At 58.4% G+C, this 57,671-nt stretch carries 51 protein-coding genes (2 of these 51 cut by a window edge); 18 read left to right on the top strand and 33 right to left on the bottom strand.

Features of this window, described 5'->3' with window-relative positions:
- On the bottom strand, positions 1–782 hold the 5' portion of the coding sequence (hexR, locus tag FH041_RS17585) for a transcriptional regulator HexR (RefSeq protein ID WP_023532857.1). 85 nt of this gene lie to the left of the window's left edge; only the first 782 of its 867 coding nucleotides appear in the window; the start codon lies at positions 780–782; its stop codon lies off the left edge, out of view.
- Positions 783–886: 104 nt separating this feature from the next.
- On the opposite strand from hexR, the gene zwf reads away from it, so the two are divergent.
- The 5 genes from zwf to FH041_RS17560 all read left to right on the top strand — a co-directional run bounded on the left by zwf (position 887) and on the right by FH041_RS17560 (position 6,759).
- Positions 887–2,329, top strand: a complete 1,443-nt coding sequence (gene zwf / locus FH041_RS17580; protein ID WP_027913329.1) for a glucose-6-phosphate dehydrogenase — start codon at positions 887–889, stop codon at positions 2,327–2,329.
- A gap of 82 nt (positions 2,330–2,411) precedes the next feature.
- Positions 2,412–2,726 carry a hypothetical protein gene (locus FH041_RS17575; RefSeq protein ID WP_027913328.1) on the top strand — a complete coding sequence of 105 codons (315 nt, stop codon included), beginning with the start codon at positions 2,412–2,414 and terminating at the stop codon, positions 2,724–2,726.
- Between the two features lie 137 nt (positions 2,727–2,863).
- Complete coding sequence (gene uvrD, locus FH041_RS17570; protein ID WP_027913327.1) at positions 2,864–5,050, top strand: DNA helicase II; 2,187 nt, start codon at positions 2,864–2,866, stop codon at positions 5,048–5,050.
- Between the two features lie 166 nt (positions 5,051–5,216).
- The gene (locus tag FH041_RS17565; RefSeq protein ID WP_027913326.1) at positions 5,217–6,071 is read left to right on the top strand and encodes a Tim44 domain-containing protein; all 855 of its coding nucleotides are present in this window, start codon (positions 5,217–5,219) and stop codon (positions 6,069–6,071) included.
- Positions 6,072–6,351: 280 nt separating this feature from the next.
- Positions 6,352–6,759 (top strand): SMI1/KNR4 family protein, encoded by a 408-nt coding sequence (locus tag FH041_RS17560; protein WP_140174902.1) that lies wholly within the window; start codon positions 6,352–6,354, stop codon positions 6,757–6,759.
- 76 nt (positions 6,760–6,835) lie between these two features.
- Here FH041_RS17560 and FH041_RS17555 read toward each other — a convergent pair whose 3' ends face one another.
- A complete protein-coding gene (locus tag FH041_RS17555; protein WP_028686796.1) occupies positions 6,836–8,596 on the bottom strand; it encodes a cation:proton antiporter in 1,761 nt (586 codons plus the stop codon).
- Positions 8,597–8,926: 330 nt separating this feature from the next.
- Here FH041_RS17555 and FH041_RS17545 point away from each other — a divergent pair, with 330 nt between their 5' ends.
- Positions 8,927–9,412: an acyl-CoA thioesterase gene (locus FH041_RS17545; RefSeq protein ID WP_023532667.1), complete on the top strand. Its 486-nt coding sequence runs from the start codon at positions 8,927–8,929 to the stop codon at positions 9,410–9,412.
- Here FH041_RS17545 and pdxY read toward each other — a convergent pair.
- Positions 9,409–10,281, bottom strand: a complete 873-nt coding sequence (pdxY, locus tag FH041_RS17540) for a pyridoxal kinase PdxY (protein WP_028686797.1) — start codon at positions 10,279–10,281, stop codon at positions 9,409–9,411. The genes FH041_RS17545 and pdxY overlap by 4 nt on opposite strands.
- Before the next feature lie 119 nt (positions 10,282–10,400).
- Between pdxY and FH041_RS17535 the strand changes: the two genes are divergently transcribed.
- Positions 10,401–10,793, top strand: a complete 393-nt coding sequence (locus FH041_RS17535; protein ID WP_028686798.1) for a DUF3301 domain-containing protein — start codon at positions 10,401–10,403, stop codon at positions 10,791–10,793.
- Here the strand turns inward: FH041_RS17535 and FH041_RS17530 are convergent, their stop codons facing one another.
- From FH041_RS17530 to zigA, 3 genes are read right to left on the bottom strand one after another with little or no spacing between them, the layout of a single operon-like run.
- Positions 10,794–11,765, bottom strand: coding sequence for a GTP-binding protein (locus FH041_RS17530; RefSeq protein ID WP_028686799.1), 972 nt, complete (start codon positions 11,763–11,765; stop codon positions 10,794–10,796).
- A 40-nt stretch (positions 11,766–11,805) separates the two neighbouring features.
- A complete protein-coding gene (locus FH041_RS17525) occupies positions 11,806–12,369 on the bottom strand; it encodes a DUF1826 domain-containing protein (protein ID WP_042139011.1) in 564 nt (187 codons plus the stop codon).
- 53 nt (positions 12,370–12,422) lie between these two features.
- A complete protein-coding gene (zigA, locus tag FH041_RS17520) occupies positions 12,423–13,631 on the bottom strand; it encodes a zinc metallochaperone GTPase ZigA (RefSeq protein ID WP_028686801.1) in 1,209 nt (402 codons plus the stop codon).
- A gap of 223 nt (positions 13,632–13,854) precedes the next feature.
- Between zigA and folE2 the strand changes: the two genes are divergently transcribed.
- A complete protein-coding gene (gene folE2 / locus FH041_RS17515) occupies positions 13,855–14,766 on the top strand; it encodes a GTP cyclohydrolase FolE2 (protein WP_028686802.1) in 912 nt (303 codons plus the stop codon).
- Here folE2 and FH041_RS17510 read toward each other — a convergent pair.
- Positions 14,750–15,277, bottom strand: a complete 528-nt coding sequence (locus FH041_RS17510; protein WP_027913319.1) for a DUF3617 domain-containing protein — start codon at positions 15,275–15,277, stop codon at positions 14,750–14,752. The genes folE2 and FH041_RS17510 overlap by 17 nt on opposite strands.
- 130 nt (positions 15,278–15,407) lie before the next feature.
- Here FH041_RS17510 and cls point away from each other — a divergent pair, with 130 nt between their 5' ends.
- Positions 15,408–16,847 (top strand): cardiolipin synthase, encoded by a 1,440-nt coding sequence (gene cls / locus FH041_RS17505; protein WP_088522812.1) that lies wholly within the window; start codon positions 15,408–15,410, stop codon positions 16,845–16,847.
- A gap of 67 nt (positions 16,848–16,914) precedes the next feature.
- Here cls and cfaB read toward each other — a convergent pair whose 3' ends face one another.
- From cfaB to rpmH, 23 genes are all read right to left on the bottom strand, one after another.
- Positions 16,915–18,099, bottom strand: coding sequence for a C17 cyclopropane fatty acid synthase CfaB (gene cfaB / locus FH041_RS17500; RefSeq protein WP_140174900.1), 1,185 nt, complete (start codon positions 18,097–18,099; stop codon positions 16,915–16,917).
- 111 nt (positions 18,100–18,210) lie between these two features.
- On the bottom strand, positions 18,211–20,262 hold the full coding sequence (locus FH041_RS17495; protein ID WP_028686805.1) for a TonB-dependent receptor: 2,052 nt from the start codon (positions 20,260–20,262) through the stop codon (positions 18,211–18,213).
- A 352-nt stretch (positions 20,263–20,614) separates the two neighbouring features.
- Entirely contained in the window at positions 20,615–22,450 is a 1,836-nt protein-coding gene (gene glmS / locus FH041_RS17490; RefSeq protein ID WP_104926657.1) for a glutamine--fructose-6-phosphate transaminase (isomerizing), read from the bottom strand.
- 6 nt (positions 22,451–22,456) lie between these two features.
- Positions 22,457–23,230: a DeoR/GlpR family DNA-binding transcription regulator gene (locus FH041_RS17485; protein ID WP_049695265.1), complete on the bottom strand. Its 774-nt coding sequence runs from the start codon at positions 23,228–23,230 to the stop codon at positions 22,457–22,459.
- Between the two features lie 198 nt (positions 23,231–23,428).
- The gene (gene glmU / locus FH041_RS17480) at positions 23,429–24,796 is read right to left on the bottom strand and encodes a bifunctional UDP-N-acetylglucosamine diphosphorylase/glucosamine-1-phosphate N-acetyltransferase GlmU (RefSeq protein WP_140174898.1); all 1,368 of its coding nucleotides are present in this window, start codon (positions 24,794–24,796) and stop codon (positions 23,429–23,431) included.
- A gap of 120 nt (positions 24,797–24,916) precedes the next feature.
- Positions 24,917–25,336, bottom strand: coding sequence for a F0F1 ATP synthase subunit epsilon (locus FH041_RS17475; RefSeq protein WP_023532701.1), 420 nt, complete (start codon positions 25,334–25,336; stop codon positions 24,917–24,919).
- 44 nt (positions 25,337–25,380) lie between these two features.
- Positions 25,381–26,757, bottom strand: a complete 1,377-nt coding sequence (gene atpD, locus FH041_RS17470) for a F0F1 ATP synthase subunit beta (protein WP_023532615.1) — start codon at positions 26,755–26,757, stop codon at positions 25,381–25,383.
- Between the two features lie 27 nt (positions 26,758–26,784).
- Positions 26,785–27,645, bottom strand: coding sequence for a F0F1 ATP synthase subunit gamma (gene atpG / locus FH041_RS17465; protein WP_023532742.1), 861 nt, complete (start codon positions 27,643–27,645; stop codon positions 26,785–26,787).
- A gap of 48 nt (positions 27,646–27,693) precedes the next feature.
- Complete coding sequence (atpA, locus tag FH041_RS17460) at positions 27,694–29,238, bottom strand: F0F1 ATP synthase subunit alpha (RefSeq protein WP_023532736.1); 1,545 nt, start codon at positions 29,236–29,238, stop codon at positions 27,694–27,696.
- A gap of 21 nt (positions 29,239–29,259) precedes the next feature.
- Positions 29,260–29,796, bottom strand: coding sequence for a F0F1 ATP synthase subunit delta (locus FH041_RS17455; RefSeq protein WP_023532623.1), 537 nt, complete (start codon positions 29,794–29,796; stop codon positions 29,260–29,262).
- A 12-nt stretch (positions 29,797–29,808) separates the two neighbouring features.
- Positions 29,809–30,279, bottom strand: coding sequence for a F0F1 ATP synthase subunit B (locus tag FH041_RS17450; protein ID WP_011536505.1), 471 nt, complete (start codon positions 30,277–30,279; stop codon positions 29,809–29,811).
- Between the two features lie 57 nt (positions 30,280–30,336).
- A complete protein-coding gene (atpE, locus tag FH041_RS17445) occupies positions 30,337–30,594 on the bottom strand; it encodes a F0F1 ATP synthase subunit C (RefSeq protein WP_003097235.1) in 258 nt (85 codons plus the stop codon).
- Between the two features lie 145 nt (positions 30,595–30,739).
- On the bottom strand, positions 30,740–31,609 hold the full coding sequence (gene atpB, locus FH041_RS17440; RefSeq protein ID WP_023532311.1) for a F0F1 ATP synthase subunit A: 870 nt from the start codon (positions 31,607–31,609) through the stop codon (positions 30,740–30,742).
- A 16-nt stretch (positions 31,610–31,625) separates the two neighbouring features.
- The gene (locus tag FH041_RS17435; RefSeq protein WP_023532288.1) at positions 31,626–32,033 is read right to left on the bottom strand and encodes a F0F1 ATP synthase subunit I; all 408 of its coding nucleotides are present in this window, start codon (positions 32,031–32,033) and stop codon (positions 31,626–31,628) included.
- Positions 32,034–32,181: 148 nt separating this feature from the next.
- Positions 32,182–33,054 (bottom strand): ParB/RepB/Spo0J family partition protein, encoded by an 873-nt coding sequence (locus FH041_RS17430; RefSeq protein ID WP_027913312.1) that lies wholly within the window; start codon positions 33,052–33,054, stop codon positions 32,182–32,184.
- Between the two features lie 9 nt (positions 33,055–33,063).
- Positions 33,064–33,855 (bottom strand): ParA family protein, encoded by a 792-nt coding sequence (locus tag FH041_RS17425; protein ID WP_023532809.1) that lies wholly within the window; start codon positions 33,853–33,855, stop codon positions 33,064–33,066.
- An 18-nt stretch (positions 33,856–33,873) separates the two neighbouring features.
- The gene (gene rsmG / locus FH041_RS17420; RefSeq protein WP_140174896.1) at positions 33,874–34,524 is read right to left on the bottom strand and encodes a 16S rRNA (guanine(527)-N(7))-methyltransferase RsmG; all 651 of its coding nucleotides are present in this window, start codon (positions 34,522–34,524) and stop codon (positions 33,874–33,876) included.
- Positions 34,521–36,413 (bottom strand): tRNA uridine-5-carboxymethylaminomethyl(34) synthesis enzyme MnmG, encoded by a 1,893-nt coding sequence (mnmG, locus tag FH041_RS17415; protein ID WP_028686809.1) that lies wholly within the window; start codon positions 36,411–36,413, stop codon positions 34,521–34,523. The genes rsmG and mnmG overlap by 4 nt, the downstream gene beginning before the upstream one ends.
- Positions 36,414–36,895: 482 nt before the next feature.
- On the bottom strand, positions 36,896–38,266 hold the full coding sequence (gene mnmE / locus FH041_RS17410) for a tRNA uridine-5-carboxymethylaminomethyl(34) synthesis GTPase MnmE (protein ID WP_028686810.1): 1,371 nt from the start codon (positions 38,264–38,266) through the stop codon (positions 36,896–36,898).
- Positions 38,267–38,353: 87 nt separating this feature from the next.
- Complete coding sequence (yidC, locus tag FH041_RS17405; RefSeq protein ID WP_028686811.1) at positions 38,354–40,042, bottom strand: membrane protein insertase YidC; 1,689 nt, start codon at positions 40,040–40,042, stop codon at positions 38,354–38,356.
- Positions 40,043–40,044: 2 nt separating this feature from the next.
- Positions 40,045–40,290 carry a membrane protein insertion efficiency factor YidD gene (yidD, locus tag FH041_RS17400; protein ID WP_078477749.1) on the bottom strand — a complete coding sequence of 82 codons (246 nt, stop codon included), beginning with the start codon at positions 40,288–40,290 and terminating at the stop codon, positions 40,045–40,047.
- Positions 40,283–40,687: a ribonuclease P protein component gene (rnpA, locus tag FH041_RS17395; protein WP_027913306.1), complete on the bottom strand. Its 405-nt coding sequence runs from the start codon at positions 40,685–40,687 to the stop codon at positions 40,283–40,285. Before rnpA ends, yidD begins: the two co-directional genes overlap by 8 nt.
- A gap of 13 nt (positions 40,688–40,700) precedes the next feature.
- The gene (gene rpmH / locus FH041_RS17390; RefSeq protein WP_003253163.1) at positions 40,701–40,835 is read right to left on the bottom strand and encodes a 50S ribosomal protein L34; all 135 of its coding nucleotides are present in this window, start codon (positions 40,833–40,835) and stop codon (positions 40,701–40,703) included.
- A gap of 599 nt (positions 40,836–41,434) precedes the next feature.
- Between rpmH and dnaA the strand changes: the two genes are divergently transcribed.
- From dnaA to gyrB, 4 genes are read left to right on the top strand one after another with little or no spacing between them, the layout of a single operon-like run.
- Positions 41,435–42,961, top strand: coding sequence for a chromosomal replication initiator protein DnaA (gene dnaA / locus FH041_RS17385; RefSeq protein ID WP_027913305.1), 1,527 nt, complete (start codon positions 41,435–41,437; stop codon positions 42,959–42,961).
- A gap of 40 nt (positions 42,962–43,001) precedes the next feature.
- Positions 43,002–44,105 carry a DNA polymerase III subunit beta gene (dnaN, locus tag FH041_RS17380; protein ID WP_023532585.1) on the top strand — a complete coding sequence of 368 codons (1,104 nt, stop codon included), beginning with the start codon at positions 43,002–43,004 and terminating at the stop codon, positions 44,103–44,105.
- Between the two features lie 14 nt (positions 44,106–44,119).
- Positions 44,120–45,223 carry a DNA replication/repair protein RecF gene (gene recF, locus FH041_RS17375; RefSeq protein ID WP_088522807.1) on the top strand — a complete coding sequence of 368 codons (1,104 nt, stop codon included), beginning with the start codon at positions 44,120–44,122 and terminating at the stop codon, positions 45,221–45,223.
- 4 nt (positions 45,224–45,227) lie between these two features.
- Positions 45,228–47,648: a DNA topoisomerase (ATP-hydrolyzing) subunit B gene (gene gyrB / locus FH041_RS17370; RefSeq protein WP_027913303.1), complete on the top strand. Its 2,421-nt coding sequence runs from the start codon at positions 45,228–45,230 to the stop codon at positions 47,646–47,648.
- A 278-nt stretch (positions 47,649–47,926) separates the two neighbouring features.
- On the opposite strand, the gene FH041_RS17365 is transcribed toward gyrB, so the two are convergent.
- Positions 47,927–49,225, bottom strand: coding sequence for a sigma-54-dependent Fis family transcriptional regulator (locus FH041_RS17365; protein ID WP_088522806.1), 1,299 nt, complete (start codon positions 49,223–49,225; stop codon positions 47,927–47,929).
- A gap of 229 nt (positions 49,226–49,454) precedes the next feature.
- Between FH041_RS17365 and FH041_RS17360 the strand changes: the two genes are divergently transcribed.
- The 3 genes from FH041_RS17360 to FH041_RS17350 are packed head-to-tail and all read left to right on the top strand — an operon-like array spanning position 49,455 to position 52,463.
- Positions 49,455–50,339 (top strand): MBL fold metallo-hydrolase, encoded by an 885-nt coding sequence (locus FH041_RS17360; RefSeq protein WP_104926659.1) that lies wholly within the window; start codon positions 49,455–49,457, stop codon positions 50,337–50,339.
- 37 nt (positions 50,340–50,376) lie between these two features.
- Entirely contained in the window at positions 50,377–51,648 is a 1,272-nt protein-coding gene (locus FH041_RS17355; protein WP_027913300.1) for an FAD/NAD(P)-binding oxidoreductase, read from the top strand.
- A complete protein-coding gene (locus FH041_RS17350) occupies positions 51,645–52,463 on the top strand; it encodes a sulfite exporter TauE/SafE family protein (protein ID WP_104926660.1) in 819 nt (272 codons plus the stop codon). The genes FH041_RS17355 and FH041_RS17350 overlap by 4 nt, the downstream gene beginning before the upstream one ends.
- On the opposite strand, the gene FH041_RS17345 is transcribed toward FH041_RS17350, so the two are convergent.
- Positions 52,452–53,339: a LysR family transcriptional regulator gene (locus FH041_RS17345; RefSeq protein ID WP_027913298.1), complete on the bottom strand. Its 888-nt coding sequence runs from the start codon at positions 53,337–53,339 to the stop codon at positions 52,452–52,454. The two genes, FH041_RS17350 and FH041_RS17345, sit on opposite strands and share 12 nt — an antisense overlap.
- A gap of 168 nt (positions 53,340–53,507) precedes the next feature.
- Here FH041_RS17345 and FH041_RS17340 point away from each other — a divergent pair, with 168 nt between their 5' ends.
- Together FH041_RS17340 and FH041_RS17335 are read left to right on the top strand one after the other, a co-directional pair.
- A complete protein-coding gene (locus tag FH041_RS17340) occupies positions 53,508–55,154 on the top strand; it encodes a GMC family oxidoreductase (RefSeq protein ID WP_027913297.1) in 1,647 nt (548 codons plus the stop codon).
- A gap of 93 nt (positions 55,155–55,247) precedes the next feature.
- On the top strand, positions 55,248–56,867 hold the full coding sequence (locus FH041_RS17335) for an MFS transporter (RefSeq protein ID WP_104926661.1): 1,620 nt from the start codon (positions 55,248–55,250) through the stop codon (positions 56,865–56,867).
- Positions 56,868–57,045: 178 nt separating this feature from the next.
- On the opposite strand, the gene FH041_RS17330 is transcribed toward FH041_RS17335, so the two are convergent.
- Positions 57,046–57,671 carry the 3' portion of a 1-acyl-sn-glycerol-3-phosphate acyltransferase gene (locus FH041_RS17330; RefSeq protein ID WP_027913295.1) on the bottom strand. 157 nt of this gene lie beyond the right edge of the window, so the window shows 626 of its 783 coding nt (coding positions 158–783); the start codon falls outside the window, past its right edge; its stop codon occupies positions 57,046–57,048.

Raw genomic sequence — 57,671 nt, 5'->3', positions numbered from 1 at the left:
CTTGGCCCGCGCGCCATGGCAACGCCCATGGCCAGCACGTCGATGACCACCAGATGGGCAATGCGCGAGGTCAGGGGCGTATAGATCTCGGTGTCTTCGTGAACGTCAATGGCCAGGTTGACCGTGGACAGTTCGGCCAACGGGGTCTGGCTGGGGCACAGCGTGATCAGATTGGCGCCGCTTTCGCGGACCAGGTTGGCCGTGATCAGCAAGTCCTTCGAACGGCCTGATTGCGAAATGCACACCGCCACATCGCCAGGCTTGAGCGTCACCGCAGACATGGCCTGCATGTGCGGGTCGGAGTACGCCGCCGCGCTGAGCAGCAAACGGAAGAACTTGTGCTGGGCATCTGCTGCCACGGCCCCGGATGCGCCGAAACCATAGAACTCCACACGCTGCGCCTGTGCCATGGCGCTGACGGCCTGCTGCAGCGCCTGTGGGTCAAGGTGCTCGCGTACCTCCATCAGGGTATGCAAGGTCGTGTCGAATATCTTCAGGCTGTAATCGGCGACGGAGTCGTCTTCATGAATAGCGAACTGACCAAAACTGGCCCCGGCGGCCAGGCTCTGCGCCAGTTTCAACTTCAGGTCCTGGAAACCCGAGCACCCGATGGCCCTGCAAAAACGCACAATGGTCGGTTCACTGATGCCGACACTGTGGGCCAGGTCTGCCATCGAGCTGTGCATGACGGCGGCTGGGTCCAGCAGCACATGATCGGCCACTTTCAGTTCCGATTTGCGCAGCAGGTGGCGCGATTGGGCGATATGTTGCAACAGATTCACGGGCTGGACTCGGGTTATGATCGACTGGCCGGGTTGTAGCTTTCTTGTAGTTATACTACATGGACGGCAACCCGCCCAGTTAAACGAACGTGGAGCGTGGTGGTTTGACTATTCCTTGCGACATTCTGGTCTTCGGTGGCACGGGTGACCTGGCCCTGCACAAGTTGCTGCCAGCGCTCTACCACCTGTTTCGCGAAAGCCGTCTGGACCCAGCCGTGCGGATAATCGCCCTGGCCAGACGCCACCTGCTGCGCGATGACTACCTCAAACTTGCAGAGCGACATTGTCGGGCACAAATCGCTCGCCGCGACTTTGACGAAGAAATCTGGCGTCGGTTTTGTGCACGGGTCGACTATTTCGCGATGGATGCGACACAGAGTGCTGATTTCGTTCGGCTGGCGCGCTACCTGGGTGAGCCAGGGGGCCTGATGCGGATCTTCTACCTTGCCACCGCGCCTTCGTTGTTCGCTCCCATTGCAAGTCATCTGCACATCGCCGGTCTCGCCGACAGCGAAGCACGTATCGTGCTGGAAAAGCCGATCGGTCAGTCCTTGTCGTCGGCCACTGCCATCAACGAAGCGATCGGAGCGGTATTTGAAGAGCGACAGGTTTTTCGTATCGACCATTACCTGGGCAAGGAAACCGTACAGAACCTCATGGCGCTGCGGTTCGCCAACGCACTGCTCGAACCCGTCTGGCGCAACGGCCAGGTCGATCACGTCCAGATAAGTGTCGGCGAGACGCTGGGCGTAGAAAACCGTGGCGGCTACTACGATCGTGCAGGCGCAATGCGCGACATGTTGCAAAACCATCTGCTCCAGCTGCTCTGCCTGGTAGCCATGGAACCGCCGGCCCAGTTCGAGGCGGAGGCAGTGCGTGACGAGAAGGTGAAAATACTGCGGGCGCTTCAGCCGATTACTGGGCAAGACGTTCAGGAGAAAACCGTTCGAGGTCAGTACGGTGCCGGGCACATCGGCGGTCAGGAGGTATGCGCGTACTACTTCGAAAAAGACGTCGACAATGACAGCGACACCGAGACCTTTGTCGCCATAGAAGCACACATCGACAACTGGCGCTGGGCCGGGGTGCCGTTCTATTTGCGTACAGGTAAACGCATGGCAAGGCGTTCTTCGCAAATTGTGCTCCAGTTCAAACCCGTTCCGCACGAACTGTTCGAAGGGGGTCAGGTGAACCAGCTACTGATCCAGTTGCAGCCAGACGAGCGGATCAGCCTGCGGATGATGACCAAGACCCCAGGCAAGGGCATGCGCCTGGAGCCGGTCGATCTGGACTTGAACCTGGCCCAGGTTTTCAGCCAGACGCGCCGCTGGGAGGCCTACGAACGCTTGCTGCTGGACGTACTCGAAGGCGATTCGACCTTGTTCATGCGCCGGGATGAAGTAGAAGCTGCCTGGGCGTGGATTGACCCCATCATAGAAGGCTGGGAGGAGCATTTCCAGGCCCCGCGCTCGTATCCTGCCGGGAGCAGTGGCCCGGAGCAGGCCAATAGCCTACTGGCCCGACACGGCAGACACTGGCATGCATGAAGCGTTGCCCAATCGAAGGTTTCCTTGAAAGCAGCGACAGTAGCGATGCGCGTTTGCGCTACTTATCATCAAGGAGGCTCCCATGAGCACACTCAAGAACTTCGTTGCTTACAACCAAACCGCTGGCGGCCAAACGTCCTTCAGGGTTCACGGCGTCGTCACCGTTCCCAGCCCGGCGTACGAACCAGTGCTGGTCGAACCGGTCAGACGCCACCGAGGTGGCTGGGAGGTCCTGGAACTCAAGCTGGTAGACACCGGTGTCATCGCCATGTCAGTGATGACCGAAAAGACCGTTGAGTACGTCCATGAGGGCGCGAGCGGTTTCAAGACGCTGGAAATCATTCACGGAAGTGACAACCTGCGGATCGCCATCGAGGACATTCAAGCGCCCAACTGATGTAGGCGGCCCGTACGCCCAGGATCGAGCCTTGGCTTGAGCCGGGCGCGATGGTCGCGATGAACGGCAGGGGATGAAGGTGAACATTTATACAGTAGGTGTTTGCCCCTGGCTCGGCCTCCCCCTAGAATGTCGAGATGAGCACAGATGACCTCTCCCTCCTGCTGAATTCCCTCAATGACGCCCAACGCCAGGCTGTAGCGGCCACGGTCGGGCGTCAACTGGTGCTTGCTGGCGCCGGTTCCGGTAAAACACGTGTGCTGGTGCACCGCATCGCCTGGCTTATCCAGGTGGAGCAGGCATCGCCGCATTCGATCCTGTCGGTGACCTTCACCAACAAGGCTGCTGCGGAAATGCGCCACCGGATCGAGCAACTGTTGGGCATCAACCCTGCAGGAATGTGGGTGGGGACATTCCACGGTCTGGCGCATCGGCTCTTGCGTGCTCACTGGCAGGAAGCGGGGCTTGTGCAGAACTTCCAGATTCTGGACAGCGACGATCAGCAGCGCCTGGTCAAACGGGTGATGCGCGAGTTGGGGCTGGACGAACAGAAGTGGCCGGCACGCCAGGCTCAATGGTTCATCAACGGCCAGAAAGACGAAGGCCTGCGCCCGCAGCACATTCAGCCAGGCGGCGACCTGTTCTTGACCACCATGCGCGACGTCTATACCGCCTATGAGCAGGCCTGCGAGCGCGCGGGTGTCATCGATTTTTCCGAATTGCTGCTGCGCGCCCTGGATTTGTGGCGCGATCACCCAGGCCTGTTGGCCCACTACCAGCGCCGCTTCCGTCACGTACTGGTCGATGAGTTCCAGGACACCAACGCCGTGCAGTACGCCTGGCTACGTCTGCTGGCCCGCGGTGGTGACAGCCTGATGGCGGTGGGTGATGACGATCAGTCGATCTACGGCTGGCGCGGGGCGAAGATCGAGAACATCCACCAGTACACGGCCGACTTCCCAGATGCCGAGACGATCCGCCTGGAGCAGAACTACCGCTCCACCGGTGGCATCCTCAAGGCTGCCAACGCCCTGATCGCCAATAACAGCGGGCGTTTAGGCAAGGAATTGTGGACCGACATGGGTGAGGGTGAACCCATTACGCTGTACGCCGCCTACAACGAACATGACGAAGCGCGTTATGTGGTCGAGACCATTGAAAGCCTGATCAAGCAAGGCAACGCGCGTGACGAAATGGCTATTCTGTATCGCTCGAACGCCCAGTCGCGGGTGCTTGAGGAAGCCTTGCTGCGCGAGCGGATTCCGTACCGCATCTATGGTGGCCAGCGCTTCTTCGAGCGGGCAGAGATCAAGAATGCCATGGCCTACCTGCGACTGATTGAAGGCCGCGGTAACGATGCCGCGCTGGAGCGCGTGATCAACGTGCCGCCACGCGGTATTGGCGAGAAAACCGTCGAGGCCATTCGCGAGCATGCACGTCACAGCCAGGTATCGATGTGGCAGGCGATGTGCCAGCTGATCGCAGCAAAGGCGCTCAAGGGCCGGGCTGCCAGCGCCCTGGGTGCATTCATCGAGCTGATCGACGGGCTTGCAGCCAAAGTCGAAGACATGCCGCTGCATACCATGACGCAAACCACCCTCGAACAATCCGGGCTGATCATCTATCACCAGGAAGAAAAAGGTGAAAAGGGTCAGGCACGGGTGGAAAACCTTGAGGAACTGGTTAGCGCAGCGCGCAACTTCGAATCGACCGAAGAAGACGCCGACCTCTCCCCACTGTCCGCCTTCCTGGGTCACGCTTCGCTAGAAGCCGGCGATACGCAGGCTGACGAGCACGAGGACAGTGTGCAGCTGATGACCTTGCACAGTGCCAAAGGCCTGGAGTTCCCCTACGTGTTCCTGGTGGGCATGGAGGAAGGCCTGTTCCCGCACAAGATGAGCCTGGAGGAGCCAGGTCGTCTTGAAGAAGAACGTCGCCTGGCCTACGTGGGCATCACCCGCGCCATGCATCAGCTGGTCATGACCTATGCCGAGACAAGACGGCTGTACGGTAGTGAAACCTACAACAAGGTATCTCGCTTCGTACGCGAGATTCCTGCTGGTCTGGTGCAGGAGGTACGTCTGTCGAACAGCGTCAGCCGCCCGTTCGGCACCCCGAAGACCGCCCTCAACAGCCACCTGTTTGCCAATGCGGATATTCCCGAAACCGCATTCAGCCTTGGCCAGCGTGTACAGCATTCCGTTTTCGGTGAAGGGGTCATCCTGAATTTCGAAGGCTCCGGGGCCCAGGCACGTGTACAGGTCAATTTTGCCGAAGGCAGCAAGTGGTTGATGATGGGCTACGCCAAGCTTGAAGCCATCTGAAGGCAAGCATCGGCCCAGGGGCGCACCCAGGTTTGAACGCCTGCGCCGTTGCTTGCTCAAATAGGTCATACCAAGCAAAAGCTCGAAACATTATGTCGCTGGTCATATGCCTTGGAACATGTGCACCATGACGCGCGTGCAATCCACAACAGGGGATATCCCATTTATGCAACGTTTTCTTAGCATCGCACTGGCGCTCTGCGTCGGCCTGACGCTGAGCCTGGACGCCAACGCCAAGCGATTCGGCGGCGGCAAGAGCGCTGGCTCCGCGCCCATTCACCAGACCCGTCAAGCTACGCCGAACACGCCTGCCGCCGCGCCGACCGCTCCTGGCCGCGCACCGGCCGCCGCCAGCGGTGCTTCGCGCTGGTTGGGCCCTCTGGCGGGCTTGGCCGCCGGTGGTCTGCTGGCATCCATGTTCATGGGTGACGGCTTCGAAGGCTTCCAGATCATGGACTTCCTGATCATCGCGCTCATCGCCTTCCTGGTGTTCCGCTTCATCGCCGCACGGCGACGTCAGCAGCAGCCACACATGGCCATGCCTGGCAATGCCCCCATGCAGCGTGAAGCACAGGGTCAGCCTGCACAGCCAAACATTTTCGGCGGTTCGACTGCGCCGGCGGCAGCGCCATCGCCTGTCATCAACGCGCCAGCCTGGTTCAATGAACAAAGCTTCCTGGCAGCTGCCCGCAATCACTTCCAGTCGCTGCAGCAGCACTGGGACGCCAATGAAATGGACAAGATCGCCGAGTTCGTGACCCCGCAGATGCTTGAGTTCCTCAAGCGCGAGCGTGCCGAGCTGGGTGATGGCTTCCAGTCCACCTACATCGACAACCTCGATGTACAGCTGGACGGCGTCGATGAGCGTGACGACCGTACTGACGCTACTCTCACCTTCCGCGGCGTATCGAAGAACTCGCGCTTCGACCAAGGTGAACAGTTCAGCGAAAGCTGGCACATGGTACGTGCCAAGGGCGAGAACCAGCCTTGGCTGGTCGCGGGTATCCGTCAAAACGGTTAATCCGGTCCAAAAACCACGGGCGTATCCGTAAGCTATTACTTTTGGGGCTGCTCTGCAGCCCATCGCGGCAAAAGGCCGCTCCTGTAAGGTCTCGTGATGCCGTCAATTCGGGTGCCACGCGGTCAATGTAGGAGCGGCCTTGTGCCGCGATGGGCCGTAAAGCGGCCCCAACCATTTCAAGTGAACAGCATTCCGGGCCTACCGGGGTTTTTGCTTTTGCCATAGCGCACTACTAGGGTATAACCCGCAGCGTTGTCATCTAGGTCAGAGGAAGTGAATCGTGGAAGAAGTGATTGAACAACTCCGTGAAGCCAACGAGCCAGTACCGGTCCCCCTTGAGCTTCCAGACGAGGATCAGTTGGTTGAAATCGAAGAGCAGCTGTTCATCAACATTCCGTTCGTGTTCAAGGAGTTCCTGCTGAACGTCAGCGATGTGGTCTATGGCTCGCTGGAACCTGTCACGGTGACTGACCCTCAGTCACACACCTACCTCCCGGACGTTGCTGCAAATGCCTGGGACGCCGGGGTGCCTCGGGAACTGATTCCGCTGTGCCGGGATGGCGACAATTACTATTGCGTCGAGGAAGATGGCACCGTGGTGCTGTGGGATGCCGATGAGGAACTCGTCGGTGAGGACAGCTGGGAATCGGTTTGGCATTGGGCACGGGACGTGTGGCTAGAGAGCTGATCAGCCTCACCCCCACCTCGGTCGAAGGACCTTGCGGGCCGTGATTACGGCCCGTCTGCAGCAGACGCCACTGGGGTCAGTGGCCGTTGTCCCGATTGTTCTCCAGCGTTTCGAGTAACGCAATCTGCATGCGTGTATGCACCCGAATGAACCAACGCCATAACAAAGCGACCACCACCGCTGCCACGATGGCAATGATCAGCAATAGCTCGTTGGTGGGTAGAATGCTCGCCGACAACGCCGACAGCAGCAAAAAGATCACCAGCAGCGAAATCAGCGGAATGACTTCAGCAATCACGCGCCGTACGCGCTGAGTATGGCGCCCAGCCATTTCAGGCTTGACGCCCATTTCGGCCAGCAGCATCGATAGCGCTTTGAGTTTGCGGTAAGCCGCGATCAGAAAAGGTAGCGAAAGCAGTAATGCAGCCCCCCAGATCACCGCCTTCTGCTGGCTCACATCGCTGATCCACTGGCTGAGCCAAGTGCCAAGCCGCCCTGCGAAGTAACCGCCGCTGAAGAATATGGCGATGACCAACGCCAGGTTCACGCCGACCTGCAACAATATGCGCCGTATCATCGCCGCCACCAGGGCACTCTGGCCCTGAGGCTGGATGTTGCGCAGCCACTCCCCATACAAGGACAGCACGCGAGCCAGCCGCCCAGGCACTACGTTACCCAGTTTTATCGACAGCGGATCAGCGGCACGAATCAGATACGGTGTCAGTAGCGTGGTAATGGCCGAGACGGCGACCGCCACCGGGTAGAGGAAGTCGCTGGTGACCTGCAGGGTCATCCCTAAGGCCGCAATGATGAATGAAAACTCGCCGATCTGAGACAGGCCCATACCCACCCGCAACGAGGTGCGCCCGTCGTTTCCCGCGATGAAAGCGCCCATGCCACAGGACAGCATCTTGCCCAGTACAACGGCCAAGGTAATGACCACAATCGGCCAAGCGTAGTCGACCAATACCTGCGGATCGATCATCAAGCCAATTGCGACGAAGAATATGGCGCTGAACAAATCCCTGACAGGTTCGATCAGACGCTCGATTTTCAACAACTGCCGCGACTCGGCCATGATGGCACCAATCAGAAAAGCCCCCAGGACCATGCTGTATTCGAGTTTCACGACCAGCAGACAGAATCCGAAGCACAGACCCAGCACTGTGATGAGCAGCATCTCGTTACTTTCGAACTTGGCCACATAAGCCAGTACGCGCGGTACCAGAAGAATGCCGATCACCAAGGCAACGATCATGAACAAGGACAGCTTGCCGACGGTTGAAAAGACCTCCCCCGAACTGACGGTGCCGCTGACGGCGATACCCGACAGCAGTGCGATGATGCCGATACCCAGGATGTCTTCGACAATCAACACGCCGAATATCAGCTGTGCAAACCGTTCGTTCTTCATCTTCAGGTCATTGAGGGCCTTGACGATGATCGTGGTCGAGGAAATGGCGAGAATGGCGCCCAGGAACAAGGAGTCCATGGTGTTCCAGCCGAACCAACGCCCAATCTCGAAGCCGATCCAGATCATCAATACGATTTCCAGAAAAGCTGCTATGAAGGCCGTGGCGCCAACTTTGAACAGCTTGCGCAGGCTGAACTCGAGGCCCAGGCAAAACATCAGGAAAATCACGCCAAGCTCGGCGAGCGTTTTGATGGTGTCTTCGTCGTGAATCAGGCCGAAGGGGGGCGTGTGGGGGCCTATGATGAAACCGGCGACGATATAACCGAGCACCACTGGCTGCTTGAGACGGTGAAAAACAATGGTGACCACGCCTGCAACCAGCATGATGACCGCCAGGTCCTGAATGAAGCTGATGGCATGCATGACGTGATTCTCCTTCTCTCGTCTTGGGCTGTGCTAACGGGCAGGTCGCGCCTGCGCCGAGGCGGGCCCAAGCAAGCAGCGAGTACACACTGTATTCATTGAAAGCGTGCCCATGTTGCATGGGCGTACTCAGATTAACATCGCGCCTTCCCATGAACTGTCGATGCAATATGATGAAACAGATCGACTGCTATCAGGCCGTCACTGGCATAAACAGCGTGACGCTTCAAAGCATGGGAGCGTCCCGTTAAACGCAGGCTGTCGCTTCAACAGAACAGAGCGCCTGCTAGCCTTTGGCGCGATTGCGCACACTCTTACCGTGAGCATTTTATGGAACCTGGAAACGCCCAGCTGAGCATGACCGTCTTGATGACACCCGACATGGCGAATTTCTCTGGCAACGTACATGGCGGAACGCTGCTCAAGTACCTCGACGAAGTCGCGTATGCGTGTGCCAGCCGCTATGCAGGCTCCTATGTAGTCACGCTGTCAGTCGACCAGGTCATCTTTCGCGAGCCGGTGCATGTAGGCGAGCTGGTCACTTTCCTGGCGTCGGTGAACTACACCGGCAATACTTCCATGGAGGTCGGTATCAAGGTCGTTACCGAGAACATCCGTGAACGCTCGGTGCGCCATTCCAACAGCTGCTTTTTCACCATGGTGGCCGTGGACGATAATCGACGGCCAGTTTCGGTTCCCCCGCGTCAACCGCAGAGTAGCGAAGAGAAACGCCGATTCCTGCAAGGCCAGCAGCGACGGCAGATTCGCCAGGAACTGGAAAAGCGCTATCAGAACCTGAAAACCGACGGCGTCTAGGCGTTCAACAACCTCGCTTCAAAACGTACGCGCGGGTGGGCGATGCGGTCCTGGGCACGTATCAGCTGCAGCTCGTAACTGGCGCAGGCCTGAGTTTCCAGCAGTACTTCATGTACGGCGGAGGCTGCAAACTCGAATGCCTGTTCCCAGCTGTCGCCAAGCAGCACCCGCGCCATGAACAAACCGGAAGTCAGGTCACCCACGCCTACCGGTTGCTTGGGGAAGGCCAGCAGCGGGCGGCGCAAATGCCAGCTGTGTTCGGCCGTCACCAACAGCATCTCGAACTGGTCCTCTGCGCGCCCCGGGTAAGCCAGGTGCTTGACCAGCACAACCTTGGGCCCTTTGAGCAGAAGACTGCGAGCCATGCCTACGCAATCCTCCAGTGATGCCGCGCGCCGGCCACAGAAGCTGTCCAGCTCCAGCTGGTTAGGGCACAGGATGTCAGCCTTTGTGACCGCTTGTTCCAGCAAAAACTGGCTAACCTGTGGCGATACGATGCACCCCTTTTCAGGATGGCCCATGACTGGATCGCACAGGTACATCGCCCTCGGGTTGACGGCCTTTATTCGCGCCACGCCTTCCAGAATCGCGCGCCCCTGCTCGGCACTGCCGAGGTAGCCCGAGAGCACGGCATCACACTCCCCCAGCTCACCGATGTTGGAAATGCCTTCCACCAACGCTGGAATTTGCGTTGGAGCAAGCACGTCTCCGCTCCACTGGCCATACTGAGTGTGATTGGAGAACTGCACCGTGTTGAGCGGCCACACATTGATGCCGATACGCTGCATGGGGAATACCGCAGCGCTGTTGCCGGCGTGGCCGAACACCACATGGGACTGGATGGCGAGCAGGTGCGGGGTACGTTTCATGCGAGTCATTTCCAAAGCTGTTCAAGAATCATGCAACGCGCAGTATGAACGTGATTGCCACCTGTACGACAGGCCAGGGACGCAGTTAAGCTGAATCGATCGGTTGGGAGCCTACGCACATGTTGACCCTGGAGAACCTGTTAGTCCTGATGGTGATGGCCACGGCAGGCGCTTGGCTGTGGCACAACCACGGTCTGCGCGAGAAGGCCTTGGAAAGGGTCAAACAGCATTGCGCAAAGCTTGACCTTCAGTTGCTCGATGACGCCGTCGCGCTCAAACGTATTGCCTTCGTGCATGATGTCAAGGGTCGCAAGCGCCTGGCACGTCTCTATGGCTTCGAATTTACCGTGACAGGGGAGCAACGTCACCCTGGTACCGTGACTCAGTTCGGCGCGCACAGCATGCAGATAGAGCTGGCACCCTACCCCTTCGAAATCAAGACGCCCCCGCGGGCGGACAATGTGATCGAAATGCAGCAGTGGCGCCAGCAACATGACCGTTGGCACAACTGATCAAGGCATAAGGCAGCTCTGCAAGCGGGCTTCCAACTCGTCCACAGGCTGAGGCTTCTCGAAAATCAATTCCAGGCGACTGTCGGCTGTCCATTCACTGGGCTGCCAGGGCGCCAACTTGCCTTCGAGTGCATTGAACGAGCATCTGCCTTGTGCTGTGTGGATAACACCCTTGGCACGCCTCCACTTCAGCGACTTCAATAGCTCATCTATGGCCTGTGGATAAAAGCGCTGCTGGGGGTGCCAGCGCCAGCCTATGCTCCATCCATCCTCTCCTTGAACTACCTGACGTATCGGCTCGCGCCGGTCTGCCCAAAGAGCACGCATGGCATTCGGTGGATTGTCGACAATCCCGATATCGCTATCAGGGCTGTCAACAATCTTGTTTTGATAGACAGGCAGACTATCGAAAGGAAGCTGACCTTGCATCGTCCATATCAGCCTTTTCCCTGGGAATTCTTTATTTATCAACAGCTTAAAATCTTTATCCACAGACTCCGACTTATTGATAACCAGGGTTTCACAGGCTTCCAACGCGGCTGATTGAGCCGTCGGTAACGGCCTGCCACTGCGCAGAGATGCGGGTGTGGTGACGACTATCAACGGCTGAATTGTCAGCACATTAGTCCAAGGCGCTTGGGCCAATTGATCAAGCAATTGAAGAGGATGGCCCAGCCCGGAGGGCTCTATGAACAGTCTGTGCGGCTTGCACTGGCGCAGAAGCCTACCCAGCCCTACCTGGAACGGAACCCCATTGACGCAGCACAAGCAGCCTCCTGCGACTTCGGCGATAGAGATACCGTTCTGGCTTGTGGACAAGAGTGCCGCATCCAGCCCTACTGCCCCGAATTCATTGACCAATACGGCCCAGCGTTCGTGGTCAGGCTTTTGCTGTAGCAGGTGATGAATCACCGTCGTTTTGCCGGCCCCCAGCGGGCCAGCAATGACATGGGTGGGAATATTGCGAAGCATGATGGTTCTTCAAGCAGACGGTTTGCTCAACTATGCGCTGTCAGGCTAGCCAGTCAAGCGTAAGCAACAGTCGCGGTGGACCTGACGGGGAACGATGTACGACGCCTGCGCCTTCATTGCCCTCCCAGCGCTCGCCCTTGAACAAGGCAACGTCACCTGTATTCAGTCGCATCACCTTATCCACAGCAGCATTGCCTGTGGACAACGCAGCTCGCGCTACTGCCTGCTCCGGTAGATATTCACTCCCCGGACCCGCGTAAGTGGTAATTAGCCTCAGTGGAACGTTATCCACATGAAAGCGTGGGCACATCGGACTGGTCAGTGCACGTATGCGCAAACCTACGCGATGCGCTCCAAGCAAACAGCTATAAGCCGAAACCAACCACGTGACATCCGCGACAAAAGCGTCATAGCCGTGGATATCCACAGCCTCGTACAGCAGCCCCTCAATCACTGGGACCTGATGCTCGTCGACCTCGATCACACGCTGGTCTGTTATCGATCCTCCAAGCCCCGCCACAACCTCTGAAAAGTCTTGCAGCTGAGGTGGAAGTTGCCGCTGCCAGACTGCGAGGTTGACACCCTCTTGCAGGACTTCTGCCATTGATTGAGGCGTGTGTCCAAACACCTGGCGGATATCCACAGCCACTGACGTACTCACGCTGCCACCTGTTCGTCCCAGGGGCCGAATGGGTCAGGAAAACGCAGCCAACCCATGGGCTCGAGTGCCATTTCTTCATCCGTCAACAGGCACTGATCAAGGGCTGTGGATAATTTCGCCACGTCCATATTTTGCCCTATGAACACCAATTCCTGCCGGCAGTCGCCAGTATCCGGTAACCAATGTTCAAGAATGGCAGCAACGTTATCCACATCCTCAGGCCACTGTTCACGGGGAACGAAACACCACCAACGACCCGCCAGCCCATGGCGCATCATGCCGCCTGCCTGGGACCAACTGCCCGCTTCTTTATATTTGCTCGCCAACCAGAAGAACCCTTTGGAACGCAGTAACCGGCCATTACTCCAGGGTGTGTGTACAAAGTCATGGAACCGCTGCGGATGAAAAGGCCGGCGTGCGGTCCAGGTAGTGGCTTGGATGCCATATTCTTCTGTTTCCGGTGTATGTTCACCGCGCAGCTCCTTCAGCCAGCCAGGCGCTTGCGCCGCCTGGTCGAAGTCGAACAAGCCAGTGTCCAGAATCCTGGCAAGGGGAACCTGACCCATGACCATGGGAATGATCTGGGCTCGGCGGTTCAGGCTCCGGAGGATAGCTGAAAGCTCCTCCCGCTCGGCCTGACTGACCAGATCGATTTTGCTCAACAGCAACACGTCAGCGAACTCTACCTGCTCGATCAGCAAGTCGCTGATCGAACGTTCATCGTCATCCCCCAATGTCTGGCCACTGCTTTCCAGGCTCTCTGCGGCTTGGTAATCCCGCATGAAATTCAAGGCATCCACCACGGTGACCATGGTGTCGAGACGCGCCAGATCCGACAGGCTGCGGCCTTGCTCATCACGAAAGGTAAAGGTTTCAGCCACAGGCAACGGCTCTGAGATACCGGTCGATTCAATCAGCAGGTAATCGAAGCGCCCCGCCTCGGCCAGCCGTGCAACCTCTTCAAGCAGATCTTCACGCAACGTGCAGCAGATGCAGCCATTGCTCATTTCCACCAGCTTTTCTTCGGCGCGGTTAAGGGTGACATTGCGCTGAACTTCGCTGGCGTCAATGTTGATCTCACTCATGTCATTGACGATAACCGCGACACGAAGCGCTTCGCGATTGCGCAGCACATGGTTGAGAAGCGTGCTTTTGCCTGCGCCCAGAAAACCGGAGAGCACAGTGACAGGAAGACGATTGGACATGGCAAAACCTCATCACACAGGCGCATTCGAAACGATGCATTGCATAATGTTATAAAGTAACAATACAATCTAGCCAAGTGGTTCCTGACGAATGCTCGGTGCGGTGAACTGGGAATTGACCAGCTCATTTCACAGCGCAGTACCAACGGCTCTGCCGTTACCTCACACGACCCATCAGCAGTGGACCCAATGTTCCACATACACGCATAGCCTTGGAAATCCCATGTCCCAATTCCAGCCCCAGCTTCCTGACGTCGCTGCACAACACATGAACTCAACCACACCGTTGGACTGGGTAGGAATGTGTGGGATAGCCATGCCAATGCAGATTGGAGGCCGTCAGGTAGCGGCTACAGTGGATGCTGGGGTGAATTTGGTAGATGGCAGCTCACGCGGCATACACATGTCGCGTCTGTACCTAGCGCTTGAAGATCTTGAGCATGAGCCGCTGCGCCCGCTATCGCTGCGTCGCCTTTTGGCGAGTTTTCTCAGCAGCCATGATGGGCAATCATCTGCGGCATATGTGCGCCTGAGCTTCCAACACCTACTCAGGCGGCCTGCCCTGGTTAGCCCTCTAGCTGGGTGGAAAAGCTATGACGTCGAGATCGATGCACGGATCGAACATGAAATGTTCCACGTGGAACTATCTGTTTTGGTGCCTTATTCGTCTACATGCCCATGCTCGGCGGCGCTCGCTCGACAGCTTATCCAGCAACAGTTCCACGCTCGATTCGGCTCAGGAACTTTGGACAGCGAAGAGGTATTGGCATGGTTGGGGACTTCGGAGGGCATCGTAGCAACGCCTCATAGCCAGAGGAGCATGGCAAAGATAAGCGTTAGGCTCGAGGATAATCGTCCTGAGCTTCCCATAACCGAGGTCATAGATGCGGCCGAGCAAGCCTTGGGCACTGCGGTACAAACTGCGGTAAAGCGCGCCGATGAACAAGCATTTGCGTTGGCAAACGGACAGAACCTGATGTTTTGCGAGGACGCAGCGAGACGCTTGTATCAAGCGCTAAGCACTATCGAATGGATTAAAGGGTTCAAGACGCGCGTGGAACATGCTGAAAGTCTGCATGCCCACGACGCCGTAGCAACTGGCCAGTGGCAGTGGAACATCACGTCCGAGGCTTGACCGTACCGCAATCATTGCCCAGCCATACCGCACGTGTGTTCATGCTGCCCTGCTGCTGAACACCGGACGCATTGAACGTGCCACTCACTTGAGTGGTGAACTCCTTGTCACTCAGGAAGGTGGCCTGGCCATTACCCTGGGCTTTGGGGCAGCTGAATTGAAACTTCCAAACGTTACCGGTGCGGTCAGTGATCTTCTGAGTGCAGCCGGACTTTGGATCCTGCAGCGGAATGTCGTTGGTTGCCACCTGCTGAGGGGTGAGGCAGGAGCGCACCCCTTTACCACCTACAGTGACACCTTGCTTGGCAAGCATGCCTTCCATCATCGCCCGTTGATCGGGCGGTAGGTTCTTCAACTGGCTGAGCATGAAATCCATATCAGGTAGCGGCTTACCGTCGACCTGCATATTGCTAGTGGTCAGCTCCCACAAGCCGGGTTGAAGCATCTGGGCCTGGGCTGTGACGCTGCCTGCGCACAAGGCCAGCGCCAGCAACGGCATACGAATTTTCATGGAAATCACACTCCTGGAAATGTCGGTCATCCCGACGATGTTTGGGTTAGACGTTGAAACGAACCGCTTGTTGCAGGCGAACCACGTTCGTGTTCTGTTACCTAAGGTGTATTCAACGAGCAGGATGCATATGGATTACCACAGCCCCCTTTTTTTTGGCTACCTACTCGGCGTGATTCATCTGCTGGGTATTATCGCCGCGCTGCATGCGTTGTTCACAGTCCGTACTGCTCAAGGCGCCATTGCCTGGGCAATGCCACTTTTTTTCATTCCCTACCTGACGCTTATCCCCTACCTGATATTCGGTGCGCGCTCTTTCAATGCCTACATCAAGGCCAGGCGCCAAGCCAATCAGGAAATGCATGTCGCCATGGCCAGTTTGAATTGGCGCCCATGGGTCGAAGAAGCGCTGGCCGCGCGCGCATCGGACAGCTACGCCGCTTTGCGCGCCATGCCCAAACTCAGTCGAATGCCATGTCTGGCCAATAATCAGGTCGAGCTGTTGATTGATGGCAAGCGCACGTTCGAGGCGGTTTTCGAAGCCATCGATAAAGCGACACGCGTCATACTGGTGCAGTTTTTCATCATCCATGACGATGCACTTGGGCGAGCCTTGCAACAATTGCTGCTGCGCAAGGCGGCCGAAGGCGTTCAGGTATTTGTATTGTATGACGGTGTCGGCAGCCATTCCCTGCCCCGCCACTACAGCCAGCAGCTTCGTGCGGGAGGTGTGCAAATACATGCATTCGCTACCCGTCGGGGCCTGTTCAATCGCCTTCAAGTCAACTTCCGCAATCACCGCAAGATCGTCGTGGTAGATGGGTTGGTCGGCTTTGTAGGTGGTCACAATGTCGGCGACGAGTACCTGGGGGCCAACCCCAAGCTTTCACCCTGGCGAGATACACACGTGCAAATCAGCGGGCCAGTGCTAGCGTGCCTACAGGAATCGTTCGCTGAAGATTGGTACTGGGTAACCCGGCAGTTGCCTCCCCTGATCCTCCAGGACACCTATCCCGATGACGGTGTGCTGTGCCAGGCATTGGCCAGCGGCCCTGCAGACTCCAAGGAAACCTGCTCGCTGTTCTTTCTAGAGGCAATCCACTCGGCCAAGCATCGAGTCTGGATAACCAGCCCGTATTTCGTGCCCGATGAAGCGGTATTCGCCGCCCTGCGTTTGGCGGCACTACGCGGTGTAGATGTGCGGGTCCTGATCCCGTCTCGCCCGGACCACAAGATCGTATACGCCGCCTCCAGCCTGTTCGCATTCGAAGCGGTGCGCGCCGGTGTTCGCATGTTCCGTTATCAACCTGGGTTCCTGCACCAGAAGGTCGTGTTGGTGGATGACGACATAAGTGCTGTCGGCAGCGCCAATCTCGATAATCGATCGTTCCGTCTCAACTTCGAGATCACGTTGCTCACCATCGACAAGGCATTCGCCGATACGGTCGAACGCATGCTCAACAAAGACTTTGCCAACGCGCGGGAGATTACGGTCGAGGAAACAGAGGCCACCCATCGGTTACAGCAAGTGGGCATGCGCATCGCAAGGTTGATTTCACCGGTATTGTAAAGCGCGCCAAGGGACGACCTCACTCTTGAAGTGAGGTCGGTCACGCTTGGCACACGTTTGGTAGGCGCTAGCGGTAAAGGTGCTCACGCGTCCAAGATAGGTCATGGTGGCCATCCGCGTAGGGTTTGACCGCCAATATCTGATGCAGGTTGATCCAGCCTTTCTCGAAAGCGTACGCGCAACCTGCCAAATAAAGGCGCCAGATACGCAATGTTTTTTCAGGGACCAGCGCAGCTGCATTGTGCAGTTGGTTTTCCAGGTTCTCGCTCCAGTGATGCAGGGTCTTGGCGTAATGCATGCGCAAGCTTTCCACATCCACCACTTCCAACCCTGCCTCACAGACAGCGGCGCTGATCATCGACAAGTGGGGCAGCTCGCCGTGGGGGAACACATAACGGTCAATGAACTCTCCAGCCCCCCGACCCACCGGGCGGCCATCCACATGCTTGGCCGTGATGCCATGGTTCATGACGAGGCCGCCTTCGCGCACTGCGCCGAACAGCGTCTTGCAATACAAAGGTAGATTGGCATGACCCACATGCTCGAACATGCCCACGCTGACGACCTTATCGAAGCGCCCGTCTTGTGGCAGGTCACGGTAATCAAGAATCTGCAGGTCTACGCTGTCGGACAGGCCCTCGGCCTCCACCCGTTCCCTGCCCAGCTTGAGCTGCTCTTTGCTCAACGTGATGCCAAACACGTTCGCCCCATATTCACGTGCAGCGAAGCGCGCGAGACCTCCCCACCCACACCCCACGTCCAGCAAGTAATCACCGGCAGCCAAGCGCAGCTTGCGGCACAGATGATCGAACTTGTCTTGCTGGGCCTGTTGCAGTGTATTGTCCGGCTCACGGAAATAGGCGCAGGAATAAACCATGTCCTGGTCCAGCCATAACCGGTAAAAGTCGTTGGACACATCGTAGTGGTAGGAAATGGCTTCGGCATCGGTTCGCTTGTCATGCGCCAGGCGCTGGGGAGCATGATCGCTATCATCGGGTAGCAGTGCTTCGCTGAGTTCATCGCAGACACGGATGGCCTCACCGATGTCGCCTTCGAGTTCGAGCTTGCCTTCCACGAAAGCGGTGCCCAACTCATCCATGCTTGGATGGGTGAGTTGGGAGATGAGCTGAGGCTCCTTGACCAGGATGGTCACTTGCGGGCTGGGGCCCAGGTCGAAATGGTTGCCGTCCCACAATTTGAGACGCAACGGCAGGTGTAGACTCTGCAAAGCCGGCGGAAGCTGAGCAAGCATGTAACCCTTCCTTCCCATGTACGGGGCAAGACCCAAGACATTTCGAAAGCCACCGGTTCAGCGTAGACCATCTGTAGGAGCTGTCTGTAAAACGAAAGTTTAAGCCGAGGTCTACAGCTTCAGATTCAGGGAAACGAATGTCGACCGACCAGGTGCTGGCGAAAACATCGCCTGGTCGTCACCGCCCCAGAAGAAGTTGTCGTACCAGACGTATTCGTATTTGCGGTCCAGCAGGTTCTTGACCTGCACATCGACGCTGGCAGCGGACGTGATGCGGTAGCTGACGCTGGCGTCCGCAACGACAAACCCACCGTATTTGCCTTGCTCATTGAGCTCGTCGATGTAGTAGCTCCCTTGCGCCCTGCCCTGCAGACCGAACTTCCAGTCATCGTTATAACGATAATCGACGCCCACGGTGCTCACGTACCGAGGCGTGGAGAACACTTCCTTACCCGAGAGTGATTGCCCTGCGGCAGAAAACGCTTTGACCACCTTTGCTTCCTGGATGGCGTGGGAGGCATAGACAGTCCACTGATCATCCAGTTGAGCATTGATCTGCAAATCCACGCCGCGACGGCGCGTTTCACCCAACCCGACCGTGGTGCCGGTGCTGGGCATGTTTGCCACTTCATCGGTAGCATCCTGCTGCCAGATCGCCACTCGCGCTTGGGCGCCCTCGAACGGTCTGAACTTGATACCGACCTCTTTGCCTGTGTTGATCGACGGGTCGTATGAAGGCTGCCCAGGGGTCAAGTAGGCGGGCTCGGTCGAGCCGGTGAGTATCTGGAAGGTACGCCCCCAATTGGCGTAAACGTCGATATCGGGGGTAACGCTATAGATCACGCTCAGCTTGGGCTGTCGGATCCAGCCGTAGTCTTGCAGCGAGCCTTTGACGCCACCCAAGAGCTGCGTACTACCGGTGAACTGGTCCACCCGCATGGCCGGGATGATCTTCAGTGACTCGATGGGCTGGATAACGGCCTGAACATAGGCACCGGTGTTGCGCAGGGTATAGCGATCGTCATTCTGCACGCGGGCCGGTACGGTATCGAAGTGGGTCGGAACGCTGAAGCTGTAGCGCTGGCGACGGTAGGTATTGTCCTGCTCTTCGTAGTTGACGCCGCCATCGAGGGTGAGGTGCTCGTTAACGCGCCATGTCAGGTTATTGAGGATGCCCGTCTGCTGTTCGTCCCATTGCCGACGCTGACGGGGCGCATTACCTGGGCGATAGTCCGTGAAGGTAACGGTGCGATCATCGTTGTAGTCGTTGTAATACAGCTTGCTGCTAAGGCTCAAGTCATCATTGAGCTGCCAATCCGCGTGCAGGCTGAGGTGCTTCATGTCGCGGTCATCACCGTCATTGGCGTTCTTGGCCGGTGATTGTGTACGGCTGGCGTGCATCTGGTCACGGGTGAGAAACCCGGACTCCTGGGCCTGGTGATGGTACAAGCGCGCGATCAGCCCAATGCGGAAATTCTGCTCGTCGTTGCTGACGAACCACTTACCCCCCAGTGCGTATTTGTTCGAGTTGCTGTGATCGCGGTAGCCATTGCTGTCCTGCTTGGCAAGGATGTAGTTCTGGGCAAAATTCCCCTCCTCGTGCCCGACCGCCAACTGCACTTCACGGGTGTCGAAGCTGCCATAGGTCAGCCGGCTATCGACATAGTTGCCGCCTTGGCGCGTGGCGAAATTGATGTTGCCCGCAATGTTGTGCAACCCGTAACGAGGGTCGTTCGTGCCCCGGACCACTTCGATGTAGTCGATGTCCAGGGGAAAGATCATGTCGATGAAGCGCTGGTTACCGCTGTTGACGTTGCTCGGGATGCCATCGATCAATGTCTTGATACCGTTGATGTACCCTTCGCCGTTGAAAGCGCGGAACGTAACCTTGCCCGATTCGGCCCCCTGCCCTGTTTCGGTGAGCTGAATGCCCGGCATCTGGCCCAGCAGTTGCCAGCTGTTCATGACGTTCTTGTCCTCTACCTGATCACCGCCCAGCACATCGACCGACGTGAGCACGTTCTCGGTGCTCAGGGCCACCTTGGCGTCCTGCGTAATGTTCACGGCGCCAAGGGTGATCGTGGAGCTGCCTGTTTGGTCGGCGAACAGTTCAGGGGTAACCATTACCGTGAACATGGCAAGGGAGGCCGGGGTGACTCGCATGGGTGCTCCTAGGTGAGTAGACAGGGGTGGGATCAGGTGCGCAAAGCTCGGGAAAATCATGCAGAGCTATTAACACGTTATATCATAACTACTTAAACGTTATGATATATCACCTCAATTCCAACCGCCCAATGTTCAACGCACCCAGATTCGAGATAGGCCTTAGGGGTTGTTAGGTGAAGGGTTCAGCCGCATCCAACCCTGAAGCACAACCGTATAAAAATCATCGATAAAAAAACCCCCGTGATACGGGGGTCTTAGCTGCGGGTTGATCCGATGATCACCTGCCATGTTTCACGGCTAGCCCTGCTCAGGAGCAGGACAGTATGCCGGCACTGTTGAAACGCTACCTTTACTCCACCGTCACCGACTTCGCCAAGTTGCGCGGCTGGTCAACATCAGTCCCTTTGAGCACGGCGACATAGTACGAGAGCAGCTGCAAAGGAATGGTGTACAGAATCGGCGCCAGCGCATCCGCGATATGCGGGACTGGAATCACATGGGTGCCTTCGCCGTTGCTCAAGCCGGCTTGCTCGTCAGCGAAGACCACCAGCTCACCGCCGCGTGCACGCACTTCCTGCAGGTTGGACTTGAGCTTCTCCAGCAGTTCATTGTTCGGCGCAACGGTCACCACGGGCATGTCGTTATCCACAAGCGCCAGTGGGCCATGTTTGAGCTCGCCCGCAGGATAGGCTTCGGCGTGGATATAGGAGATTTCCTTGAGCTTGAGCGCACCCTCCATGGCCACCGGATATTGAGCGCCGCGCCCCAGGAACAAGGTGTGATGCTTGTCTGCGAACAGCTCGGCGATTTTCTCGACGGTTGCGTCCATGGCCAATGCTTCACCCAGACGGGTTGGCAAGCGGCGCAGCTCCTCGACCAGCTCAGCTTCGACGCCCTTGTCCAAGGTGCCGCGCACCTGGCCCAAGGCCAAGGTCAGAAGCATCAACGACACCAGCTGGGTGGTGAAGGCCTTTGTCGAGGCGACGCCGATTTCCGGTCCGGCCAGGGTCAGCAACGTCAGGTCAGATTCACGCACCAGCGAGCTGATGCCCACGTTGCAGATCGCCAGGCTGCCAAGGAAGCCCAGCTCCTTGGCGTTGCGCAGCGCTGCCAGGGTATCGGCGGTCTCGCCCGACTGGGAGATGGAAACGAACAGCGTATCGGGCTGCACGACCACCTTGCGGTAACGGAACTCGCTCGCCACCTCTACTTGGCAGGGGATCCCTGCCAGGCTTTCCAGCCAGTAACGTGCAACCATGCCAGCATGATAGCTGGTACCACAGGCCACGATCTGCACATTGCGCACTTTGCCGAACAACTCGGCTGCCTGCGGGCCGAATGCCTGGACCAGCACATGGTCACTGCCCAAGCGACCTTCCAGTGTGCGTTGCACCACGCGTGGTTGCTCGTGGATTTCCTTAAGCATGAAGTGGCGGTACTGGCCCTTGTCGGCGGCCTCGGCACCCTCGTGGTACTGCACGGTTTCACGCTGCACGGGGTGGCCATCATGGTCCCAGATGGCGACGTGGTCGCGACGGATCTCGGCGATGTCCCCTTCTTCGAGGTACATGAAGCGGTCGGTGACCTGTCGCAGGGCCAGCTGGTCGGAGGCGAGGAAGTTCTCACCGAGCCCCAGGCCAATCACCAATGGGCTGCCGCTACGGGCAGCGACCAGGCGGTCCGGCTGGCTTTTGCTGATCAACGCCAGGCCATAGGCGCCGTGCAAGCGCTTGACCGCAGCCTTCAAGGCGTCTGCCAGGTCGGGGATGCCCTTGAGGATATGGTCGATCAGGTGGACGATCACTTCGGTATCGGTCTGCGACACGAAGGCATAGCCCAATCCTTTCAGTTCCTCGCGCAGCGCCTCGTGATTCTCGATGATGCCGTTGTGCACCACGGCCACGTCATGGCCTGAGAAATGAGGGTGGGCATTGGTTTCAGTAGGCGCGCCATGAGTGGCCCAGCGGGTATGCGCGATGCCGAGCCGTCCTGCGATTGGCTCGAGCACGACGGCTGCTTCGAGCTCGCTGACCTTGCCGATACGGCGACGGCGTTGCAAATCGCCTTCCGGCGTCAGCACCGCCAGGCCTGCGCTGTCATACCCACGGTATTCAAGACGCTTCAGGCCCTCGATAAGGATGGCGGTAATGTTGCGTTCGGCCACAGCACCTACGATTCCACACATGCTTGGTTACTCCTGACTGATAGCGGCGCAGATCAAATTGACGCCGCGTGCTTTAATTTGTTCGCGTGCCTGTTCGCACAGGCGTTCGTCCGAGATCAGGGTGTGCACCCTGCCCCACGGCAGTTCGAGGTTGGGAATCTTGCGGCCGACCTTGTCCGACTCGACCATCACGATCACCTCACGGGCGACCTCGGCCATGACTCGGCTCAGACCCAGCAACTCGTTGAATGTGGTGGTGCCGCGTTCCAAGTCGATGCCATCGGCCCCAATGAACAATTGGTCGAAGTCATACGAGCGCAGAACCTGTTCGGCCACTTGGCCCTGAAAGGACTCGGAATGTGGGTCCCAGGTGCCACCCGTCATCAGCAGCACCGGCTCGTGCTCGAGTTCGCTGATGGCCCTGGCAACATTGAGCGAATTGGTCATGACCACCAGACCAGGCTGGCGTCCGAGTTCAGGGATCATGGCAGCGGTGGTACTACCGCTGTCGATGATGATCCGGGCGTGTTCGCGGATGAGGCTCACGGCGGCGCGAGCAATGGCGCGTTTGTAGGCCGATACGGGTTGTGCCGGCTCAGCCAGCAATTCCTGCGGCATGGTTACCGCACCGCCGTACCGGCGTAACAACAAGCCGTTGGTTTCAAGTGCCGCCAGGTCCTTGCGGATAGTGACCTCAGACGTGTCAAACCGCCTCGCCAGCGCGTCCACGCTGACTTCACCCTGCTCCGCGAGCAGGGCCAGTATGTTATGGCGACGTTGTGGCGTGTTTCGTTTCGACATCGGCGCTTTAAGTTTCGTTTCGAAAGATAATGATCGCAATCAAAACCTAAATGCTCGGGTTCGTCAACCCATCTTAGCGCTGTGGATAAAAACGCTGTGCAGAGGCATAGCCCAGCTTTGGCTATCCATCTGATGCCGGACAAATAAAAAGGCCGGCTTGTTATGCACAAGGCCGGCCTTGATAGAGCTGTGGATAAATCAGGGCTTCTTGATCTTCTCTGGACGCTTCCACCCCGAGATGTTGCGCTGACGGGAGCGTGCTACCGCCAACTCACCTGCTTCCACGCATTGAGTGATCGTCGAGCCCGCGGCAGTCGTGGCCCCGGCCTTGATTTCCACAGGCGCGACAAGGGCGCTGTTGGAGCCGATGAAGACGTCTTCGCCCATCACTGTCTTGAATTTGTTTGCGCCATCGTAGTTACAGGTGATGGTGCCAGCACCAATATTGGTACGGGCACCGATATCGGCATCACCCAAGTACGACAGGTGCCCCGCCTTGGCGCCTTCACCAAGATGAGCATTCTTCAACTCGACGAAGTTACCCACATGGGCCTTGGCATCGAGTACGGTCCCCGGACGCAAGCGTGCAAATGGACCTGCATCACTCCCCTCGCCCATGACGGCACCCTCAAGGTGACTGTTGGCCTTGATCACGGCACCTTTGCGCAGCGTGCAATCCTTGATCACGCAATTAGGGCCAATCTGCACGTCGTCTTCGATGACAACCTTGCCTTCCAGAACGACGTTGAGGTCGATCAGCACATCCCGGCCGACCGTCACTTCGCCCCGGACATCAAAACGCGAAGGGTCACGCAAGGTCACACCCTGCGCCATCAGGCGGCGGCCTTCACGCAACTGGTAGTGACGCTCCAGTTCGGCAAGCTGACGACGGTCATTGGCACCCTGCACTTCCATGGGATCGGCGGGTTGCTCGGTGGCAACCATCAAACCATCAGCGACTGCCATGGCGATCACATCCGTCAGGTAGTACTCGCCCTGGGCATTGTTGTTCGACAAGCGGCCCATCCAATCCGCCAGGCGAGCGCCAGGAAGCGCCAGAATGCCGGTGTTGCCCTCACAAATGGCCTTCTGCGCCTCGTTAGCGTCTTTATGCTCGACGATGGCCGTTACTTGCCCATGCGCATCACGCACAATGCGGCCATAGCCCGTCGGGTCTTCGAGCGTGACCGTGAGCAAACCGAGTTGCTGCTCGCTGGCTTTGGCCAACAAACGTTGCAGGGTCGGTACCTCGATGAGCGGAACGTCGCCATACAGCACCAGCACGGTGTCCGCCGACAGTGCTGGCAAAGCTTGCGCCAAGGCATGCCCCGTACCCAGTTGCTTGTCCTGCATGACAAAGTTGAGGTCGTCGCCTGCCAGTCTCGCCTGAACCAACTCTGCCCCATGGCCTATCACCACGTGGATGCCCTGCGGCTGAAGCTGGCGAGCGCTGTGGATAACATGACCGAGCATGGAGTTGCCGGCTACCGGGTGCAGTACCTTGGGCAGCGACGAGCGCATGCGGGTGCCTTGGCCGGCGGCAAGAATAACGATATCGAGGGACATGACTGGCTACCAATCCTGGGCGGTCAGTTGCTTGACCGAAAGGGGGAAATCGAAAAAAGAAAAAGGGTAGCCGAGGCTACCCTTTTACTCAATCGCAACACAAATGATGGCCGTAGCCGATCACTTGCCTCTGCGCATCTGCTGGACAGTACGCAGCTGAGCCGCAGCCTCGGCCAGACGTGCGGCAGCAGCGCCGTAGTCGAAGTCCGAGCCTTTGGTGTTCAGCGCGTTCTCGGCAGCCTTGAGGGCTTCCTGAGCCTGAGCTTCGTCCAGGTCGGCAGCACGTTGCACGGTGTCGGCAAGAACCTTCACCATGTTCGGCTGCACTTCGAGGAAGCCACCGGAGATGTAGTACACCTCTTGAGTGCCACCCTGCTTGGTCAGCGTGATCGGACCCGGCTTGAGATTGGTGATCAGCGGGGCGTGACCTGGTGCGATACCCAGATCGCCCAAGTTGCCGTGCGCTACTACCATCTCGACCAGACCGGAGAAGATTTCTCCTTCCGCGCTGACGATATCGCAATGGACTGTCATAGCCATCTGCTTGCCTCAACCTGATTAGCGCCCCTTGCGGAGCGCCGGGATTACAGTTTCTTGGCTTTCTCGATCGCTTCGTCGATGCTGCCGACCATGTAGAACGCTTGTTCTGGCAGGTGGTCGTAGTCACCTTTGAGGATGCCGCTGAAGCCAGCGATGGTGTCTTTCAGGGAAACGTACTTGCCTGGCGAACCGGTGAAGACCTCGGCCACGAAGAACGGCTGCGACAGGAAGCGCTGGATCTTACGAGCGCGCGCTACCAGTTGCTTGTCGGTCTCGGACAGTTCGTCCATACCCAGGATCGCAATGATGTCTTTCAGCTCTTTGTAGCGCTGCAGAACATACTGAACCTGACGGGCAGTTTCGTAGTGCTCGGTACCGATCACGTTCGGGTCCAGCTGGCGCGAAGTCGAGTCCAGTGGGTCGACCGCTGGGTAGATACCCAGGGAGGCGATGTCACGGGACAGAACGACGGTGGCGTCCAAGTGGGCGAAGGTGGTCGCTGGCGACGGGTCGGTCAAGTCATCCGCAGGCACGTAAACGGCCTGGATGGAGGTGATCGAACCTTCCTTGGTCGAAGTGATACGCTCTTGCAGAACGCCCATCTCTTCGGCCAGGGTCGGCTGGTAACCTACTGCCGAAGGCATACGGCCCAGCAGTGCGGATACTTCGGTACCGGCCAGGGTGTAACGATAGATGTTGTCGACGAACAGCAGAACGTCGTTACCTTCGTCACGGAATTTCTCAGCCATGGTCAGGCCAGTCAGCGCAACGCGCAGACGGTTTCCTGGTGGCTCGTTCATCTGACCGTAGACCAGCGCTACTTTGTCGAGAACGTTGGAGTCCTTCATCTCGTGGTAGAAGTCGTTACCCTCACGAGTACGCTCACCCACACCGGCGAACACGGAATAACCGCTGTGCTCGATGGCGATGTTACGGATCAGCTCCATCATGTTCACGGTCTTGCCGACACCGGCACCACCGAACAGACCGACTTTACCACCCTTGGCGAACGGGCAAACCAGGTCGATAACCTTGATGCCGGTTTCCAGCAGGTCGTTGCCGCCTGCCTGGTCAGCGAACGAAGGCGCCTTCTGGTGGATACCACGACGCTCTTCTTCACCGATCGGGCCGGCTTCGTCGATTGGGTTACCCAGGACGTCCATGATGCGGCCCAGGGTAGCCTTGCCGACAGGAACGGAGATGGCCGCGCCGGTATCGACGACGTCCAGACCGCGCTTCAGACCTTCGGTCGAGCCCATCGCAATGGTACGAACCACGCCGTCGCCCAGCTGCTGCTGAACTTCCAGGGTGGTTTCCGCGCCTTGTACTTTCAGCGCGTTGTAAACACTCGGCACGACGTCACGTGGGAATTCCACGTCGATGACGGCGCCGATGATTTGAACGATACGTCCGCTACTCATAGCTGGATCCTCTGAATTTTTGAACCGTTAAACCGCGGCAGCGCCGCCGACGATTTCCGAGATCTCCTGGGTGATCGCAGCCTGACGCGCCTTGTTGTAGATCAGCTGGAGTTCGCTGATCAGGTCACCGGCGTTGTCTGTGGCGTTCTTCATGGCGATCATCCGGGCTGCTTGTTCAGCAGCATTGTTCTCGACCACCGCCTGGTACACCTGCGACTCCACGTAACGCACCATCAAGCCGTCCAGCAGCTCTTTTGCGTCGGGTTCGTACAGGTAGTCCCAGTGATGCTTGAGTTCCTGATCCGGGGTTGCCACCAACGGTACCAATTGCTCGACCGTCGGCTTTTGGGTCATGGTGTTGATGAACTTGTTCGAAACCACCGAAAGGCGATCGATACGACCATCGAGGTAGGCGTCCAGCATGACCTTGACGGAGCCGATCAAGTCATTGATCGATGGCTCTTCGCCCAGGTGGCTGATCGCGGCTACTACGTTGCCGCCAAAGATACGGAAGAAAGTCGCACCCTTGCTGCCGATCACGCACAGGTCGATTTCCACGCCCTGTTCGCGGTTTTCGTTCATGTCCTTGACCAAGGCCTTGAACAGGTTGGTATTCAAGCCACCGCACAGACCACGGTCACTGCTCACCACGATATAACCGGCGCGCTTTACAGGGCGCTCGATCATGAACGGGTGGCGGTATTCCGGGTTGGCGTTGGCCAGATGACCGATCACCTGGCGGATACGCTCCGCATAAGGACGGCTAGCAGCCATGCGCTGTTGTGCCTTGCGCATTTTGCTGACCGCCACTTTTTCCATGGCGCTGGTAATTTTTTGCGTGCTTTTGATGCTCGCAATCTTACTGCGAATCTCTTTTGCGCCTGCCATGTATCACCTATCAGGTTAGCAAGCGGGGGCCTGGGCCCCCGCTGCGGCTTACCAGGTCTGGGTGGCCTTGAACTTCTCGATACCGGCTTTCATGCCTGCGTCGATTTCGTCGTTGAAGTCACCCTTCACGTTGATCTTCGCCATCAGTTCGGCGTGATCACGGTGGAAGAAGGCGATCAGTGCTTGCTCGAAGCTGCCGACCTTGGAGACTTCTACGTCGGTCAGGAAGCCACGCTCAGCGGCGTACAGCGACAGGGCCATGTCCGCGATGGACATCGGCGCGTACTGCTTCTGCTTCATCAGCTCGGTAACGCGCTGACCATGCTCCAGCTGCTTGCGGGTCGCTTCGTCCAGATCGGACGCGAACTGGGCGAATGCCGCCAGTTCACGGTACTGAGCCAGTGCGGTACGAATACCCCCGGACAGCTTCTTGATGATCTTGGTCTGAGCGGCACCACCTACACGCGATACCGAAACACCGGCGTTCACTGCAGGGCGGATGCCCGAGTTGAACATGGCCGATTCCAGGAAGATCTGACCGTCAGTGATGGAAATCACGTTGGTCGGAACGAACGCCGAAACGTCGCCAGCCTGGGTTTCGATGATCGGCAGAGCGGTCAGGGAACCGGTCTTGCCAGTGACTGCGCCGTTGGTGAACTTCTCGACGTATTCTTCCGAAACGCGCGATGCACGCTCCAGCAGACGGGAGTGGAGATAGAACACGTCGCCTGGGTACGCTTCACGTCCTGGTGGACGACGCAGCAGCAGGGAGATCTGACGGTACGCAACAGCCTGCTTGGACAGGTCATCGTAGACGATCAGGGCGTCTTCACCGCGGTCACGGAAGTACTCGCCCATGGTGCAGCCGGAGTACGGCGCCAGGAACTGCAGTGCAGCCGATTCCGAGGCGCTGGCGGCAACAACGATGGTGTTGGCCAGGGCACCGGCTTCTTCGAGCTTGCGCACGACGTTGGCGATGGTCGACTGCTTCTGGCCAACGGCCACGTATACGCAGAAGATACCGCTGTTTTTCTGGTTGATGATCGCATCGACCGCCATGGCAGTCTTACCGATCTGACGGTCACCAATGATCAGCTCACGCTGACCACGGCCAACCGGGATCATGGCGTCGACCGACTTGTAGCCAGTCTGTACAGGCTGGTCTACCGACTTACGCCAGATCACGCCTGGAGCAACTTTCTCGACCGCGTCGGTCTCGGTGTTGTTCAGCGGACCTTTGCCGTCGATCGGGTTACCCAGTGCGTCCACGACGCGACCCAGCAGTTCCTTACCAACCGGAACTTCCAGGATGCGACCGGTGCACTTGGCGCTCATGCCCTCGGCGAGGGAGGTGTACGCACCCAGTACCACCGCACCTACGGAGTCTTGCTCCAGGTTCAGTGCCATACCGTATACGCCGCCCGGGAACTCGATCATTTCGCCGTACATAGCGTCGGCCAGACCGTGGATCCGTACGATACCGTCGGAAACGCTTACGACGGTACCTTCGTTACGGGCTTGGGAGCCGACATCGAGCTTCTCGATGCGACCCTTGATGATTTCACTAATTTCGGAAGGATTGAGTTGCTGCATTGCTCTGCTGCCCCTTCAAACTCAAGATTTCAATGCTTCGGCCAGTTTCGCGATTTTGCCGCGAACAGAGCCATCGATTACCAGGTCGCCGGCGCGGATGACGACGCCGCCGATCAGGCTGGCATCCTCCGACGCGTGCAGGCGCACTTCCCGGCTGAGCCGTGCACTGAGAACCTTGGCGAGTTTGTCTTGCTGTTCTTGGTTCAACGCAAAAGCACTGGTGACTTCCACGTCCACGGATTTCTCTTGTTCTGCCTTGTACAGGTCGAACAGAGCGGCAATCTCCGGCAGAAGCAGGAGACGGTCGTTTTCCGCGGCAACATGAATGAAATTCTGTGCCGATGCATCGAACTTGTCACCGCAAACGTCAATGAATGCGGCGGCCTTTTCTGCGCTTGTCAGTCGCGGGGCCTTGAGCAGGCGCTGCATGGTGTCGTCTTCGGACACTGCAGCAGCCAGGCCGAGCATGGCTGACCAATTGGCCAGTTGCTGATGGGCCTGGGCATGCTCAAAGGCAGCCTTAGCGTAAGGTCGGGCCAACGTGGTCAGTTCTGCCATGATCGCCCTCGCTTAAATTTCAGCGGCCAGTTTGTTAACCAGCTCTGCATGCGCGTTTTGATCGATTGTGGCGCCAAGGATCTTTTCAGCACCGCCAACAGCCAGGGCACCCACTTGGGCACGCAGGGCGTCTTTGACGCTGTTCAGTTCCTGTTCGATCTCGGCCTGAGCCTGAGCCTTCACACGGTCAGCTTCGACACGAGCCTGTTCACGGGCTTCGTCTACAAGCTGAGCAGCGCGTTTCTTGCTTTGCTCAATGATTTCAGCTGCCTGTGCCTTTGCTTCACGCAGTTGCTGACCCACTTTTTCTTGGGCCAGCTCCAGGTCGCGAGCTGCGCGGTTGGCAGCGTCCAAGCCGTCTGCAATCTTCTTCTGACGCTCTTGCAGAGCAGTGATGACCGGAGGCCATACGTACTTCATGCAGAAGAGTACAAAAATCAGAAAAGCAACGGATTGGCCAATCAGGGTTGCATTAATGTTCACGCCAACACCTCGCTCGGTCTTTGTCCATCACACCAATCAACTCGTCGAAACGAGTGATTAGCCGGCGATTTGACCAACGAAGGGATTCGCGAAGGTGAAGAACAGAGCGATACCAACACCGATCATGGTGACGGCGTCGAGCAGACCGGCAACGATGAACATTTTGACCTGCAGCATCGGAACCATCTCAGGCTGACGAGCAGCGCCTTCCAGGAATTTGCCGCCCAGCAGGCCGAAACCAATGGCGGTACCCAGAGCACCCAGGCCGATCAGCAGAGCAACAGCGATAGCGGTCAGACCAACTACAGTTTCCATCTTTCCTCCCGACTTTTACGTCGTATTGGTTAGGTTTTTTAGTTTGAAGCGGTAAAACGAATCGTTTGGTACAGCATGCCCTTGCGGACTTTTTAAGCCCTCCCCCCAAACGAGCGGGGAAGGCTATCAGACACGCCAGGCGGTCTTAATGGTTATCTTCGTGAGCCATCGACAGGTAGACGATGGTAAGCATCATGAAGATGAAGGCTTGCAGGGTGATGATCAGGATGTGGAACACAGCCCACGCCCATTGCAGCACGATACCCAGGCCGCTGAGCCACAGGATGCCGGCGCCGAACATCACGGCAATCAGGATGAACACCAGTTCGCCGGCGTACATGTTGCCGAACAGACGCAGTGCCAGCGAGATCGGCTTGGCGATCAGGGTCACGAATTCCAGCAGGAAGTTGACCGGGATCAGCAGGATCTGCAGGAAGATGTTCTTGCTGCCGAACGGGTGCAGGGTCAACTCACCGATGAAGCCACCCAGGCCCTTGACCTTGATGCTGTAGAAGATGATCAGCGCAAACACGCAGAAAGCCATGGCCAGGGTCGCGTTCGGGTCGGTGGTCGACACGGCGCGGAACGGAATGTGCGGATCACCCGAGATCAGGATGGCCAGCTGAGGAATCCAGTCGACCGGTACCAGGTCGATGGCGTTCATCAGGAATACCCAGACGAAGATGGTCAGCGCCAGCGGCGCGATCACCGGGCTACGGCCGTGGAAGGAGTCCTTCACGCTGCCGTTGACGAAGTCCACCAGCACTTCGACGAAGTTCTGCAGGCCGCTCGGTTGACCGGAAGTCGCCTTCTTGGCCGCCATGCGGAAGATGAACAGGAAGATCAGACCCAGTGCGACGGACCAACCCAGGGTATCCACGTGGAATGCCCAGAAGCCCATAGCCTTGGCTTCTGCAGCCGAATGGGCGAAGCCCCAGCTGCCGTCTGGTAGTTGACCGTAAGTCAGGTTCTGCAAGTGGTGCTGGATATAGCCCGAAGCGGTTTCTGCTGCCATGGTTGCCTCAAACGCCCTAAGGTCTCGAAAGTCTTTTATTCATCAGCAGGGGCGCGAACCAGCTGACCAAAAGGGTCAACACGAAGACGCCGAATACTGCCAGCGGCGCCAGTGGCTTCACTCCTGCGAAGGTCAGTGCGAAGAGCACTGCCGTCAAAATCATCTTGCCTGCCTCGCCAGCGTAGAACGACTTGACGATGGCCTGCGCCGCCCGAGCTCCGCTAAAGCGAAAAGCCTTCCAGGCGAAATAAACATTGGGCAGCCAGGCAATCAGGCCTCCGCAGAGCCCTGAATATCCGCTGACCGTCCCAGCCAACTGCCACAACACCAAGGTTGCCAGCAGCAGCACGACGAATTGCGTCAGCAATACCGGAAAAACCGCCCAGCGATGGAAAGGCAACCGGTTTGGCGTGCGGATTTCCATCACAACTGCTCCCCGTGAATCGGCCCGCCAGTCAGCGATGACTTGGCATAATTTGTGCCGACAAAATGCGCGCAGAGTATAGGGGTGGATTAACCCCTATTCAACTATTCGTAGTGATTTCCGATTGCGCGCTACAACAGGAATTGTTTCAGCGAATGTGTGCGAGTACGCCCTGCAACTCATCGAGCGAGTTGTAGCGAATGACCAGTTGGCCCTTGCCTTTAGTGCCGTGGCGAATCTGTACAGCCGAGCCCAAACGCTCTGCAAGCCGCTGTTCCAGGCGTGCAATGTCCGGATCAGGTTTGCCGGGTTCTACCGGATCAGGCTTGTCGCTCAGCCACTGGCGCACCAGTGCCTCGGTCTGACGTACGGTCAGCCCACGTGCGACAACATGACGCGCCCCTTCCTCCTGGCGATTCTCCTCCAGGCCTAGCAAAGCCCGTGCGTGACCCATTTCCAGGTCTCCATGGGCGAGCATGGTCTTGATCGCCTCCGGCAACGTGATCAACCGCAACAGGTTGGCCACGGTCACCCGTGACTTGCCTACCGCATCGGCCACTTGCTGCTGGGTCAGCTCGAACTCCTGCTGCAACCGCTGCAAGGCCAGCGCCTCTTCCAGAGGGTTCAAGTCCTCGCGCTGGATGTTCTCGATAAGGGCCATGGCAATGGCCGCTTCGTCAGGGACCTCGCGGACCATGGCCGGAATGGTGTCCAGCCCAGCTTGCTGAGTCGCGCGCCAGCGCCGCTCACCGGCGATGATCTCATAGCGCTCATCGCCAACCGGCCGCACCACGATCGGTTGCATCACGCCATGGCTGCGGATCGAGTGTGCCAGTTCTTCGAGCGCCTGCGGGTCCATGTCGCGACGCGGCTGGTACTTGCCCCGTTGAATCAGCTCGACGGGCAGGTGCTGAAGCTCCTTCAGGTCGATCTTTACAGCCTGCTCTTCGAGCGCGCTCACGGTTGGACCGCTGAGCAGCGCATCCAACCCACGTCCGAGACCCCGTTTCTTGACGGCCATGCGGATTCCTTAAGTTGCTTGTGCAGTGCGGGACTGGCGGCGTTGACGACGGACCAATTCTCCCGCCAGGGCGAGGTAGGCCTGTGCGCCGCGCGATTGCTTGTCGTAGGCCAATGCCGGCATACCGAAGCTGGGTGCTTCGGCCAGGCGGATGTTTCGAGGAATGACGGTGTCGTACAACTGCGAACCGAAGTGCTCCTTGAGCTGCGCCGATACATCGTTGTTCAGGCTCAGCCGCGGATCATACATGGTTCGCAGCAACCCCTCGATCTTGAGCGCGGGGTTCAACTTGGCGGCAATGCGCTTGATGTTGTCCACAAGGTCGCTCAGCCCTTCCAGCGCGTAGTACTCGCACTGCATGGGAATGATCACGCCATCGGAAGCCACCAGGGCATTGAGCGTCAGCATCGACAGTGAAGGCGGGCAGTCGATGAGGATGAAATCGTAATTGTCGCGAATGGGCGCCAGCGCATTGCGCAGGCGGCTTTCCTTGACCTGCATCTCCAGCAGCACCACTTCGGCAGCGGTCAGGTCCCGGTTGGCCGGCAACAGCTGGAACCCGCCATGCTCGGAATAGTGCATGGCCTGGGCCAGGTCACACTCTCCGATAAGCAGGTCGTACACAGAGTGCTCGAGCTCGTGCTTGTCCACGCCGCTGCCCATGGTGGCATTGCCCTGCGGATCGAGGTCGATCAGCAGCACACGGCGCTTGGTCGCCACCAGCGAGGCAGCGAGATTGATACAGGTGGTGGTCTTGCCCACACCACCTTTCTGGTTCGCGATTGCGAATACCTTAGCCATTGATGCGTCTGTTCCCAATCAAGCCTTGCGGCGCAGTATCAGCAGATGACGTTGGCCCTGGCAACCCGGAACGGTCAGGGCCTGCTCGCTTTCCACTGTGAAGTCTGCGGGCAATGCTACCAGTTCATCGGCAGGATGCAGCCCCTTCATTGCAAGCCACTGCGTCCCGGTGTTGCCCAGGTGGCGGGTCCAGTTGGTGAAATTCTCCATGCTGCTGAAAGCGCGGGAGATGATGCCGTCGAACGGCTGGGCCGGCGTGTACCCCTCGACCCTGCTGTGGATAACCGTGAGGTTGTCCAGCTTGAGTTCCATTTTCACCTGGGTCAGAAAGCGCGTCTTCTTGCCGTTGGCATCCAGCACGGTGATTCGTTTTTCGGGATGCAGGATAGCCATGGGCACACCGGGCATGCCTCCGCCGCTGCCAACATCCAGCCAGTTGCTGCGCTCGCTGTGGATAAACGGCATCACGCTGAGGCTGTCGAGCAGGTGACGCGAAACCATTTCGTCCGGATCCCGGACGGCGGTGAGGTTGTAGGCCTTGTTCCATTTGATCAACAGGGCCAGGTAGCCCAGCAGTTTTTCATGGTGTTCAAGGCTCAGGGGCACCCCCAACTGGCGGGCACCTGTGGACAACTCTTCGGCATGTTGCGAGGTAACCAGGGAACTCAAACGCTTTGCTCCAGCTCGCGGCCTGCGCCGCGTTTCTTCAGGTGAATGAGCAACAGGGAAATGGCCGCCGGCGTAACGCCCGGAATGCGCGAGGCTTGCCCCAGGGTTTCGGGACGGGTCTGGCTGAGTTTCCCCTGAATCTCCTTGGACAGCCCCGAAATCGTGGCGTACTCGATATCCACAGGCAGGCGCGTGTCCTCGCTGGCTCGCAGGCGGGCAATTTCGTCCTGCTGACGGTCGATGTAGCCCGCATATTTGGTACGAATCTCGACCTGCTCGGCAACCTGTGGGTCGATCGACTCGCCGCCGGTAGCCGCCATAAGCCCTGCGTAGTCGATTTCAGGCCGCGCCAACAGGTTCAGCAGGCTGTACTCGTGGCTCAGTGGCGTACCGAACTTGTCCACAACGGCTTGGCCTAGCTCGGTGTTGGGTCTTATCCAGGTCGATTTCAGCCGCTGCTCTTCTTTTTCGATTCCGTCGCGCTTGGTGCAGAAGGCGTCCCAGCGCTCGTCGTCGATCAACCCCAGCGCTCGCCCTTTTTCAGTCAGACGCAGGTCAGCGTTGTCCTCGCGCAGGATCAACCGGTATTCGGCACGGGATGTGAACATCCGATACGGTTCTTGAGTACCCAAGGTGATCAGGTCATCGACCAGCACGCCGATATAGGCTTCATCGCGCCGCGGGCACCAGGTCTCGCGCCCCTGGGCGCGCAGTGCGGCGTTGGTCCCGGCCAACAGGCCTTGCGCACCGGCTTCTTCGTAACCGGTGGTGCCGTTGATCTGGCCAGCGAAGAAAAGCCCACCAATGACTTTGGTTTCAAGGCTGTACTTCAGGTCACGCGGATCGAAGTAGTCATATTCGATGGCATAGCCTGGGCGAACGATATGCGCGTTTTCCATGCCGCGGATCGAGCGCACCAATTCCAGCTGCACATCGAAGGGCAGCGACGTGGAGATGCCGTTGGGGTAGAGCTCATGGGTAGTCAGGCCTTCAGGCTCGATGAATACCTGATGGCTTTCCTTGTCCGCAAAGCGGTGGATCTTGTCTTCGATCGACGGGCAGTAACGTGGCCCTACCCCTTCGATGACGCCCGAGTACATGGGCGAGCGGTCAAGGTTCGAAGCGATGATGTCATGTGTGCGGGCGTTGGTGTGAGTGATGTAGCAGCTCACCTGGCGCGGGTGCATGCCGGCATTGCCCATGAACGACATCACCGGGATGGGCGTGTCGCCGGGCTGCTCGGTCATGACCGAGAAATCAACGGAGCGGCCGTCGATGCGAGGCGGCGTACCTGTCTTCAGACGGCCAACGCGTAGCGGCAATTCACGCATGCGATGCGCCAACGCGATGGAAGGCGGATCACCTGCGCGTCCACCCGAGTGGTTCTGCATGCCGATATGGATCAAACCGCCCAGGAAGGTGCCGGTGGTGAGCACGACAGAGTTTGCAAAGAACCGCAGCCCCATCTGGGTGACCACGCCTTTGACTTCATCCTGTTCAACGATCAGGTCGTCACACGATTGCTGAAATATCCACAGGTTGGGCTGGTTTTCCAACATCTCACGCACCACCGCCTTGTAGATGGCGCGGTCAGCCTGCGCACGCGTGGCGCGAACGGCTGGGCCTTTGCGGTTGTTCAACACGCGAAACTGAATACCACTCTTGTCGGTGGCCAGCGCCATGGCGCCGCCCAAGGCATCGATTTCCTTGACCAGATGGCTCTTGCCGATGCCACCAATGGCAGGGTTGCAACTCATGTGCCCGAGGGTTTCCACGTTGTGGGTCAGCAGCAGGGTTTTGACACCCATGCGTGCAGACGCAAGCGCAGCCTCGGTACCGGCATGGCCGCCGCCGATGACGATCACTTCAAAACGGGAAGGGAAATCCACCACGCACCTCGTGCCTGTTGTGCAAATAGAAAAGGTAAGCCGACAAGTATAGGGACATCACCCCCCTCAATGAAACCGTCTGAGCAAATTTTGATCAGGCTGTGGATGAATGGCATACAACAGAAATCAAGAAGAGAGATTTATAAAAGCTTTGTTTTTATGTTTATTCTTATGCACAGTACTATCTGTGGATAACGCTCTGAAGGCCATGTAGCACGTGCTGTACAGAGATCCTGAACCCTGTGGCTTACCCCCTCTGAGCGCTTGGGATAACGAGGAATAGCCTGTGGATTAAAGTGATGGTTACCCACAGGGCCATTTATCCTCAAGAAAAAGTGCCGCTTATCAACGGAGCTTAGCGAGGGTTTTCCACAGGGCTTAGCGGGTGCCGTTCTTAGGCTATGCCTTGCTGGAGGCTTTGTTCGGGCCAAAAAAAACCGCCTCAAAGAGGCGGTTGGCTGATGTGGGACCTGGCTTGTCTGTTACTTGCCGATGCAAAAACTCGAGAAAATCCGTCCCAACAAGTCATCGGAACTGAAGGCTCCGGTGATTTCCCCAAGCACCTGTTGTGCCTGCCGCAGGTCCTCTGCCAGTAACTCACCTGCACCGGCAAGGGTCAGCTGCGCACGGCCATGCTCCAGGTGCTCACTGGCCTGGCGCAAGGCATCCAGATGCCGTCTACGGGCGCTGAAACCACTTTCGGCGGTCTGTTCATAGCCCATGCAGGCCTTGAGATGGTCGCGCAACAGCTGCAGCCCTCCCCCCTCTCCTTTGGCGCTCAGCGTGATGGTGGCTTGTCCATCTTCGCCCTGGTGCAGCGCGACAGGCTCCCCGCTCAGATCCGCTTTGTTGCGTATGAGGGTTACCCGTGCCGGATCCGGGCGCTGGTCCAGAAACTCGGGCCACAGGGAGAAGGGATCGCCGGCTTCAGGGGCCGTGGAGTCCACAACCAGCAATATCCGGTCTGCCTCACTTATCGCTCGTAGCGCGCGCTCCACACCGATCTTTTCCACATGATCATCTGTCGAACGTAGCCCGGCTGTGTCCACCACGTGAAGCGGCATACCGTCGATGTGGATATGTTCGCGCAGGGTATCCCGGGTCGTGCCGGCGATATCCGTCACGATCGCCGCTTCACGTCCCGCCAGCTGGTTGAGCAGGCTCGACTTGCCTGCATTGGGCCGCCCAGCGATGACCACTGTCATGCCATCGCGCAGCAATGCACCTTGGCCTGCCTCACGCAGTACTGTGGATAAATGATCCCTTACGGCATCGAGCATCGACAGCACATGGCCATCGGCTAGAAAGTCGATTTCCTCCTCGGGAAAATCAATGGCGGCCTCAACGTAGATGCGCAGCGCGATCAACGCTTCGGTAAGGCTGTGGACATGTCTTGAGAATTCGCCCTGCAGCGATCGCAGTGCGTTTCGCGCTGCCTGGCTGGAGCTGGCTTCGATCAAGTCGGCGATGGCCTCAGCTTGAGCCAGGTCGAGCTTGTCATTGAGAAATGCCCGCTCGCTGAACTCACCCGGCCTGGCCAGGCGACAACCCAGTTGTACACAGCGCTGTAGCAGCATATCCAGAACGACGGGGCCGCCATGGCCTTGCAGCTCGAGTACATCTTCACCGGTGAATGAGTGGGGCCCCGGAAAGAACAGCGCGATACCTTCATCCAGTACCACCCCCTCCTCGTCTCGGAACGGCCCGTAATGAGCATGACGCGGTTGCAGGCTGCGACCGGTTATCCACTGGCCCGCCTTGGCAGCCAGTGGCCCTGACAACCTTACGATGCCTACACCGCCGCGGCCTTGGGCAGTAGCGATGGCGGCAATGGTTTCACGCACAGTATTCATGCTGGGGAAGCCTCTACGACAAAAACGACAGATAGCAAAAACGCCCCACGAAGGGGCGTTTTATTCACAAGCTAGCGTAGCAGCCCGTCAGGCAGCCGCTTTCTTGTTGGCAGCCTCGATGCTGCGTGTGATGTACCACTGCTGCGTGATGGACAGGCAGTTGTTCACAACCCAGTACAGCACCAGACCTGCTGGGAACCACAGGAAGAAGAAGGTGAAGATGATCGGCATCATTTTCATCACCTTGGCCTGCATCGGATCCGGCGGGGTCGGGTTCAGGCGCTGCTGGATGAACATGGTGGCGCCCATGATGATCGGCAGGATGAAGAACGGATCCTTGATAGACAGGTCGGTAATCCACAGCATCCAAGGTGCCTGACGCATCTCGACGCTTTCCAGCAGTACCCAGTAAAGGGCCAGGAATACTGGCATCTGAACCAGGATCGGCAAGCAACCGCCCAGTGGGTTGATCTTCTCTTTCTTGTACAGCTCCATCATCGCCTGGGACATCTTCTGGCGATCATCGCCGAAGCGTTCCTTGAGCGCTGCGAGCTTGGGCGAGACCGCACGCATACGTGCCATGGAACGGTAGCTGGCAGCGGACAGCGGGAAGAACAGGCCCTTGATGAGCATGGTCAGCACGATGATCGACCAGCCCCAGTTACCCAGCAGGCTGTGGATATGTTGCAGAAGCCAGAAGATCGGCTGGGCGATGAACCACAAGAAGCCGTAGTCGACGGTCAGTTCCAGGCCTGGGGACAACTCCTTGAGCTTGGACTGGATCTTGGGACCGGCATACAGCATGGCGCTGGTTTCAGCCTTGCCCCCAGCAGGCACGCTGATAGCCGGGCCGGTGTAGCCGATGATGTAATTACCCTGGCTGTCCTTGCGGGTTTGCACCACGTTGTTGTCGGACTTGGCCGGGATCCATGCGGTCACGAAGTAGTGCTGAAGCCATGCTACCCAGCCGCCGGACACATTTTCTTTCAAACTACCTTTGTCGATGTCCTTCATCGAGACCTTTTTGTAAGGCTCCGAAGGTGTCCACAAGGCCGCACCCAAGTAGGTCGCGGTACCCGTGGCAGTGCTCGACGATGGATCGGAACTGGCATCGCGCTTGAGCTGGGCGAACATGTTGCCGCTCCAAGCCTGGCTGCTCTGGTTGTCGATCAGGTAGCTGACGTTCAGGTCATATTCGCCGCGCTTGAAGCTGAAGCGCTTGATGTAGTTGACCCCGTTGTCGCTGAACTTCAGGTCCACCACCAACTGGTCCTGACCATCGGCCAACTGATAACGCTTCTGATCGGCAGCGTAGAGGGGGCGACCGGTCGAGCGGGCATCTGGACCGTTGGCACCAGTCAAGCCGCTTTGCGCGAGATAGACGCGCTCCCCACCGTTGTCGAACAGTTGGAACGGAATGTCCGGATGGTCCTGACGGCGTGGATACTGCGGCAGGTTCAACTGGACGACGTCACCACCTACCGGATCGATAGCCAGGTCCAGCACATCGGTCTTGACCCGGATCAGGTCCTTGCTGACAGCCACGGGTGCCTGATCGGCGGTGTGGGTTTCAGCAGTGGCGCTTGGCACATCGGCGCTGGCACCCGCACCGGAATCACCGGCAGGTACGCCATCGGGCAAACCAGGGTTGGTCGTGCTGGCAGCAGTATTCTGAGTCGGCAGGGCAGCCTGGCCGTAGTCCTGGTTCCATTTAAGGACCATGACGTAGGACACGATTGCCAGGGCGACGATCAGGATCGTGCGTTTAATATCCATGATTACTCGGCTATCGAAGAAGTTCGGGAGGAAGGAGCGGGTGGAACGGGGTCGAAACCGCCGTCGTTCCACGGATGACAACGCCCCAGGCGACGAACGGCTAGCCATCCACCACGCCAGAGGCCGTGGTTTTCGATGGCTTCGTAGGCGTAACAAGAGCAACTGGGGTAGAAACGGCAGTGGCTGGCCATCAGAGGACTAATGGCATAACGGTAAAACTGGATCGGAACGAGTGCCAGTTTACGCATCTTGGCTGCTTACCCCTGCGCGATCGGCGGAGACTGCTGGTGCCGGTCGGCTACGCGCCAGGCGCTTCCAGAGTTTGCCGAAGTGTTGGTGCAATTCCGGGTTTTCTATCTCACCCAATCCCTTGCGCGCGACGATCACGATATCCAATCCGGCAAGTGAATGCTGGTTCAGACGAAAGGAATCGCGCATCAAGCGCTTGAGGCGGTTGCGTTGAACGGCGAGCTTGACGCTTTTCTTGCCAATCACCAGGCCAAGGCGCGGGTGATCCAGACCGTTCTCGCGAGCAAGGATCAGCAGGTTTTTCCCTGGAACCTTGCCGGTTGGGGAGTCGAAGACCGCTTTGAAATGCCGGGGTGTAAGCAGTCGCTTTTCCCGACTGAAGTCCTGACTCACCACCTGTGCCGAAAAATCAAATGGCCAGACGCTTACGGCCTTTGGCACGACGACGCGACAGAACAGCGCGGCCGTTCTTAGTAGCCATACGGGCACGGAAACCGTGAGTGCGCGCGCGCTTGATGGTGCTTGGTTGGAAAGTACGTTTCATGGCGTGTTACCTGGGTTTGTCGACGACGGGCCGGGATGGCCCCCTTTTAAGAGACCGGCGATTCTAGAGAAAGCAAGCCCATAGGTCAATTTCCAACCAACCTTTCCTTTAGGTGTGGGATGAACGGGCGTAAGGATTGGCTAGCGGCACTGACACCTCCATGAGGCTGGGCAGCACACAACATGCTCAACATGAAAAATAAGAAAGACATATAAAAAGCTTCTCTAAAGATCTTAATACTCTTAAGTGGATAACTTTCTGTGGATAACGTGCTGAAGGCCTCATAGCCAGGGCTTCGCAGCATTTTTAAACCCTGTTCGGAAGCCGTGCTGCGACTGTTCTAGAGCTGAATTTAAGCTGTGCATAAAAGGGCTATTTATACACAGGCAGGTTATACACAGGCCAATTCACTGGCTTGTGCATAGCCCTCATGGCTAGTTATCCACATGGTTTATGCACAGCGTATAAGTGGTGTTTCGGTCATTGAATGACAGTTCTGCCATACATGCCGGCGTGTCCGCATGTGGATAACTGAGCGCGTGCCCGGTACAATGGCCGTTTGTTTCAGCCTTCGTGGCTTTCAAGCTCAGGGGATATCCGTGTCAGTGGAACTTTGGCAGCAGTGCGTGGAGCTTCTGCGCGATGAACTGCCTGCCCAGCAATTCAACACCTGGATCCGTCCGTTACAGGTCGAAGCCGAAGGCGACGAGTTGCGCGTCTATGCGCCTAACCGTTTCGTTCTCGATTGGGTCAATGAAAAGTACCTGGGGCGTTTGCTTGAGCTTTTGGGAGAAAAAGGCACGGGCATCGCCCCTGCGTTGTCGCTGCTGATCGGCAGCCGGCGCAGCTCTGCCCCCCGTGCGGCACCTAATGCCCCAGTGAGCGCGGCTGTGGCAGCCTCTCTGGTGCAAACGACGCCCAAGGCCCCCTCCATCACGCCGTCCGAGCCCGCTCCAGTGGCCTCGTCCGACCCCGCGCCTGCAAACGCCAACGACGTGGCCGAGCCTTCTTCGAGGGATAGCTTCGATGCCATGGCCGAACCTGCTCAGGCCCCCGCGGGTAGGACAGAGCAGCGGACGGTGCAGGTGGAAGGTGCTCTCAAGCACACCAGCTACCTGAACCGCACGTTCACGTTCGACACATTTGTAGAAGGCAAGTCGAACCAGCTGGCCCGTGCCGCCGCCTGGCAGGTTGCCGACAATCCCAAGCATGGTTATAACCCCCTGTTTCTCTATGGCGGTGTGGGCTTGGGTAAAACCCACCTTATGCATGCCGTGGGTAACCACCTGCTTAGAAAGAACCCGAATGCCAAGGTGGTGTACCTGCATTCCGAGCGCTTCGTCGCCGATATGGTCAAGGCACTTCAGCTCAATGCAATCAACGAGTTCAAGCGCTTCTACCGTTCGGTCGATGCGCTGCTCATCGATGACATTCAGTTCTTTGCGCGCAAGGAGCGTTCACAGGAAGAGTTTTTCCACACCTTCAACGCACTGCTCGAAGGTGGCCAGCAGGTGATCCTCACCTCCGATCGATATCCCAAGGAAATCGAAGGGCTCGAGGAACGTTTGAAATCGCGCTTTGGCTGGGGCCTCACGGTGGCCGTGGAGCCGCCGGAACTGGAAACGCGCGTCGCGATCCTGATGAAGAAGGCCGATCAGGCCAAGGTGGAACTGCCGCACGATGCGGCCTTCTTCATCGCTCAGCGTATTCGGTCGAACGTGCGTGAGCTGGAGGGCGCCCTGAAGCGCGTGATCGCCCATTCGCACTTCATGGGGCGCGACATCACTATCGAGTTGATCCGCGAATCCCTGAAGGACCTTCTGGCACTGCAAGACAAGCTGGTGAGTGTGGATAACATCCAGCGTACGGTGGCCGAGTACTACAAGATCAAGATCTCCGATCTGTTGTCCAAACGCCGGTCCCGTTCGGTAGCTCGTCCACGTCAGGTGGCGATGGCGCTCTCCAAGGAGCTGACCAACCACAGCTTGCCAGAAATCGGCGACATGTTTGGTGGGCGCGACCACACGACCGTGCTGCATGCCTGCCGAAAGATCAATGAACTGAAAGAATCCGACGCGGATATCCGCGAGGACTACAAGAACCTGCTGCGCACGCTGACGACCTGAGGGCCGTCAGCGCAGCCATATGAAGGCAAGGGACTAGACCATGCATTTCACGATTCAACGCGAAGCCTTGCTCAAACCTCTGCAACTGGTGGCAGGTGTCGTCGAGCGCCGGCAGACGTTGCCGGTGCTTTCAAATGTTTTGCTGGTCGTTCAAGGCCAGCAACTGTCGCTGACCGGTACCGACCTTGAGGTTGAACTGGTGGGCCGCGTGCAACTGGAAGAACCTGCCGAGCCTGGCGAGATCACTGTCCCAGCACGCAAGCTGATGGACATCTGCAAAAGCCTGCCCAGTGACGTGCTGATCGACATCAAGCTCGATGAGCAAAAACTGCTGGTCAAGGCCGGGCGTAGCCGCTTCACACTGTCGACGTTGCCTGCCAATGATTTCCCGACCGTGGAAGAAGGGCCAGGCTCGCTCACGTGCAATCTGGAACAAAGCAAACTGCGTCGATTGATCGAACGCACCAGCTTCGCCATGGCCCAGCAAGACGTGCGTTACTACCTTAACGGTATGCTGCTGGAGGTGTCGCGCAATACCCTGCGTGCCGTTTCCACTGATGGCCACCGCCTGGCATTGTGCTCGATGAGTGCACCGATCGAACAGGACGACCGCCACCAGGTGATCGTGCCGCGCAAAGGTATTCTGGAGCTTGCTCGCTTGCTGACCGAGCCTGAAGGCATGGTCAGCATCGTTCTTGGGCAACACCATATCCGCGCAACGACGGGTGAGTTCACATTCACCTCCAAGCTCGTCGACGGTAAATTCCCTGACTACGAGCGTGTGCTGCCCAAAGGCGGTGACAAACTGGTGATTGGTGATCGCCAAGCTTTGCGCGAGGCGTTCAGCCGCACCGCGATCCTGTCCAACGAAAAGTACCGCGGGATTCGCTTGTTGCTCGCTGCCGGCCAGTTGAAGATCCAGGCCAACAACCCCGAGCAGGAAGAGGCTGAGGAAGAAATCAGCGTCGACTACGACGGTAGCTCGCTTGAGATCGGTTTCAACGTCAGCTACCTGCTGGATGTGCTGGGCGTCATGACCACTGAGCAGGTGCGCCTTATTTTGTCGGACTCCAACAGCAGTGCACTGCTGCAGGAGGCAGGCAATGACGACTCTTCGTACGTTGTCATGCCGATGCGGCTGTAAGCAAAGCAGGCCAAATGTCACTTAGGCGTATCATCGTCACCGGGGTGCGAAATCTGCACCCGGTGACGCTCTCCCCTTCCCCGCGTATCAACGTGCTCTTTGGCGATAACGGGAGCGGCAAGACAAGCCTTCTCGAAGCTGTTCATCTACTCGGGCTGGCTAGATCCTTTCGCAGCACTCGCTTGAACCCGGTAATCCAGTACGAGCAAGCCTCTTGTACGGTATTCGGGGAGGTGCTCCTTGCCGAAGGCGGTACCTGTAACCTTGGGGTGTCTCGCGAACGGCAGGGTGATTTCACCATCAGGATCGATGGGCAGAATGCGCGTAGCGCTGCACAGCTTGCTGAATTGCTTCCATTACAGCTCATCAACCCAGACAGCTTTCGACTCCTCGAAGGCGCCCCGAAGATCAGGCGACAGTTTCTCGACTGGGGCGTGTTCCACGTGGAACCTCGCTTCATGCCCGCGTGGCAACGCCTGCAGAAGGCCCTCAGGCAGCGGAACTCATGGTTGCGGCATGGTACACTTGACCTAGCTTCGCAAGCCGCTTGGGACCGGGAGTTATGCCTGGCCAGCGCCGAAATAGATGAATACCGCCGCGAATACATCAAGGCCCTGAAGCCTGTATTCGAAAAGACTTTGAGTGAGTTGCTTGAGCTAGACGGTCTTACCCTGAGCTATTACCGAGGCTGGGACAAAGACCGGGAGCTGCAGGATGTGTTGACTACTTCCCTCCTTCGTGACCAGCAGATGGGACACACGCAGGCGGGTCCGCAACGTGCAGATTTGCGACTTCGATTAGCTGCAAACAACGCAGCAGACATCCTGTCCCGCGGCCAGCAAAAACTGGTGGTATGCGCACTGCGGATAGCTCAAGGTCATTTGGTTGGCCAAGCACGACGCGGCCACTGCATTTATCTTGTGGACGATTTGCCGTCGGAACTCGATGAGCAACATCGCCGCGCACTATGTCGCTTGCTTGAAGAATTACGCTGCCAGGTATTCATCACCTGTGTAGATCATGAATTATTGAGGGAAGGCTGGCAGACGGAAACGCCGGTTGCTTTGTTCCACGTGGAACAAGGCCGTATCACCCAGACCCACGACCATCGGGAGTGAAGGCATGAGCGAAAATCAGACGTACGACTCCTCCAGCATCAAGGTGCTAAAAGGTTTGGATGCCGTGCGCAAGCGTCCCGGCATGTACATTGGCGACACCGATGATGGTAGCGGCCTGCACCACATGGTCTTCGAGGTGGTCGACAACTCCATCGACGAAGCCCTGGCCGGTCACTGCGACGACATCACAGTAATTATTCACCCTGATGAATCCATCAGCGTGCGTGACAACGGCCGTGGCATTCCGGTCGACGTGCATAAAGAAGAAGGCGTTTCGGCAGCAGAAGTCATCATGACTGTGCTGCACGCAGGCGGTAAGTTCGATGACAACTCCTACAAGGTATCCGGTGGATTGCACGGGGTAGGCGTTTCGGTCGTCAACGCGTTGTCCGAGCAACTGATACTGACGGTGCGTCGCAGCGGCAAGATCTGGGAACAGACGTACGTACACGGTGTGCCTCAGGCGCCGATGGCCATCGTCGGTGAAAGTGAGACGACCGGTACTCACATTCACTTCAAGCCATCCGCAGAGACATTCAAGAATATTCACTTCAGCTGGGACATCCTGGCCAAGCGTATTCGTGAGCTGTCTTTCCTGAACTCGGGCGTCGGCATTCTGCTGAAAGACGAGCGCAGTGGTAAGGAAGAGTTCTTCAAGTACGAAGGCGGTCTGCGGGCATTCGTCGAATACCTGAATACCAACAAGACGCCGGTGAACGCCCAGGTGTTCCACTTCAGCGTACAGCGCGAAGACGGTGTGGGTGTAGAAGTTGCTCTCCAGTGGAACGACAGCTTCAACGAGAACCTGCTGTGCTTTACCAACAACATCCCGCAACGCGATGGCGGTACGCACCTGGTGGGTTTCCGTTCGTCTTTGACGCGCAGCCTGAACAGCTACATCGAGCAGGAAGGCCTGGCTAAGAAGAACAAGGTTTCCACCACTGGGGACGACGCACGCGAAGGCCTGACTGCGATCATTTCGGTCAAGGTGCCCGACCCCAAGTTCAGCTCGCAGACTAAAGACAAGCTGGTATCGTCGGAAGTAAAAACCGCTGTCGAGCAGGAGATGAACAAGTACTTCTCTGACTTCCTGCTGGAGAACCCGAACGAAGCCAAGGCTGTCGTCGGCAAGATGATCGATGCTGCGCGCGCCCGTGAAGCTGCACGCAAAGCGCGTGAGATGACTCGCCGTAAAGGCGCACTTGATATTGCGGGCTTGCCAGGCAAGCTGGCTGACTGCCAGGAGAAGGACCCTGCCCTGTCTGAACTCTACCTGGTGGAGGGTGACTCTGCAGGCGGCTCTGCGAAACAGGGGCGTAACCGTCGGACCCAGGCCATCTTGCCACTCAAAGGCAAGATCCTGAACGTAGAGAAAGCTCGGTTCGACAAGATGATTTCGTCCCAGGAAGTCGGGACTTTGATCACCGCGCTGGGCTGCGGCATTGGCCGGGAAGAGTACAACATCGAAAAGCTGCGGTATCACAACATCATCATCATGACCGATGCTGACGTTGACGGTTCGCACATTCGTACGTTGCTGCTGACCTTCTTCTTCCGTCAGTTGCCAGAGCTGGTCGAGCGCGGCTACATCTACATTGCTCAGCCACCGTTGTACAAGGTCAAGCGCGGCAAGCAAGAGCAGTACATCAAGGACGATGAGGCCATGGAAGAGTACATGACCCAATCGGCCCTGGAAGACGCCAGCCTGCACCTGGACGAATCCGCGCCGCCGGTATCCGGCGTGCAACTGGAAGCCCTGGTCAACGAGTTCCGCGGTGTGATGAAGACCCTCAAGCGTCTGTCGCGCCTGTACCCGCAGGAGCTCACCGAGCATTTCATCTACCTGCCTGAAGTCACTCTCGAGCAGCTGGGTGATCATGCGGTGATGGAAGCCTGGAAGAACCAGTTGCATGAGCGCCTGAATTCGACCCAGAAATCGGGCCTGGTCTACAAGGCCAGCCTGCGTGAAGACAAGGAACGTAATGTGTGGCTGCCTGAGGTGGAAATCACCTCCCACGGGCTTGCCAGCTACATCACGTTCAACCGTGACTTCTTCGGCAGCAACGACTACCGCACCGTGGTCAACGTGGGTGCCAAGCTGTCCAGCCTGTTGGGTGAAGGCGCTTATGTGCAACGTGGTGAGCGTCGCAAGGCCATCGTCGAGTTCAAGGAAGGCTTGGACTGGTTGATGAACGAGACCACCAAGCGCCATACCATCCAGCGCTATAAAGGGCTGGGTGAGATGAACCCGGATCAGTTGTGGGAAACCACCATGGACCCAACTGTGCGCCGTATGCTGAAGGTCACCATCGAAGATGCAATCGCGGCTGACCAGATCTTCAACACCCTGATGGGTGACGCCGTTGAACCGCGCCGTGACTTTATCGAAAGCAATGCATTGTCGGTGTCCAACCTGGACTTCTGATCAGCCTTGACCGTTGCACGACCGGGCAGCTTCGAAATTCGAGCCTAACCGGTCATCATCAAGCCCGCGCTAGCGGGCTTTTTCATTTCCAATCTCCGGGTAGGCACGCTCACCCCGCATTAGCTCAAGGGTGTAATTCAGAACGGACTTGCAGTGGGTCATACGCCTCGACCTTGAGTGCTTCAAGTTTTGAAAGCAGCCAATCGCTGACATGATTCTGCAAGGGTGACGTGCGACGAGGGTAAGCAGTGGCCCAGATCGAGCTTGTGCGTAGGGGATCAATGGTCCTCGGCAATGCCCGCCGCTTTCAAACGCCGATACAACGTACGTTCGCTGATACCCAAGTGCTTGGCCAGCTCACTGCGCGACCCCCTGAACTGACTAAGCACCTGTAGGAGATCTGCTGGCCGACTTCCGTGGGCGCGCACTTGGGCAGGGAGCGACACCACGTCTTCGGGCAAGTGTTCTGGCTGAATGACGCCTTCATCGGCAAACAGCCGTGCCCGCTCCAGGATGTTGCGTAACTCGCGGATGTTCCCCGGAAACGGATACGTCATCAGTCGATCGAGAGCAGCATTACCGAGTGTGGGCGCGCTGGGCCCTGCGATTCTTTTCAGCAGGCTTTGGACCAGCAGAGGCAGATCCTCGATACGCTCGCGCAGTGCAGGCATCCGGATAGGGAACCCACTGATCCGGTAGTACAGGTCCTCCCTGAACGTGCCGTCGGCCACCATCTGCCTCAAGGGTTTATGGGTTGCCGACACCAGGCGGAAATCCGAATGCACGGTACGCAGGCTGCCAACAGGCCGAAAGCTGCCGGTTTCGATCAAGCGCAGCAGCTTGACCTGCATGGCCAAGGGTACTTCACCGATCTCGTCCAGGAACAGCGTGCCGCCGTGGGCAGCTTCTGCCAGGCCGGTCTTGCGCTGGTGAGCACCGGTGAATGCGCCCTTCTCGTAACCGAACAGTTCGCTCTCGAAAAGCGCCTCCGTCAGGCTGGTGCAATCGACCACGACCAAGGGGCCATCGGCCTTGGGGCTGCCCATGTGCAACGCCCGCGCGAACAGTTCCTTGCCCGTGCCGGACTCACCCTGGAGCAGGACAGGGATGTCAGCCGGCGCCGCACGTTGCAAGCTGGCCAATGCCGCCGTGAATGCAGGTGCCTGGCCAACGAGCCCTTGCTCTTGCGGCTGGGCAGATGCGATGACGATACGGGTGAGCCGTTCGACGAAAGCAATCACCCTGCCCTGCTCATCCAGGATCGGCCGAAGTTCGACATCCACATGTTCCGGTCCGCGAGGGGTGTGATGCACATGCAGCACGCGCTCGGGCACCTTGCTGGACCAGGCCTTGCGCATCGGGCAGTCCTCGCCGGCCTGGTCGCAGGGAACGTGGTAATGGTGTGAGACCTTGTGACATTTCTGCCCAAGCGGCGCCTGCTGGTCCTGACCGAACTGACGTCGATAAGCGGCGTTGGCGGCCAGAATGTTGTAGTCGGTGTCCAGCACGATGGCGGGCAGGACGTCGTGCTCCAGAAAAGACACCAAGGCAAGCACTGAGGGGTGAGGTTCGGACATGACGGCACCAGTCGGATAACGTGTTCGAGGGTAGCAAGGACTGCCAGCCGCTGCCATCGACTGACACCGCACTGCCACTCTTCACTGCCAACGAAGCGGCCATCTGCCCATGACCCGCCAATCCAGGGCCCCAGGCAGGCATCTGTGCGGTGGCATGTATCTTGATGGGGGTAGATGTGGCGCCCCTGAAACCGTGCAGCAAACGGGGCTAGCCGAATGGGAGACTTGAATGATCATTGGCAAAAACCTTCACGTGGAAGCGTTCTTCGACAGCGCCACCTCAACCATCAGCTATCTGGTCATGGATGGCGAAACGCGCGCTTGCGCCTTGATCGACAGCGTTCTGGATTACGACCCGAAGGCCGGGCGCGTGACGACGTCCTCTGCGGACTGCCTGATCGAACGTGTGAAAGCGCTTGGTGCTCAGGTGCAATGGATACTGGAAACCCATGTGCATGCAGATCACCTGTCCGCTGCTGCCTATCTCAAAGACACGCTGGGGGGGCGTATTGCAATTGGAGCTTGCATCACCCAGGTCCAGAAAGTCTTCGGCAGCTTGTTCAACGCTGAACCTGGCTTCGCCCGTGATGGTAGCCAGTTCGACGTGCTGTTCGACGATGAAGAAATTTTCCACATAGGCAATCTGCAGGCTAAAGCCCTGCATACCCCTGGGCATACGCCTGCCTGCATGAGCTATCTCATCGAGCATGAAGGCCAGGCGGCAGTCTTCGTCGGCGACACGTTGTTCATGCCGGACTACGGGACTGCGCGATGCGACTTCCCTGGTGCCGATGCCCGGACCCTGTACCGCTCGATTCATCGCCTCCTGGCGCTAGGGGATGGCACCCGGCTGTTCATGTGTCACGACTACCTGCCCGAAGGGCGCGAGCTGCGCTACATGACCACCGTGGCCGAGCAGCGCACTCAGAACATTCACATCCATGAAGGTATCGACGAAGACAGCTTCGTGGCCATGCGCGAAGCGCGTGATCGAACGCTGGACATGCCTGTCCTGATCCTGCCCGCCGTCCAGGTGAACATGCGCAGTGGCCAGTTCCCAGCCCCTGAGGCCAATGGGGTGCGCTACCTGAAGATTCCCCTCAATACGTTGTAGTCAGGCACATCCCATAATCAGACAGTCAGGATCGACCATGCCCGCCGTGCCCTCCTCCGTTCCAGCGTTTCATCACCAAGTCATCATCATAGGCGCCGGTGCTGCCGGCATTGCTACGGCGTCCAGCCTCCTCCAGCGCGACCCCTCGCTGGACATCGCCCTGATAGACCCCGCCGAGGTTCATTACTACCAACCCGGCTGGACCATGGTCGGTGCCGGGGTCTTCGATGCCCCGAGCACGGCTCGGCCGATGTCGTCGGTCATCCCCCGCGCGGTGCGCTGGATCAAGTCACAGGTGCAAGGGTTCGATGCACAGTGTCGCAAGGTCCTGCTGGCAGATGGCAGGGCCTTTACCTTTGAACAGCTGGTGGTCTGCCCTGGGCTGAAGCTGGATTGGGCGGGCATCGAGGGGCTGGCAGACACCCTGGGCGAGAATGGCGTCACGTCCAATTACCGCTACGACCTGGCGCCCTATACCTGGGAGCTGGTGCAGGGCCTCAAGCAAGGCCGCGCCGTGTTCTGCCAGCCGCCCATGCCCATCAAATGCGCTGGCGCCCCGCAAAAAGCGCTGTACCTGTCCTGCGACCACTGGCTGCGCCAGGGCCGGCTGGGCGCCGTGCAAGCCAGCTTTTTCAATGCCGGCAATGCCTTGTTCGGGGTGCCCGCCTACGTGCCCGCCTTGATGGCTTACATCGACAAGTACTCGGTAGACCTCAACTTCGGCCATCGGCTGATCGCCGTGGATGGACCAAACCAGCAGGCTGTGTTCGCCCATACGCTTGCGGATGGCACCCAGCACCTTCGCACCGAGCCGTTCGACATGCTGCATGTGGTACCGCCACAGGTCGCCCCCGACTTCATTCGCCACAGCTGCCTCGCCGATGGCGCTGGTTGGGTGGATGTGGACCCCTCTACCCTGCGCCATCGTGTCTTCGCCCATGTGCACGCGCTTGGGGACGTGATCAATGCCAGCAACGCGAAGACGGCTGCCGCTGCACGCAAACAAGCGCCGGTGGTGGCAAACAATGTATTGGTGGCACTGGGTCGACGCACGGGCCTGGCGCACTATGATGGCTACGGCTCCTGTCCGCTGACCGTCGAGCGCGGCAAGATCGTGCTGGCCGAATTTGGCTATGGTGGCGCGCTCAAGCCGAGCTTCCCTCAGTGGCTCCTCGACGGCCGCAAACCCACCCGCTTGGCCTGGCTGCTCAAAGCTCGTCTGCTGCCGCCCTTGTATTGGCAAGGCATGCTCAAGGGCCGTGAGTGGCTGGCCAAGCCGGTTGCAAGAACGACCGAGGCAGCCCAGTGATCGATCAGACGTGGCTCAGCACAGGGCTGGGCACGATCATCGGCGCGGTCTTGGCGCTGACAGGTGCCGGCGGTGGCATCCTTGCGGTTCCGTTGCTGGTGTTTGGCCTGGGGCTTTCGATGGCGCAGGCTGCCCCGATCGGTTTGCTGGCTGTGGGGCTGTCGGCGGCGGTTGGTGCCGGCTTGGGCTTGCGCCAGGGCGTGGTGCGCTACCGTGCGGCCCTGTTCATCGCTGCGGTGGGTATCGTGTTTACGCCGCTGGGGCTGATGCTTGCGCATCGTTTGCCCAACGCACCGCTTCAGCTGATGTTTGCAGGCATCCTGATCTACGCGTGCGTGCGCACCTGGTTGAAGGCCCGTCAGCAATTGAGCGGCGCAAACCCAGGTGCACATCGCTTCATCGAGCCCTGTGTACTCAACCCCCTGCAGGGTCGTTTACGCTGGACGCTTCCGTGCGCGCGGGCGCTCGCCGGCACCGGGGCGTTGTCGGGGCTGCTGTCAGGCCTGCTGGGCGTGGGCGGCGGCTTCGTCATCGTCCCTGCCCTGCGGCGCTACACCAACTTGCGTATGGGCAGTATCGTCTCTACCTCCCTGGCAGTCATCGCGCTGGTTGCCTTGGGCAGTGTTGCCACCGCCACCTTTGCAGGGAGCATGCGCTGGCAGGTGGGTGCGCCGTTTGCGCTGGGTGCGGTACTGGGCTTGCTGGTGGCCCGACCACTGGCGGCAAGGCTGGAGGGCCCGCGGCTGCAACAACTGTTCGCCATCGCAGGGTGGGCCGCGGCGGCATTGCTGATCAGCAAAGCGCTAGGGCGCTAGCAGCGCATCCTGCTCGGCAGCACACAGGTTCAGCAGGTAATCCCATACCACGCGCAGGCGTACGGATTTATGCAGTTCGCGCCGCGTGCAGATCCAGTAACTGCGCTGGATGGTTTCCCCTGGCAGCACCCGCACCAGCGTCGGGTCATGCCGCGCCATGTAGTTGGGTAGCACGGCGATACCCAACCCTGCACGCGCCGCCGCTTGCTGGGCTATCACGCTGGTACTGCGAAACACCACGTTCGGCGATCGGCAGAAGCTGTTGAGAAACAGCAGCTCCTGACTGAACAGCAAGTCGTCCACGTAGCCAATCCAACTGTGGCGCGCCAGGTCTTCGCGGTTGCGCAGGGGCGCGGCACGCTCCAGGTACGCTGCGCTGGCATAGAGGGCCAGCCGGTAGTCGGTGAGCTTGCGGGTGATCAGCAAGTCTGCACTTGGCCTTTCCAGGTGAATGCTGATTTCCGCTTCACGGTTGAGGATGCTGACAAAACGCGGCACCGCAACCAACTCCACTTCCAGGCCGGGGTAGCGCTCGAACAACTCATTCATCCGTGGCGTGAAGAACATGATGCCGATCCCCTCGGTCACACCGAGGCGGATCTTGCCAAGCGGCGTGATGGCTTGGGTGATTTCCTCCTGCGCAAGCAAGGCGGTGTTCTCCATGGCTTCGGCATGTTTGAGCAGCGCCTGTCCGGAAGGCGTCAGCTCATACCCTTGGGCATGCTGGACGAACAACGCAGTGCCCAGGCTCTGCTCGATACGCTCGATGTGGCGCGCAACGGTGCTGTGGGTCGTCTCCAGACGCTTGGCAGCCGTCAACAAGCGCCCGCTGCGCTGCAGCTCCAGGAAAAACCGCAAATCATTCCAATCGAACATGCTGGTCCTTGCATATCTGTATCGAACACCCGGTTAGAGGCGCCGACGCTCCGAGAGGCATCGCTGTGCTTAAACGCACAACGGGTGCGCGAAATCGCGTGTTTCTTCCGCGAAATTACTCACTAAGCTGGTTGGGGACAAGAACAAAAACAGGCCCTGAGGTCCTCTATGTCATCAGTCGATTCTGCCTACGACTATGTGATCGTGGGCGCCGGCCCCGCTGGCTGCTTGCTGGCGAACCGGTTGTCTGCCGACCCGTCATGCCGGGTACTGCTACTCGAAGCCGGTGGGCGGGACAACTATCCCTGGATACACGTGCCGGTGGGCTACCTGTACTGCATTGGTAACCCCCGCACGGACTGGTGCTTCAAGACCGAGGCGCAGCCTGGGCTGCAAGGTCGGTCGTTGGGCTACCCCCGTGGCAAGGTCCTGGGCGGGTGCTCCTCCATCAACGGCATGATCTACATGCGTGGCCAGGCAGCTGACTACGATCACTGGGCTAGCCTAGGCAACCGAGGCTGGGCCTGGAAAGACGTGTTGCCGCTGTTCAAGCAAAGCGAAAGCCACCATGGCGGTGCCAGCGAATACCATGGTGCCAGCGGTGAATGGCGTGTAGAGCGCCAGCGCTACAGCTGGCCGATCCTCGACGCCTTCCGCGATGCAGCCGAGCAGGCGGGTGTTGCCAAAATCGATGACTTCAACACTGGCGACAACGAAGGCTGTGGATATTTTCAGGTCAACCAGCGTAGCGGTGTTCGCTGGAACGCATCCAAAGCGTTTCTGCGCCCCATCAAGCACCGCGCCAATCTGACTGTTATGACCGATGTGCAGGTGGATCAAGTGCTGCTAGGCAACACGCGCGCCCGCGCTGTCAAAACCCGTTGGCAGGGCCGCTGGCACGAGTTCTCGGCGCGACGAGAGATTGTGCTATGCGCAGGTGCAGTAGGCTCACCCGGCATCCTGCAACGCTCGGGCATTGGTCCGCAGCAGTTGCTGGAGGACTTGGGTATCGGGGTGCGCCATGCCATGCCGGGTGTAGGCAGCAATCTGCAGGATCACTTGCAGCTACGGCTGATCTACCAGATCGGCAACGCACGTACCCTCAACCAGATGGCCAATAGCCTGTGGGGCAAGATGGGCATGGGCCTGCGCTACCTGTACGATCGCAGCGGTCCGCTGGCCATGGCGCCAAGCCAGCTGGGCGCTTTCGTGCGTTCGAACCCCGACCAGGCCACTGCGAACTTGCAGTACCACGTGCAGCCTCTGTCCCTGGACCGTTTTGGCGAGCCGTTGCATCCGTTTCCAGCCTTCACGGCTTCTGTGTGCAACTTGCGGCCACTGAGCCGCGGGCGTATCGATATTCGCAGTGCAGACATGCACAGCGCGCCGCTCATCGACCCCAACTACCTCAGCGACCCCCAGGACCTGCGTGTCGCCGCCGACGCTATCCGTCTCACCCGGCGCATCGTGCAGGCCCCTGCCCTCGCAGCCTTTGCGCCCGAAGAATATCTGCCTGGACCTGCCCTACAAACTGAAGAACAGCTGCACGAAGCGGCGGCCAAGATAGGCACGACGATTTTCCATCCCGTAGGGACATGCCGCATGGGCAATGGCCCCATGGATGTGGTCGATGACCAGCTTCGTGTCCATGGCATCCCCGGCCTTCGTGTGGCAGACGCATCGATCATGCCCCAGATAACGTCGGGCAATACCTGTTCACCTACCCTGATGATCGCTGAAAAGGCGGCGCAGCTTATTTTGAAAGGAGCAGCCACAACGACCTTCCTCAACCAGGATGCACTACCAACACCCTGAAGGGGTGTGCAATACGGCAGCGCGTAGTCGGACGCTGTCGGCAGTGGAACAACAAGAATAATCACTGTGGCCTGCGGGCCGAGGACAGCAACGATGTCGGATTACATCCAAGAGCAGGATGCGGCCGCCAGCCGCCCCAGTCGTCGTGAAGAGCGCAAGATCATTTTCGCGTCATCGCTCGGTACGGTGTTCGAGTGGTACGACTTTTTCCTCTACGGCGCCCTGGCTGCCGTCATCAGCAAGCAGTTCTTCGCGGGCGTCAACGACACCACCGCGTTCATCTTCGCACTGATGGCGTTTGCCGCCGGCTTCCTGGTGCGACCGTTTGGTGCCCTGGTATTCGGCCGCTTGGGGGACATGATCGGGCGCAAGTACACCTTTCTCATCACCATCGTGCTGATGGGGCTGTCCACGTTCGCCGTTGGCCTTCTGCCCACCTATGCCAGCATTGGCATCGCGGCGCCGATCATCCTGGTCGTGTTGCGCATGCTGCAAGGCCTGGCGCTGGGCGGTGAGTACGGCGGTGCAGCCACCTACGTGGCCGAACATGCGCCACCTGGCAAGCGGGGCTTCCATACTGGGTTCATCCAGTCCACCGCCACCTTGGGACTGTTGCTGTCATTGCTGGTGGTACTGGGCAGCCGTTATGTAAGTGGCGATCAGTTCGAAACCTGGGGCTGGCGCCTGCCGTTTCTGCTGTCCATCGTGCTGCTGGGGATCTCGACCTGGATTCGAATGAGCATGCACGAGTCCCCGGCCTTCGTGAAAATGAAGGCACAGGGCAAGATCAGCAAATCGCCGATTCGTGAGTCGTTTACGTCTTGGCCTAACCTGAAGGTCGTGCTCACTGCGCTGTTCAGTATCAATGCGGGTCAGGCTGTCACCTTCTATACGGCACAGTTCTACGTGCTGTTCTTCATGACCCAGATGTTGAAGATGGACCCGGCCCAGGCCAACACCTTGCTGATCATCAGCGTCGTGATCGGCGCGCCGTTTTTCGTGTTCTTTGGCTGGCTGTCCGATCGGATCGGGCGCAAACCGATATTGATGCTGGGCCTGCTGTTGGCCACGGTGCTCTACTTCCCGTTGTTCAAGGCCCTTAGCTTCTACGCCAACCCGCAGATCGACACCGCCAGCCGCCAGGCCCCCATCGTCGTGACCGCTGACCCGAAAGGCTGCACCTTCCAGTTCGACCCTGTGGGCAAGGCGCGCTTTGATAGCCCCTGCGACAAAGTAAAGACCTTCCTGGTCAAGCAAGGCTTGCCCTATAGCTCGGTAAGCGTTGACGGCAGCGAAGTGGTCGTGAGCATCGGCGACAAGACCATCAATGGCTATGACGAGGCGGCCATGCGCGCGGCGGTCGAGCAGGCAGGGTACCCCGCCAAGGCTGACCCGGCCCAAGTCAACAGCGTGATGGTGGTGGTGTTGATCGTGGCCATGATCCTGATCGCCACGATGACCTACGGACCGCTGGCTGCCGTGATGGTCGAGCTGTTCCCTACGCGTATCCGGTACACCTCCATGTCCTTGCCGTATCACATCGGTAATGGCTGGTTCGGCGGTTTCCTGCCCACGGTATCGTTCGCCCTGGTGGTTTACACCGGCGATATCTTTTACGGGTTGTGGTACCCGGTACTGGTCACGGGCATCAGCCTGATAGTGGGCATCTTCTGTCTCAAAGAGACCAAGGAGGTGGATATCGACAAGGTGTGATTCGCTGAACCACCCCCACAAAAACCGGCTCTAAAAGCCGGTTTTTTTATGCCGTGAAAAAACTTATGCACGTTTTTAGGAAAAATCAACAAAGAGTAAATATGTAGCTAATTCATAGGGTTAGCTTATTTTTGCAACAGCTAATCCATAATTTGCTCACATGTTATCCACAAGCCGCTCAGGCCTCGGCTTGCGTGCTTTCTTCGACCTGCGCAAGCGAGCCCAGGGCCCGTTGGGTGGCTTCGTTCCAGGCCTGGGCGCGGTCATTGAGCTCGGCAATGGCGCGAGGGCCTGTGCCGTTGGCGTACATGGGTTCGCCGATCACCACTTCGATGGTGCCAGCGTGCTTGCCCCACCCATTCTTCGGCCAGTACTTGCCCGCATTATGGGCAATGGGCAACACCGGGAGCCCAGCGTTTACCGCCAGCGCCGTCCCGCCCCGGGAGAACTTGCCCACCGTGCCAAAGGGTACGCGTGTGCCCTCCGGGAAGATCAGAACCCAGGTTTTCTGCTTGAGCAGTTCATCGCCTTTCTTGGCCACTTGGCGCAATGCTTCCTTGGGGTTGTCGCGGTCGATGGCAATGGGACGCAGCATGGCCATGGCCCAGCCGAAGAACGGCACATACAGCAGCTCACGCTTGAGCACCTGGCTGAGCGGAGAGAAATACTGAGACAGGAAAAATGTCTCCCAGGTGCTCTGGTGATTCGACAAAATCACACAGGGCTCGGCTGGCACGTTTTCAGCGCCGGTAATCTTGTAATCGATGCCTACGATGACGCGTGCCAGGAAAATAGCGCAGCGGC

The organism is Pseudomonas sp. SWI7, from assembly GCF_006351945.1.
Taxonomy (GTDB): Bacteria; Pseudomonadota; Gammaproteobacteria; order Pseudomonadales; family Pseudomonadaceae; genus Aquipseudomonas; species Aquipseudomonas fulva.
The sequence above is the reverse complement of the archived record's forward strand: the minus strand, read 5'-3'. Positions and strand labels throughout refer to the sequence as shown.

Coding starts and splice junctions, on each gene's coding strand:
- FH041_RS17575 (WP_027913328.1), top strand. CDS start 2,412: ATGAGCACACTCAAGAACTTCGTTGCTTACAACCAAACCGCTGGCGGC.
- uvrD (WP_027913327.1), top strand. CDS start 2,864: ATGAGCACAGATGACCTCTCCCTCCTGCTGAATTCCCTCAATGACGCC.
- FH041_RS17565 (WP_027913326.1), top strand. CDS start 5,217: ATGCAACGTTTTCTTAGCATCGCACTGGCGCTCTGCGTCGGCCTGACG.
- FH041_RS17555 (WP_028686796.1), bottom strand. CDS start 8,596: ATGCATGCCATCAGCTTCATTCAGGACCTGGCGGTCATCATGCTGGTT.
- FH041_RS17545 (WP_023532667.1), top strand. CDS start 8,927: ATGGAACCTGGAAACGCCCAGCTGAGCATGACCGTCTTGATGACACCC.
- pdxY (WP_028686797.1), bottom strand. CDS start 10,281: ATGAAACGTACCCCGCACCTGCTCGCCATCCAGTCCCATGTGGTGTTC.
- FH041_RS17535 (WP_028686798.1), top strand. CDS start 10,401: ATGTTGACCCTGGAGAACCTGTTAGTCCTGATGGTGATGGCCACGGCA.
- FH041_RS17530 (WP_028686799.1), bottom strand. CDS start 11,765: ATGCTTCGCAATATTCCCACCCATGTCATTGCTGGCCCGCTGGGGGCC.
- FH041_RS17525 (WP_042139011.1), bottom strand. CDS start 12,369: ATGGCAGAAGTCCTGCAAGAGGGTGTCAACCTCGCAGTCTGGCAGCGG.
- zigA (WP_028686801.1), bottom strand. CDS start 13,631: ATGTCCAATCGTCTTCCTGTCACTGTGCTCTCCGGTTTTCTGGGCGCA.
- folE2 (WP_028686802.1), top strand. CDS start 13,855: ATGTCCCAATTCCAGCCCCAGCTTCCTGACGTCGCTGCACAACACATG.
- FH041_RS17510 (WP_027913319.1), bottom strand. CDS start 15,277: ATGAAAATTCGTATGCCGTTGCTGGCGCTGGCCTTGTGCGCAGGCAGC.
- cls (WP_088522812.1), top strand. CDS start 15,408: ATGGATTACCACAGCCCCCTTTTTTTTGGCTACCTACTCGGCGTGATT.
- cfaB (WP_140174900.1), bottom strand. CDS start 18,099: ATGCTTGCTCAGCTTCCGCCGGCTTTGCAGAGTCTACACCTGCCGTTG.
- FH041_RS17495 (WP_028686805.1), bottom strand. CDS start 20,262: ATGCGAGTCACCCCGGCCTCCCTTGCCATGTTCACGGTAATGGTTACC.
- glmS (WP_104926657.1), bottom strand. CDS start 22,450: ATGTGTGGAATCGTAGGTGCTGTGGCCGAACGCAACATTACCGCCATC.
- FH041_RS17485 (WP_049695265.1), bottom strand. CDS start 23,230: ATGTCGAAACGAAACACGCCACAACGTCGCCATAACATACTGGCCCTG.
- glmU (WP_140174898.1), bottom strand. CDS start 24,796: ATGTCCCTCGATATCGTTATTCTTGCCGCCGGCCAAGGCACCCGCATG.
- FH041_RS17475 (WP_023532701.1), bottom strand. CDS start 25,336: ATGGCTATGACAGTCCATTGCGATATCGTCAGCGCGGAAGGAGAAATC.
- atpD (WP_023532615.1), bottom strand. CDS start 26,757: ATGAGTAGCGGACGTATCGTTCAAATCATCGGCGCCGTCATCGACGTG.
- atpG (WP_023532742.1), bottom strand. CDS start 27,645: ATGGCAGGCGCAAAAGAGATTCGCAGTAAGATTGCGAGCATCAAAAGC.
- atpA (WP_023532736.1), bottom strand. CDS start 29,238: ATGCAGCAACTCAATCCTTCCGAAATTAGTGAAATCATCAAGGGTCGC.
- FH041_RS17455 (WP_023532623.1), bottom strand. CDS start 29,796: ATGGCAGAACTGACCACGTTGGCCCGACCTTACGCTAAGGCTGCCTTT.
- atpE (WP_003097235.1), bottom strand. CDS start 30,594: ATGGAAACTGTAGTTGGTCTGACCGCTATCGCTGTTGCTCTGCTGATC.
- atpB (WP_023532311.1), bottom strand. CDS start 31,609: ATGGCAGCAGAAACCGCTTCGGGCTATATCCAGCACCACTTGCAGAAC.
- FH041_RS17435 (WP_023532288.1), bottom strand. CDS start 32,033: ATGGAAATCCGCACGCCAAACCGGTTGCCTTTCCATCGCTGGGCGGTT.
- FH041_RS17430 (WP_027913312.1), bottom strand. CDS start 33,054: ATGGCCGTCAAGAAACGGGGTCTCGGACGTGGGTTGGATGCGCTGCTC.
- FH041_RS17425 (WP_023532809.1), bottom strand. CDS start 33,855: ATGGCTAAGGTATTCGCAATCGCGAACCAGAAAGGTGGTGTGGGCAAG.
- mnmE (WP_028686810.1), bottom strand. CDS start 38,266: ATGAATACTGTGCGTGAAACCATTGCCGCCATCGCTACTGCCCAAGGC.
- yidC (WP_028686811.1), bottom strand. CDS start 40,042: ATGGATATTAAACGCACGATCCTGATCGTCGCCCTGGCAATCGTGTCC.
- yidD (WP_078477749.1), bottom strand. CDS start 40,290: ATGCGTAAACTGGCACTCGTTCCGATCCAGTTTTACCGTTATGCCATT.
- rpmH (WP_003253163.1), bottom strand. CDS start 40,835: ATGAAACGTACTTTCCAACCAAGCACCATCAAGCGCGCGCGCACTCAC.
- dnaN (WP_023532585.1), top strand. CDS start 43,002: ATGCATTTCACGATTCAACGCGAAGCCTTGCTCAAACCTCTGCAACTG.
- recF (WP_088522807.1), top strand. CDS start 44,120: ATGTCACTTAGGCGTATCATCGTCACCGGGGTGCGAAATCTGCACCCG.
- gyrB (WP_027913303.1), top strand. CDS start 45,228: ATGAGCGAAAATCAGACGTACGACTCCTCCAGCATCAAGGTGCTAAAA.
- FH041_RS17365 (WP_088522806.1), bottom strand. CDS start 49,225: ATGTCCGAACCTCACCCCTCAGTGCTTGCCTTGGTGTCTTTTCTGGAG.
- FH041_RS17360 (WP_104926659.1), top strand. CDS start 49,455: ATGATCATTGGCAAAAACCTTCACGTGGAAGCGTTCTTCGACAGCGCC.
- FH041_RS17355 (WP_027913300.1), top strand. CDS start 50,377: ATGCCCGCCGTGCCCTCCTCCGTTCCAGCGTTTCATCACCAAGTCATC.
- FH041_RS17345 (WP_027913298.1), bottom strand. CDS start 53,339: ATGTTCGATTGGAATGATTTGCGGTTTTTCCTGGAGCTGCAGCGCAGC.
- FH041_RS17340 (WP_027913297.1), top strand. CDS start 53,508: ATGTCATCAGTCGATTCTGCCTACGACTATGTGATCGTGGGCGCCGGC.
- FH041_RS17335 (WP_104926661.1), top strand. CDS start 55,248: ATGTCGGATTACATCCAAGAGCAGGATGCGGCCGCCAGCCGCCCCAGT.